The following is a 51,541-nucleotide window of genomic DNA, read 5'->3' as shown; positions in this document are numbered from 1 at the left end:
CGGTCGGAGGTTCGAATCCTCCCGGATGCACCATCTTCTCCGAGATAACAGCCAAGCTGTTGTTTCATGGTCTGCGAAATTATCGCAAGCACCAGGGAGGATAACGTTGCTTCAGCAACGGCCCGTAGGGCGAGGCGCAGTCGAGTAATCCTCCCGGATGCACCATCTTCTCCTGATATAATCTTTTCTGATTTCATCCCCATAATTTCTCTGTTAAAAATCCCGTTTTAACCGTTAACTCTCTTTCGCCATCAGCGACAAAACGCCCTGTTTACGTTAAAGTAATGTTCTGTTATCCGCAGTGTGAGAACGCGATGTACGAACGTTATGACGGTCTGATTTTCGATATGGATGGCACCATCCTTGATACCGAACCTACCCATCGTAAAGCCTGGCACGACGTGCTGGCGCACTATGGCATGCGCTTTGACGAGCAGGCTATCGTCGCGCTTAACGGCTCGCCGACCTGGCGTATTGCGCAGGCGGTAATTGAGTGGAACCACGGCGATCTCGATCCCTATGCCCTGGCGCGTGAAAAAACCGAGGCGGTGAAGGCGATGCTGCTGGATACCGTTGAGCCGCTGCCGCTGATTGAGGTGGTGAAAGCGTGGCACGGCCGTCGTCCAATGGCGGTAGGCACCGGCAGCGAGCGCGCCATTGCCGAAGCGCTGCTGGCTCACCTTAACCTGCGCCAGTACTTTACCGCCGTGGTTGCCGCCGATGACGTTGAGCACCACAAGCCTGTGCCCGATACCTTCCTGCTCTGTGCCGAGCTGATGGGCGTCGATCCGACCAAATGCGTTGTGTTTGAAGACGCTGACTTTGGTCTGGAGGCGGCACGGCGGGCAGGAATGGATGCGGTGGACGTGCGTACGCTGTGAGCGACGCACTGTCACTCCTTTCCCTTTTTACCAGCAGCTTTCTCAGCGCCACGCTATTGCCGGGCAGTTCAGAAGTGCTGCTGGTCGCCATGCTAATCTCTGGCGTCAGTCAGCCCTGGCTACTTTTGTTAATAGCAACAATGGGTAATAGCCTTGGAGGGGTGACTAACGTTATCCTTGGGCGTTTCTTTCCGCTGCGTAAAACGTCACGCTGGCAGGAAAAAGCCCAAGACTATTTGAAACGTTATGGCGCAGCCACGCTATTATTGAGCTGGATGCCTGTTATCGGTGATCTGCTGTGCCTGCTTGCGGGGTGGATGCGCATTGCGTGGGGGCCGGTTATCTTTTTTTTATGCCTTGGCAAGGGGCTACGCTACGCCGTCCTGACGGTCGCAACCCTGCAAGGTATAACGTGGTGGCACTAATTGGTTGGTCATACGCTTTCATCGTCAACCATTACAATTATGCTTATTAGAAATAATTTCGACAGGCGGGAGGTCAACTTGATCCCGGACGTATCACAGGCGCTGTCCTGGCTGGAAAAAAATCCTCATGTCCTGAAAGGGATTATGCGAGGGCTGGAGCGCGAAACGCTGCGCGTTAACGCTGACGGCACGCTTGCAAAAACCGGACATCCGGAACAGCTTGGTGCAGCGCTGACACATAAATGGATCACCACGGATTTCGCAGAAGCGCTGCTGGAATTTATTACTCCGGTTGATGACAATATCGATCATATGCTGACGGTGCTGCGCGATGTACACCGTTATACCGTGCGTAACCTGGGAGATGAACGGCTGTGGCCGCTGAGTATGCCCTGCTATATTGAGAACGGGCAGGATATTGAGCTGGCGCAGTATGGCAAATCCAATATTGGTCGTCTCAAGACGCTCTACCGTGAGGGGTTAAAAAACCGCTACGGGGCGCTGATGCAGACTATCTCAGGCGTACACTACAACTTTTCTCTGCCGATGGCCTTCTGGCAGGCGAAGTGCGGCAGTACGGATAAAGAAGCGGTCTCTGACGGCTATTTCCGACTGATCCGCAACTACTACCGTTTCGGCTGGGTGATCCCTTACCTGTTCGGCGCGTCTCCGGCCATCTGCTCCTCGTTCCTGCAGGGCAAACCCACCACGCTGCCGTTTGAAAAGACGGAAGAGGGGATGTACTACCTGCCGTATGCCACCTCGCTGCGTCTGAGCGACCTCGGCTATACCAATAAATCGCAAAGCAATCTCGGTATTACGTTTAACGATTTAGAGGGTTATGTGGCAGCATTGAAACGGGCGATCAAAACGCCGTCTGCTGACTACGAGAAGATGGGGCTGACGAAGGATGGCAAACATCTGCAGATCAACACCAATATTCTGCAGATCGAAAATGAGCTCTATGCGCCGGTGCGCCCGAAACGGGTGACCCGCAGCGGTGAAGCACCATCAGATGCGCTCCTGCGCGGCGGCATTGAGTACATTGAGGTCCGCTCGCTGGATATTAACCCCTTCTCGGCGGTGGGCGTGGACGAGCAGCAGGTTCGCTTCCTCGATCTGTTCATGGTCTGGTGCGTGCTGGCGGATGCGCCAGAGATGAGCAGCGATGAACTGCTCTGTACCCGTACCAACTGGAATCGGGTGATCCTGGAAGGACGTAAGCCGGGCCTGACGCTGGGCATTGGCTGTGAAACCGCCCAGTTCCCACTGAAAGACGTCGGCAAGGATCTGTTCCGCGATCTTAAGCGCGTCGCGCTGACCCTTGACGGCATCGACGGCGGCACCGCCTATGCAGAGGTGTGCGATCAGCTGGTCGCGAGCTTTGACGATCCAGAGCTTACCTTCTCGGCACGTATCCTGCACTCAATGCTCGAAAGCGGTATCGGCGGCACCGGCAAGGCGCTGGCGGCACAGTATCGTGATATGCTGCGGGAAGAGCCGCTGGCGGTTCTGCTGGAAGAGGACTTCACCAAAGAGCGCGATGCATCATGGGGGCGTCAGCGGGAGATTGAGGCGGCGGATAGCGAGTCGTTTGAGGATCTGCTGGCGAAACACGCCTGATAGAAAAGAAAAAGGCCACATTGCTGTGGCCAAAATTTCATCTCTGAAAACAGGGATGATGATAACAAATGCGCGTCTTTCATATACTCAGACTTGCATGCGTTTAAAGAGTTCACTTAATTTTAAAAAAATCACTCCGGAGGTGAAAAAATGCCGTTGTTGGATAGCTTCACTGTCGACCACACCCGTATGGAAGCCCCTGCTGTTCGCGTTGCGAAAACCATGAACACGCCGCACGGCGATACCATCACCGTGTTTGACCTGCGTTTCTGCATCCCGAACAAAGAAGTGATGCCGGAAAAGGGCATCCATACGCTGGAGCACCTGTTCGCGGGCTTTATGCGCGACCACCTGAACGGCAACGGCGTTGAGATCATCGATATCTCGCCGATGGGCTGCCGTACCGGTTTCTATATGAGCCTGATTGGCACGCCAGACGAGCAGCGCGTTGCGGATGCCTGGAAAGCGGCGATGGCCGACGTGCTGAAGGTGAAAGAGCAGAACCAGATCCCTGAGCTGAACGTCTACCAGTGCGGAACCTATCAGATGCACTCTCTGGACGAGGCGCAGGAGATTGCGCGTCATATCCTGGAGCGCGACGTGCGCGTCAACAGTAACGACGAGCTGGCGCTGCCGAAAGATAAGCTGCAAGAGCTGCACATTTAGTCGTAGCAGATGCCCGGTGGCGCTCGCGCTTACCGGGCCTACGAAAGGCACTGCGCCCAACGTAGGCCGGGCAAACGCAGTGCCGCCCGGCGTTTCAGCATCTGTAGATGACAATGACCACCACCACGACCTTCTCTTTTACCCATCGCCCGCTCATCCCCTTTGCCCATGATTATGCGCATGGCGACAGCGAGCCGTGGCATCAGCATGATTGCGCGCAGCTGCTGCATAGCCTGAGCGGCGTGGTAAGAGTTGAGACCGCAGCAGGCTGCTGGGTGGTGCCGCCGGGGCGGGGCGTCTGGCTTCCTGCCGCGACGCAGCACGCATTGCGTATTACCGGCAATGTTGCCGCCCGCACGCTATTTATCGATCCGCTGGCCCGTGCTGACCTGCCTGCGGCCTGCCAGATCGTGCAAATTTCCCCTCTGCTGCGCGAGCTGATTGTCTCATCGTTCGATCTGGCCGAACGCTACTCGCCGGGCAGCCGCGATGAGCGCGTTTATGAGCTGATCCTCGATGAGATCCGCGTGATGCAGGCGCTGCCTTTCCATCTTCCTGAACCACACAGCGATCTGCTGCGCACGCTTTGCCAACAGATCGGTGAAGAGCCTGCCCGGGAGTGGACCACCACCCTGGCGGCGAGCTTGACCAATATGAGTGAGCGTACGCTTAACCGTCACTTTCAGCAGCAAACGGGATTAAGCTTTGGCGAATGGGTACGCCGGGCGCGCCTGATGGAAGCCCTGCTGCGCCTGGCGCAGGGGCAGTCGGTGCTGCGTGTCGCGCTGGATACCGGCTACGGCAGCCATAGCGCCTTTACCGCCATGTTTCGCCGGGTGATGGGCGTCTCACCCAGCGACTATTTTCGTTAGGCCAGCGTATTCAACAGCGCCTGCAGCGACGCGCGGGCAACGTCGTTATCGATGCCTACGCCCCAGCGGCTGCTGCCATCCTGAAACAGACAGTGGATATAGGCGACCGAACGGCTGTCGCTGCGCTCACCCAGGGTGTGCTCATGATAATCTTTGATCACAAACGGCTGCGCTACCCATGACGATAACCCACTGGCTGCGGCAGAGAGCAGCCCGTTGCCGCACCCTTCCAGCGGTCGCGTTTCGCCGTCGTTCGAGACGGCGGCGGTTAAACGTAACAGTCCATCCTGCTGGCTTTCACTGCTGTAGCTGAGCAGATGGAAGCGCGGCGCTGCCACCAGCCCATAGCGACTGCGGAAAAGCTGCCAGAGCGCATTTTGCGTCATCTCTTTGCCGCCGTCGTCGGCCTCCCGCTGCACGTGCTGGCTGAAGTCCTGCTGCAGGGCGCGGGGCAGCGTCAGGCCATGATTCTGTTCGATAAGCCACGCGCTGCCGCTCTTGCCCGACTGGCTATTGACGCGGATCACCGCCTCATAGGTGCAGCCGATATCCTGCGGATCGATAGGCAGATAGGGCATCTCCCAGCGTTCACCGGGCCTGCGCGCATCGAATCCTTTCTTGATCGCATCCTGGTGTGAACCGGAGAAGGCGGTGTAGGCCAGCCGCCCGGCCCAGGGATGACGGGGGTGCACCGGCAGCTGATTGCAGCTCTCCACCACCTCCACCACGCGGGTCATATCGCTGAAATCCAGCCCCGGCGTGATGCCCTGGCTGTAGAGATTCATCGCCAGCGTGACCAGACAGACGTTGCCGGTACGCTCGCCGTTGCCAAACAGACAGCCCTCAACGCGATCTGCGCCCGCCATCACCGCCAGCTCGGCGCTCGCCACCCCCGTGCCGCGATCGTTATGCGGATGGACGCTGATGCAGACCGCCTCGCGCTGGCTGAAGTGGCGGCAGAACCACTCAATTTGATCCGCGTAGACGTTGGGCGTATTCACCTCCACGGTGGCGGGCAGGTTGATAATCATGGGCCGATCGGCACTGGGCTGCCAGATAGACGCCACCGCTTCGCAGATCTCCAGGGCGAACTCTGGCTCGGTAAAGCAGAAGGTTTCCGGCGAATACTCATACTGCCAGCGCGTTTGCGGGTTCTCTTCGCACAGCTTACGGATCAGGCGCGTACTGCGGGTGGCGAGTTCAATAATCTGTGCCCTCTCCATGCCGAACACCAGACGGCGAAACAGCGGCGCAGTGGCATTGTAGAGATGCACCGTCGCGCGGCTGGCATCGCGCAGCGCATCGAAGGTTCGCGAAATTAAATCTTCACGCGCCTGAGTTAACACCTGAATGGTCACGTCGTCGGGAATATGATTATTTTCAATCAGCTGGCGAACGAAGTTGAAATCGGTCTGCGAAGCGGACGGGAAGGCAACTTCAATCTCCTTAAAGCCGCAGTCGAGCAGCAGGTTCCAGAGCTGCATTTTACGCGTCACGTCCATTGGCTCGGCCAGGGCCTGGTTACCGTCACGCAGATCGGTGGAGAGCCAGCGCGGCGCGTGGGCGATCTGCTTTTCCGGCCACGTGCGATCGGGCAGGGAGAGAGGGGGGTAGGGCTGGTATTTCTGGGCGGGGTTTTTCAGCATGATGTGCTCCTGTTGTCTTTTCACTATCGTGAAGCGATTTCAGGAGCACGGCTTTATCAGAACGGACAATCCCTGTCGCAGTCCGGTCAATTTACTCAGCGATCAGTGGGCGCCACCGCCGCCGCTGCCTGCGCCAAACGGCGGTTTCGCAAACCACACCAGCCCCAGCATGATCACGAATATCCCTGCGGAGATCCAAAATATCTCGTTGGCCGAGATAATCAGGCCCTGGTTGGTGATCTGCTGGGCTATCCAGCCGGAGGCCTGCTGCTGTGACATCCCCATTCCCTGCAGCTGGTCATACATAGCCTGGGCGTTAGGGTTGTAGGGGGTCACCGACTCCGTGAGCTGAGCGTGATGGATCGACTCCCGGTTGGTCCACAGCGTAGTGGTGATGGACGTGCCGATGGAGCCTGCCAGCGTACGCGAAAAGTTCGACAGGCTGGAGGCGGCCGCCAGACGCTCAGGCGGTAATCCAGAGAGGATAATGGTCGTCAGCGGCATAAAGAAGCAGGCGACGGCAAAGCCCTGGATAAACTGCGGCAGCGCCGAGGCAGCAAAGTCCATACCCGGCTCGAACGTATAGGCGCGCCAGTAGAAACAGACCGCATACATGATAAAGCTAAAGGTAACCAGCCGGCGCATATCCAGCTTGTGGGCAAAGCGACCGATTATCGGCGACAGGATCACCGGGATGATCCCCACCGGCGCTGAGGCCAGCCCCGCCCAGGTGGCCGTATAGCCGTAGACCTCCTGCAGCAGCTGCGGCAGCAGCACAATCGCGCCAAAGTAGAGCATGTAGGCCATGCTGATACAGAGACAGCCGATGGTGAAGTTACGCGACTTAAATAGCGAGAGATCGACAATCGGGTGGTCGTCGGTCAGCTCCCAGACAATCAGGAAGCTTAGCGCCACCACCGCCACAATGGTCAGGATAATGATCTCCCTGGAGTTGAACCAGTCCAGCTCTTTACCCTGGTCGAGCATCACCTGCAGACAGCCAACACCAATGACCAGCAGCGCCAGGCCGACGGCGTCAATGCGCCGCTGTTCGGTACGGGTTTCCCGCCCGCGCAGGCTCTGCATCGCCATGATTACGACCACGATACCGATCGGCACGTTGATAAAGAAGATCCAGCCCCAGTGATAATTATCGCTGATGTAACCGCCCAGAATTGGGCCGCAGATCGGGGCGACGATCACCGTCATTGACCAGAGCGACAGCGCGATAGAGCGCTTCGCTGGCGGGTAGTTGCTGAGCAGCAGGCTCTGTGAGAGCGGGATCAGCGGCCCGGCAACGATCCCTTGCAGGACGCGGAAGAAGATCAGCATGTTGAGGCTGGTCGAGACGCCGCACGCCCAGGAGGCGACGGCAAAGGCAATGGTCGACCAGAGGAACAGCTTCACTTCGCCGACGCGCTTCGCCAGCCAGCCGGTGATCGGAATAGAGATAGCATTTGCTACCCCAAACGAGGTGATCACCCAGGTCCCCTGGCTCAGTGACGCGCCAAGGTTACCGGCAATGGTGGGGATCGCCACGTTGGCGATGGTGGAGTCCAGCACCTGCATAAAGGTCGCCAGCGACAGCGCAATGGTCATAATGACCAGCTGCGCCCCCTCCAGCGGTTTTCTCGGTTGCGTAGCGCTCATTAGGGTTAGCCCGCGTTGGCCTGCACGATATCGTTAATCAGGGTATTAACCGGCTCAAGACCGATCTCCCGCGCGTTACTCTCATAGGCTGGCGTAGAGCGAGCCTGGCTGGCCAGCACCTGACCGTCGCTGTTGCTGGTATCTACCGTCACCAACGTCGACAGGCCAATACGCAGCGGATGCTGGGAGAGCTGGTTGGCATCCAGCTCAATACGCACCGGCAGACGCTGAACCACTTTGATCCAGTTCCCGGTGGCGTTTTGTGCCGGAAGCAGCGAGAAGGCACTGCCGGTACCCATATCGAGACCGACCACCTTACCGGTGTAGGTCACCTCGTCGCCGTAAATATCGCTCACCACGGTCGCCGTCTGGCCAATGCGCATGTGCGCCAGCTGGGTCTCTTTAAAGTTAGCGTCGACCCACAGGCCAGAGGCCGGGACGACAGCCATCAGCGCGGTAGAGGGGCTGATCTGCGCGCCAGGCTGTACCGCACGGCGGGAGACGTAGCCGGTCATCGGGCTAACAATTTTAGTACGCTGCAGGGCGAGCCAGGCGTTGCGGACTTCAGTCGCGGCCTGCTTCACGGCAGGCTGATCTTCCAGGCGGGTGCCAAGGATCATCGCCTGGTTGGCGTTATACTGCTGAACCGCCACGTCGAGCTGGGCCTGGGCGCTGGTCACAGCGTCACGGGCGTGTTGCAGCTCTTCACGGCCAATCAGGTTAGCCGTACCCAGCGGCACGCGGCGGTTGAGATCGCTCTGCGCCTGGGCGAGGGCGGTCTTCTGTACTTCAATATTGGCCTGATACTGCTTGCTGTTGATCATCAGCTGGCGGGTCTGGCGCACGCTGGAGGCCAGCTCGGTCTGCGCTTTCTCAAACGCCTGCTGAGCGTCAGTCGGATCCAGCGTGACCAGCACGTCACCCTTTTTCACAAAGTCGGTGTTGTCGGCCCAGACTTTTGTCACGCTGCCGGACACCTGCGCCATGATCTGAACCTGGTTCCCTGCCACGTAAGCGTCATCGGTCTCTTCATGATGACGCAGAACTAAAAACCAATAGATCCCATATGCCACGGCAATAACGATAAAGAGCAAGGCCAAAATAAGCAGGATGCGCGTACGCTTACCCTTCTTATTGTTGACCGGTTGCTGCGGGGCTTGACTCTCCGCATTTGCGCTCATGTTTGTTCTCCACGATCTTATTATTTCACATCGGCTGAGCCGACCTGTTCACCAAAAGGCCAGCACGCTGTGCTGGCCTGGCAATTTCTTATGTAATCAGGATTGTCGTGCGGATGGGCGCGTTAGCGCAGCGCCTCAAGGATGACGTCTTGTTCATCCATCTCATCCAGGCGAGTAAGCAGCTTACGGGTGATCTGCTCAAGCTGCTCTTTCTCTTCTACGGTAAGCGAAGACCAGAGCTGATGCAGGCAGTTATGCTGCGGGGGCAGCACCTGACGTAAAAACTCATGACCTTTATCGGTCAGCTGCAGATGCAGGCAGCGGCGATCGTTATCGCTTTCGCGACGTTCGATCCAGCCGCGCTTTTCCAGTTCATCGGCGATACGGGTCGCGTTAGTACGGGACGAACCCAGCGCACAGCTCAGCTCAGAGGGTTGAATACTGTGGTTTTCCTGAGACTCCAGCGTAATTAACGCCATAAATAACGTCTCGTTAATCCCTTGAGCTTTCAGCATCTTATTGCGGTTATCCAGCAGCTTCCCCTGCATGTGCATGCACAGACGGGTGAGAAGGATCTCATTAAACGGGAAATCCTCATAGCGACTGGCGCGAAATTTTAGCATTTGTTCAATGGGCGTAAACGAACTATCCATTTTGGGCATGACCTCATTAGTTACAGCCGATATAGTAACGATAGTGACAAATAAAGTAAATGTATTAATTGTGGATATACATTAAGGAACTGAAACCGTCACCAAGCGGGGGATACCTTACCACCCCCGCCGTTACCTAAGTCAACAAAAGGTCAATGAACGGTTACTCGGTAGCCGATTGCCGGTGATAACCGCGCCACCAGACCAGCAAATTGAGCAACGCCATCAGGCTGCCGGCCAGGCAGACGCCGCGCCAGCCGTCGTGCTGCCAGGCGCTGGCGGAGATCAGCGACCCGGCCGCGCCGCCGATAAAGTAGCTGGTCATATAGCCTGCGGTGAGGCGGTTACGCGCCTCCGGCTTAACGCGGTAGATTACCGTCTGGTTGGTGATATGCACCCCCTGCACCGTGAGATCCAGTACGACAATCCCGACGATCAGCGCCAGCGCCGAGGCGTGGCCGAACCAGATAGCAATCCACGACAGCAGCAACAGCAGCAGGCCCCAGGTGGTGGTCAGATGTGATTTACCGCGATCCGCCAGGCTGCCCGCGGGACGCGCACCGAGCGCACCCGCGGCACCCGCCAGGCCAAACAGGCCGATGACGCCCTCGGAGTAGTTAAAGGGCGGGGCAGCGAGCAGGAAGGCCATAGAGGTCCAGAGGATGCTAAAGTTGGCAAAGGTAAAGCAGCCCAGCACGGCGCGGGTACGCAGCAGCCTGTCACGGGTAAAGAGGGAGAACACCGAGCCGAGCAGCTGGAAGTAGTTAAGATGATTGTCCTGCTTGACCTTGGGCAGGCCGCGCCAGAGGGCAAAGGCCATCACCACCATCAGGACGGTGGCCACCCAGTAGACCGTACGCCAGCCGCCGAGGTTCGCCAGCAGTCCGGCCACGGTGCGTGCCAGCAGGATCCCCAGTAGCAGGCCGCTCATGATCGTCCCTACCACCTTGCCGCGCTTCGACGGGGTGGCGAGGGTCGCGGCCAGCGGCACAAGGATCTGCGCCACCACCGAAAAGAGACCGGTGAGGGCGGTACCGAGGATCATCATGCCCAGCGACTGGCTGGTGGCGGTAATTAACATGCCGCCTGCAGCCAGCAGGGTCATCACGACGATCATCGTCCGGCGCTCAAACATATCGCCCAGCGGCACCAGCAGCAGCAGGCCTGCCGCGTAGCCGAGCTGGGCGGCGGTGACGATAAAACCGGCCTGGCTGGAGGAGAGCGAAAAGGCGCGCGCGATGGTATCGAGCAGAGGCTGGGCATAGTAGTTGCTGGCCACGGTAAGGCCGGTGGCCACGGACATAAGCACAATCAGCGCGGGGCTGAGCGGATGGGTAGATTTGGTCATGAGTAGGCGATATTCAGATAAATGATTATTTATCATAACGAATTCGTCGGAGCGTGGGGAGGGATCGTGTGTCGGTTCGTGCTGTTGAAAAAATGCTCCCCCACCGGCAGGTGAGGGAGGGAGAACTTACTGCTGCGCGGCCAGCGCCTCTTTGATCCAGCCGTCAAACTGCTGCTGGTGGGCTTTGATCCAGCCGTCGACGTGGCCCTGGATATCCGCTTCCGAGGCTTTGCCCGCGTGCATCATCGCATTCTGGGCGTTGATGTCCGCCAGCGGCAGCTTCATCACGGAGAAGAGCTTCGCCGCCGCCGGGTTTTTCTCTGCCCAGGCTTTGTTGGCAACGATATGCATGGTGTTCACCGGGAAGCCATAGTTCATGCCGTTCGGCAGCTTGGTGTCGATATCCTTCTGCTCGCCCGGCAGGGAGGAGAAGGGTACCTGCAGCCAGACCACATCTTTACCCGGTTTCAGCACGTCGCTCACCCAGTACGGGGTCCAGGTGTAGTAGATCACCGGCTTGCCCTCTTTGAAGCGGGCAATGGTGTCGGCCATCATCGCCGAGTAGTTGCCGTGGCTGACGTTGACGGTTTTCTCCAGATCGAAGGCTTTGTTCTGGTGGTTAATGACCGCTTCACAGCCCCAGCCTGGCGAACAGCCCATCATGTCAGCTTTACCGTCACCGTTGGTATCGAACAGTTTGGCGATCTTCGGATCCTTCAACTGTTCAATATTGGTGATGTGGTACTTCTCAGCGGTTTTCTTATCAATCAGGTAACCCTGCGCCGCGCCGGAGACAAAGGTGCCTTCACGGTAGAACTTCTTATCACCACCGGCGGCGGCGTACATGTCGTCATGCAGCGGCTGCCAGTTGACCGCGGTAAAGGTGGCATCGCCGGAGGCAATAGAGGTGTAACCTACGTTGTAGTCCACTTCGCTGGCTTTATTCACGGTGTAGCCTAGCTTCTCAAGGGCGCGGCTGACCAGCAGAGTCTGGAAAGACTCTTCGGAGATGGTGCTCTGTATTGGCTGAACGGTCATGCCTTTGCCCGGCAGGTCAGCGGCGAAGGTGCTGGTTGAGACAAGGGTGGCAAACGCTGTGGCAAAAAGTACGCTATGTCGCATCGTTGTTCCTTAATTATGGGAAGGGGTAGGTAGGCCCGGCAAGCTGAGCGCCGCCGGGCAAGAACTTACTTAATGAAAGGGCGGGTGATTAATCCAACCGGACCAGAGGTATACCAGCGGCGGTTGCCACGGCTGCGGGAGTCGCGGCCCACGGCCTGGGTCAGGCGGTCAAGAATGATCGCCAGGATCACGATCCCGACGCCGCCGACGGTGGCAAGCCCCATATCGAGACGGCCGATACCACGCAGCACCATCTGGCCGAGGCCGCCCACGGCGATCATCGAGGCGATGACCACCATCGAGAGGGCGAGCATCAGCGTCTGGTTGACACCGGCCATGATGGTCGGCATCGCCAGCGGCAGCTGCACTTTAAACAGCATCTGGCGCGGGCTGGCCCCGAACGAGCGTGACGCTTCGATCAGATCTTCCGGTACCTGGTTAATACCCAGGATGGTCAGACGCACGATCGGCGGCAGGGCGAAGATAATGGTCACCACCACGCCCGGCACGTTGCCGATACCGAACAGCATAACGATCGGCACCAGGTAGACAAACGCGGGCGTCGTCTGCATCGCATCCAGCAGCGGGCGAATAATTTTCGCCGCCCGCGGGCTGCGTGCCAGCCAGATCCCCATCGGCAAGCCAATCACCACGCAGAAGAGCAGGGCGGTCAGCACCAGCGCCAGGGTGATCATCGCCTGCGACCAGGCACCGATCGCACCGATCAGGATCAGCGACACCAGGGTAGCGATGCCCATGCCCGCGCTGCCAAACTGCCAGGCGATCAGCGCAAAGACCACGATGGCCACCGGGGCAGGCATGCCCAGCAGCAGCTGCTGGAAGCCGTTAAGGATATAGTCCACCGGCACGCGGATGCCCTGGAATACCGGACGGAAGTGGGAAACTACCCAGTCGATACCGGTTGTTACCCAGCTGTCCAGCGGGATCAGCGTCTTGTGGAACGGATCCATAATGTTGAAGTGTTCCGGCGCAGGCGGGGCGCTGTTCAGCCAGTCTGCGCTGCCACCGTCGGTCGGTGCCGCCGCCGGAGAGCCGCCCCAGGCGTCGGCAGATTGCGTTGCGGTAGATTGCGTTGCGGTAGATTGTGCGGCGTCTGCCGCCTCGGTGGTTCCCCACGGATTAGATTGATCAGCCATTGTTTGCCCCCTCGCGATCTAAAGCCTGCAGCAGCATCCGTTTTGAGATGATGCCGACGTACTGTTGCTCCTCACCCACTACCGGCACGGCACAGGGTGCCTGACCTACGTGGGAGAGCAGTTCGCTGAGCGGCGTCTCTGCATCGACCGGAGCCGGAGAGTCAATCAACGCCGCGTCGATACCCTGCTGCTGGCTCAGCGCCGCTTTCAGGGAGTCGATGGAGACCGTGCCGACAAACTTGTTGCCGCGCTCAATGACGTAGCCATACTCGCGGTCTTCGTCCTCCAGCAGCTTCAGCGCCGAGCGCGGACCAAAGCCGGGGGCTTTACGCAGCAGGCCAACCGGGCTACGGCGAGCAATATCCTTGGCGCTAAAGACCTGGCTGATGTCCACGCCCCGGAAGAAGGTGCGTACGTAGTCGTTAGCCGGATTATTTAAGATCTCATCCGGCGTGCCGACCTGCACCACTTCGCCGCCCTGCATAATGGCGATGCGGTCGCCGATGCGCATGGCTTCGTCGAGATCGTGGGAAATAAAAACAATGGTGCGCTGCTGGCGGGACTGAAGCTTCACCAGCTCGTCCTGCATCTCAGTACGGATCAGCGGATCGAGAGCCGAGAACGCTTCGTCCATCAGCAGAATATCGGGGTTGATGGCCAGGGCGCGAGCAAGGCCCACGCGCTGGCGCATGCCGCCGGAGAGCTCATCCGGGTAAGCGTGAGCGTAGTTCTCCAGCCCAACCTGACGCAGCGCATCGAGCGCTTTAGTCTGGCGCTCGCTGGCAGGCACTCCCGCTAATTCCATACCAAACGCCGTATTGTCCAGGACGGTCATGTGTGGCATTAGCGCGAATGACTGGAAGACCATCGCAATCTGTTTCCTGCGCACCTCGCGAAGCTCGGCGTCTGATATTTTGGCGATATCTACGCCATCAATCAGCACCTGGCCGCGGGTGGGTTCAATCAGGCGATTGAGAAGGCGAACCATGGTCGATTTCCCCGATCCGGAGAGCCCCATGATGACGAAGATCTCGCCTTCTTCAATGGCCAGACTGGCGTTGATAACGCCAAGCGATAGCCCTGTTTTTTCCAGAATCTGTGCTTTCGAAAGTCCTTTTTCGATATATTTGAACGCTCGCTGCGGATTGTCGCCAAATATCTTATAGAGATTTTTTACTTCAAGTTTAATTGCCATGCAATAAAAAGGTTCCCGTATTTATTTATATCAATACCAATCCTGCTGGAAATAATGAACGGGCTATACCCTAGCACAGTGAGAATCTGAGACAACCCTCAATTGCACTCTGGCATGGAATTTGCCGAACCGCGAACGGCGCGACTTCCAGTGATATAAGGGCCTGGCGGCGATATGCAGGGAGGCAATTTTTTTGCTACGGCAACGGAAATTCCTCCGAATTTATAGACTTCAGAGGAATAATTAGCAGTGGTTAACCATACGTTAGAAAGAAATAGATTTGTAATATGAATGACGGTTTTGGGAAATATCCTGGCGGGCCAGCCGGGAATAGGGCCCGCCAAAATAACAATTAAAAATCCCAGTCCGCGTCTTCAGTTTCCACCGCTTTACCCATCACGTAGGAGGAGCCGGAGCCGGAGAAAAAGTCATGGTTTTCATCTGCGTTTGGTGACAACGCCGCCAGGATAGCCGGGTTCACGTCGGCCATCTCCGGCGGGAAGAGCGCGTCATAGCCAAGGTTCATCAACGCCTTGTTAGCGTTGTAGCAGAGGAAAGCCTTCACCTCCTCTTCCCAGCCGGTTCCCGCGTAGAGCGCCTCGGTGTAGGCCAGCTCGTTATCGTAGAGATCCATCAGCAGATCGAGGGCGAAACTTTTTAACGCCTCCCGCTCGCCAGCATCCACTTTTTCCAGCCCGCGCTGGTACTTATAGCCAATGTAGTAACCGTGCACCGCCTCATCGCGGATGATCAGCCTGATAAGATCGGCAGTGTTGGTTAGTTTGCCCCGGCTGGACCAGTACATCGGTAGCCAGAAGCCGGAGTAGAAGAGGAACGACTCCAGGAAGACGCTGGCGATCTTCTTCTTCAGCGGTGCGTCAGCGGCGTAGTGCTGCAGGATAATCTGCGCCTTACGCTGGAGCGGGGCGTTCTCCTCACTCCAGGCGTAGGCGGCATCCACGTCGTTGGTCTGGCAGAGGGTGGAGAATATCGAGCTGTAGGAGCGGGCGTGTACCGCCTCCATAAAGCTGATGTTGGACATCACCGCCTCTTCGTGAGGCGTCATGGCGTCGGCCATCAGCGCCGGTGCGCCGACGCCGTTCTGAATGGTGTCCAGCAGCGTCAGCCCGGTGAAGACGCGGATCGTCAGCTGCTGCTCGGCGTGGCTTAGCGTTTGCCAGGCGGGAATGTCGTTCGACAGCGGCACCTTCTCCGGCAGCCAGAAATTGCTGGTCAGCCGGTTCCAGACCTCCAGATCCTTATCATCCTGAATAATGTTCCAGTTAACGGCGCTAACCCGTGATAAACGGCTCATCCTCTTCTCCTCACAGCGCGCATGACACGCAGCCTTCAATTTCAGTGCCTTCCAGCGCCAGCTGGCGCAGGCGAATGTAGTAGAGCGTCTTGATGCCCCGCTTCCAGGCATAGATCTGCGCCCGGTTAATATCGCGGGTAGTGGCGGTATCCGGGAAGAAGAGGGTCAGGGAGAGGCCCTGATCGACGTGACGGGTGGCCGCCGCGTAGGTATCGATGATCTTCTCAGGGCCGATCTCGTAGGCATCCTGATAGAGATGCAGGTTGTCGTTGGTCATAAACGGGGCAGGGTAGTAGACGCGCCCGGTTTTCCCCTCCTTGCGGATCTCAATCTTTGACACAATGGGGTGGATGCTGGAGGTCGCATGGTTAATGTAGGAGATGGAGCCGGTGGGCGGTACGGCCTGCAAATTCTGGTTGTAGATGCCGTAGCGCATCACGTCATCGCGCAGCTGACGCCACATCGCCTGCGTCGGCAGGACAATTCCCGCCTGGGCAAACAGCGCGCGCACGGCCTCGGTTTTTGGCTGCCAGCGCTCCTCAATGTACTGCGTAAAGTACTCGCCGCTGGCGTAGCGCGACTGCTCAAATCCGGCAAAGCGCTCTCCACGCTCTCGGGCCAGCATCATGGAGGTATTCAACGCATGCCAGGTAACGGTGTAGAAGTAGAGGTTAGTAAAGTCGATCCCCTCTTCGCTGCCGTAGGCGATGCCTTCCCGGGCCAGGTAGCCGTGCAGGTTCATCTGCCCAAGGCCAATGGCATGCGACGCGGCGTTGCCTGCCTCAATCGAAGGCACGGAGCGAATGTGGCTCATGTCCGATACCGCCGTCAGCCCGCGAATGGCGGTCTCCACGGTGCGGCCAAAGTCAGGGGAATCCATCGTGTGGGCGATATTCAGCGAGCCAAGGTTGCAGGAGATGTCGTGTCCGGTCTGGGCGTAGTCGAGGTTCTCGTCATACTCCGAGGCGCTGTTGACCTGCAAAATCTCCGAGCAGAGGTTGCTCATGTTAATCCGCCCGGCAATCGGGTTAGCGCGGTTGACCGTATCCTCAAACATGATGTACGGGTAGCCCGACTCGAACTGGATCTCCGCCAAACGCTGGAAGAAATCACGGGCGTTGATGGTGGTCTTGCGAATACGATCGTCAGCGACTAACGCCTCATAGTGTTCGCTGATAGCGATATCGCCAAAGGGCTTGCCGTAGATGCGCTCCACGTCATAGGGAGAGAAGAGCGCCATCGGGGCATTCTCCTTCGCCAGGCGGAAGGTGACATCCGGGATCACCACGCCTAGCGACAGGGTTTTAATGCGGATCTTCTCATCGGCGTTCTCCCGCTTGGTATCAAGGAAGCGCAGGATATCCGGATGATGAGCGTGCAGATAGACGGCCCCGGCACCCTGGCGTGCCCCCAGCTGGTTAGCATAGGAGAAGGCATCTTCCAGCATCTTCATTACCGGGATCACGCCGGAGGACTGGTTTTCAATCCGCTTGATCGGCGCGCCCGCCTCGCGCAGGTTCGACAGCAGGAAGGCTACCCCACCGCCGCGCTTGGAGAGCTGGAGCGCCGAGTTCACCGCCCGGCCAATCGACTCCATATTGTCTTCAATGCGCAGCAGGAAGCAGGAGACCAGCTCCCCGCGCTGCTGTTTGCCCGCGTTTAAAAAGGTAGGGGTAGCAGGCTGGAAGCGGGCCGAGAGCATCTCATCGGTAAGCTGGCGAGCCAGCGCCTCGTCGCCCTGGGCCAGGGTCAGGGCGACCATGACCACCCGGTCCTCAAAGTGCTCCAGATAGCGCTTGCCGTCGAAGGTTTTTAGGGTATAGCTGGTGTAGAACTTCCACGCGCCGAGAAAGGTCTGGAAACGAAAACCGCTGCTGTGGGCGGTGGCAAAGAGATCGACAACAAACCCCTGGCCGTAGCGCGCCAGCACGCTACCGTCGTAATAGCCTTCACTCACCAGATAGTCGATCCGCGCCTGCTGGCTGGCAAAGGTCACGGTGTTCGGCAGCACATGCGCAGTATGAAACGCCTCTACCGCCTGACGATCTTTATCAAACTGAATGTGGCCTGATGAATCATAGAGATTCAGCATGGCATTCAGCGCATGGTAGTCCGGCGCGGCCTGCATCACGCGCTCTGCGGTTGTCGTTGCCAAAATTCGCTCACTCCTTTTCGCACGTTATCGAGATCCTGCTGCGTGCCCATCAGTTCAAAGCGGTAGAGGTAAGGGACGCTGCATTTTTGAGAAATCACATCCCCGGCGCGGCCATAGGCATCACCGAAGTTCCGGTTGCCGGCGGCAATGACGCCACGGATCAGCGCCCGGTTTTGTGGATCGTTCAGAAAGCGGATCACCTGGCGCGGCACTGCGCCCGCCGTACCGCCGCCGCCGTAGCTGGGAACGATCAGAATGTAGGGAACGTCCACCTGAATGCGCTCGCGCTCGTTAAGCGGAATACGCACCGCCGGCAGCCCGAGGCGCTCAATAAAGCGCTGCGTATTTTCCGAGCTGCTGGAGAAGTAGACGAGGGTGCTCATGCGCTGGCGACGCGGGAGGCATGCAGCAGGCGGTTAATCATATCCGGGCGGAAGCCGGACCAGCTGGTGTCGCCTGCAATCACGACCGGCAGCTGGCGGAAACCCTGATCGCGCAGGGTATCGGCGGCTTCCGGAACCTGGTCGATATTGACCATCTCAAACTCAACGCCGCGGCTCTCCATAGCGCGTTTGGTAGCGTGACACTGAACGCAGTCATTTCGAGTGTAAATAATAATGCGCATGATTCGTATTCCCATCTATAATGGCAGGTCGGCGCGAAAAAGCGCACCGGGATATGTTGTTCTTTCTTACAGGAATACTAGATGTAGTTATAAAAATTATCAACCACGCTATATATAGGTTTTAGAGCGGATTTATGCCCCGTCGACGATAGCGACGGGGACGGGGGAGGTTTCGGCTGAAATTACAGACGCATGGCAACGGCGAGGCGGTTAAACGCATTCATCAGGCTGATCGCGCAGGTCAGATCGCTCACCTGCTCAGCGCTAAAATGGGCCAGCAGGGGCTGATAAACGCGCTCTTCCGCGTGGCTGTCGGCGATGTGGGTTACCGACTCGGCCCACGCCAGCGCCGCCTGCTCTTTATCACTGAAGTGGTGACTGATCCGCCACCCTGCCAACGCATCGAGTTTTGCCTGCTCAACGCCCGCTTTACGCAGCGCCCGGCTGTGCTTGTCCAGGCAAAAAGCGCAGCCGTTGATTTGTGAAATACGCAGATAGATAAGCTCAATAAACGTGTTATCAAGCGAGCATCGCTCCAGCGCCTGGCTGGCCTGAATCAGGCCGTTATAGATGGCCGGGCTAAGTTCATAGAAAGGCTGGCGTAGTAGCTGGGTCATGACTCTTCTCCTCGTTAAGATGGCAAAAATGTAGCACTATGATGGTCTGCTCTGGAGAGCCATATTTTGATTAAAAAGGCAGACCATAATGGATGCACGCTATCAGCAAATTGCCCGGCAGCTTAAGGCCGCCATCACTTCAGGAGAGTTGAAAACCGGCAGCCGCCTGCCGTCGAGCCGCACATGGGCTCAGGAGAACGGCGTCTCGCGTACGACGGTTGAGCAAGCATACGGAGAGCTGGTGGCGCAGGGGTGGCTGGAGCGGCGCGGGCAGGCCGGTACCTTTGTCAGTCAGACCTCACCGTTGGCGGCGGCGGCGGTACCCATTGCGCACTCCAGCAATGAACATGAGGCGAAGCCGTTTCAGATGGGCTTGCCCGCGCTGGATCTCTTCCCGCGCGCGCTGTGGGCGCGGCTGACCAGCCGACGCCTGCGCACCCAGTCGCGCTTCGATCTCACGCTCGGGGATCCGGCGGGGGAGGCCATGCTGCGTCAGGCCATCGCCGACTACCTTCGCTTCTCCCGCAGCATTGAGTGCCAGCCGGAGCAGATATTTATTACCTCAGGCTATGCGCAGTCGATGAGTCTGATCCTGCAAACGCTGGCCAGCCCAGGCGATGGCATGTGGATGGAGGATCCCGGGTTTCCGTTGATCTATCCCGCCATCGATCGTGAAGGGGTACAGCGTTTTCCTGTTCCCGTGGACCAGAACGGAATGGACATTGATGCTGCGATAGCACGCTGGCCGCAGGCGCGTTTTGCGTTGCTCACCCCAGCCCATCAAAGCCCGCTGGGCGTTGCGCTGTCGCTGCCCCGGCGCAGGCAGGTGCTGGCGTGGGCGGCGGAAAACTCTGCGTGGATTATTGAAGATGATTATGACAGCGAGTTCCGCTACCACGGCAGGCCGCTGCCGCCGCTAAAAAGCCTTGATGCGCCGCAGCGGGTGATCTATACCGGTACCTTTAGCAAGTCTCTGTTTCCAGCCATACGCACGGCGTGGATCGTCGTGCCAGCCGCTGAAGCTGCGACGTTCCGCCAGCGGATAAACAGTAGCCAGTGTAGCGTTCCTACCCTGTGGCAGTATGCGCTAGCGGACTTTATTCAGCAGGGTCACTTCTGGCGTCATCTAAAAAAAATGCGGCTGCACTACGCCCAGCGGCGAGCCTGGCTGGAAGCGGCGCTCATTCACTACGGATTTAACGTGGTTCCCCAACACGGCGGTATTCAGCTAGTGGTAGCCATCGACGGAGATGATAAAAGCATTGTTGCGCGGGCGCAGCTGAGAGGGCTGGCGGTACAGGCGTTAAGCGACTGGCATAGCACACATCCGGTACGCAGTGGGATCTTAATGAGCTTTACCAATATTACGTCTGCAGAGATGGCGATGAAGTGGGTAGGGCGCTTGCAGGAGAGATAAAATTAACCCCGTGAGGGTTAGCTCACGGGGTTAAGGGTATTTATCGACGCAGGCTCAGCAGCGCGCCAAGGAAGATCCCGGCGGCCGCGGCAGCACCTACGCTGCACCAGGGCCTGTCTTTAACAAAGCTATCGGCACAGCCTGCAACATCGGTTGCTGCCTGAGTAACACGGTTACGGCCATGCAGCTTGGCTCGGGTCTTTTTCAGCAGCGCCTGTGCTTTACTGCGGGCACCGTCTGCATCATCTTTTGCATCGCTTCCCCAGGACTTCAATACCGCCTCCAGAGAGTCCGCTAGCTGGCTGACATCATTATTAATATCGTCTACGCCTGCATCTACGTCGTTACGGTTTGGTCTTCTAAGCATATGATCCTCCCTTGATTTCGATGTAATAACCAGTGTAGCGCATAATTTTAACCTCTGACGTGAATCACGAGTTGACGCGTCGTTTATGGACTTTTCCGAAAGCGTTGCTAATGCTCAATACTGTAAGGTGGCGCTGCTGTAGATGATGACGAGGAAAAAATATGTATTTACGACCCGATGAGGTGGCACGCGTTCTTGAGAAGGCGGGATTTACTATGGACGTCGCGACGCCAAAAGCCTATGGCTACCGTCGTGGAGATAACTATGTGTATGTGAATCGTGAAGCTCGGATGGGGCGCACGGCGCTGGTCATTCACCCTACGCTGAAAGAGCGCAGCCAGACGCTGGCTGAACCGGCTTCAGATATCAAAACCAGCGATCACTATCAGCACTTTCCGCTCTACTTAGGCGGAGATGCACAGGAGCACTACGGCATTCCGCATGGTTTTAGTTCGCGTATGGCGCTGGAGCGTTATTTGACTGGACTGTTTGGCGAGTCGGCCTGACTCGCCACGCCATCAGGCTTTGGCCTGATGATAGCTGCTGACCCGGAACAGGCGACGGCAGTAATCAAGGAAGTAGCCGTAGGCTGCGCCCATTACCATTGAGATTACGATATTTGAACTGACGGCAGCAGCGATCTGATGCCAGTCAGCACCTACCATTAGCAGGATCGCCACGTAGACCGGCGACTGAAAAGTCACATACGCTAGCACATCCGCCATGTTTTTCACCCAGCCTGCGGGAGAGATCCGCCGCGCAAGGCGCATAAACGCATCGCGATAGAGACCATAGGGCCATGCAATAAGGATGTTTACCGGGATCGCTACCAGTCGCGAGGAGAGAGACTGCTCGAAGGTCATTCCCGACAGTAAAATCTCAATCAGCATGTTCACGACCGAACAGTAGACAACCATCGCAAACGTGTCTGCCATAGCGTGACGCAGGCGAGACTGTGGAGAGAACATGCTAATGCTCCTGTATAAAAACAGTAAAAGGGGAGGGTTTGCCAGCGTTTTACGGTGCGGCTTTGATTGTGCATAGATTATATCTCTGTCTGTCAACGTACAACTAGCGTAAAATTTTTATTTATCACGCTTTTGTCGATAACATTCTCTGCGGCTGTCTGTTTTTTATCCGCTGCGTTATTTTTGTTGGACCTGGAGTGTAAGAGTTTAGATATCAGGAACTTAAGGGGAGGGGAGGTACGGTGAGCCTCTGCCCACCGTAAAAAGGGTACGTTAGCAGACGCCGAAGTTGCCTTCTTCTTTATACAGAGTGACATCAGCAGCTTTAATGGTTACCTTTTCACCCTGCTCGTTACTGGCAGGTACGGCAACAATCTGGTCCTCATTCACTTCAACAACTTTAAGCTTCTGTCCGCCGATGCGGGGCTGAACATAATCACCAACTGAAAACATATCGTTTCTCCTGTCATTTGATGCAGTTACTATAGGCCAGGCCTGCTGCCTGAGAAAACCAATTAGATCGATTATAACTATCGTTCAATCCCTTAAGAGAGAGTAAGTCTAATTTTAAACGTAAGTAAAAGAGGGTAAAAGCGTGGGGTAAGAGTGGCAGAGTCGTTCAGAGTAGCTACCCTTAAAGAGAAAATGTCTTTTTTTACAGCCACCTGGATAAATTTTACACGGGAGTAATTATGGGTTTTTGGCGAATTGTACTGACTATTATTCTACCCCCGCTGGGCGTCCTGCTTGGCAAGGGCTTTGGTATGGCCTTCATCCTGAACATTATTCTGACACTTTTGGGTTACATCCCAGGTCTGATTCACGCCTTCTGGGTGCAGTCGCGTCCATAGTGCGAGCCACGGGCAGAAGCTCTGCCCGTAGTCATCACGCCGCTAGCGTTTTTTAACCGCTTGCAGAATGTAGGGTTCCAGTAACTTCGCCACGGCAGCGAAAACCGGGACCACGACGGAGTTGCCGAACTGGCGGTAGGCCTGGGTATCGGAGACCGGAATACGGAACGGTGCCTGCCCAGGCTTTTCAAAGCCCATCAGACGAGCGCACTCTCTTGGCGTTAAGCGTCGTGGCCGTCGCAGCTGGTTTTCAACGTTAGTGAAATCCACTTCGCCAAGCGCCCGATCCCAGCCTCTATCAATTAAAATCTCAGAACCATCTTTGTAGTAGCGGGCCGACAGAGTACGCGCCACACTCTCTGCGCGCGTCGGATCGACCAACCCAAAGCCAAAGCCATTTCCCCGGGCCTGGTGTTTTTTGGCGTAGTGCCAAAGATAGTGCCAGAGCTTTTCTGACAGGATGTATTTGCTGTCAGCATCCGACTGAAGAAGCTCGCCAAAGGTGGGGCGACGCTCGGGATAGAAACGGGCAACGTCGCGCAGGGTAAAACCATTATGAATACCCAGATCGCGTCTGAAGCCGACCAGCACGATACGCTCCCGGTGCTGGGGCAGGAAGTGACGGCCATCGATAACCTTGGGATCGTCTTTACCTACAGCGGCGGCATCGGCAACCTCATAGCCAAGCTCCTCCAGCGTCGCCATGATGACGGCGAAAGTTTTACCTTTATCGTGGCTCTTCAGGTTTTTTACATTTTCCAGTACGAAGATGGCGGGCTTTTTCGCTTTGATAATGCGTGCTACGTCGAAAAAGAGGGTGCCTTGTGCTTCACACTCAAAGCCGTGAGCCCGGCCCAGGGCGTTCTTCTTGCTGACGCCTGCCAGACTGAACGGCTGGCAGGGGAAACCGGCCAGTAGCACGTCATGATCGGGGATAGCATTGTCAATGTGCACATAGGCTTCGGTTTCAGACACCTCTTTATCCGCACTGAGCGTGACTTCCCGGATATCCTGGTTAAACCGATGCGACGCTTCGTCATTAAACCAGTTAGCCTGGTAGGTACGGACCGCACTTTTGTTCCATTCGCTGGTGAAGACGCACTGCCCACCGATGGCTTCAAAGCCGTGACGAATGCCGCCGATACCGGCAAAAAGATCGATAAAGCGAAAGGCATAATTAGGATGGTGTGCCGGAGGGGAGGGCAGCATTTTCTGTAATAGCTCTGCCTCCAGCGCCGTCAGGGATTTGGGCGCGCGCTTACCGTTTACCCAGCGATTAAGTGTCTCCCGGCTCCACTCGCTCTTACCCAGCTTTCGCAGTTGCTCGGCCACATATTTTTGACCATAGATGGCCAGGACCCGATCAAGCAACTTTCTGTCCTGAGCCTGCTGCTGCTCCTCTTGCGTACGCGCACGTTCAAGCAAATCCTGCGCTATCACATCAAATTCCGCCATGATCTCTCCTTGGGTTTAATGTGTGAAAATATATCACTCATTTGACCCAGCGAAACGAAGAATTTTTGTTAAATAGTGCCGGGTAACCGTTGAGCCCCTCAGCGGCAACATCAGAAGCGATCGGGCAAATTCCTGTTGATACGAATCAGCCTGCCTTTTTCCATCTCAATAAACCCACCCGCTTTAAGTTCTGAAAGGATTTTTAGAATGATACTTCGCGATAGTCTGGAGAACGTTTGCATATATTTTACGACGGTATAGCGCTCTTTAATAGTCTGTCCATTTTCACTGTTCATATAAATGAGATAGCTTCTAATAATCTCATAGGCTGACTGCAATCCGGACGTAGCGGTCCGTGCGGCTAAGGAGTTGATTATAGTAACCATGACGTTGATAACGTCAGGCCAGAGATGTTTTTCCTCAATTGTTTTTATGAAATCGCCAACGCTAATAGAATCAACCATACAGGGTACAATAGCCTCATGCTGAGCAATCGTCCCGGCTGGAGCAAGTTGTGCAAGGCCTATAATAGAGGGGCCCATCATAATGCCCAAATTCTGCTTCTTTTCATTTTCGCCCACTGAGCTAATCATCGCGCCATCAAGCAGAAAATAGATTCTCCTGGCACCATGTTCATTTTTGGCTTTGACGGGCAGCGTCTGGCCCGGTTCAAGCAGAGATGGCTGTGTGACAGGAAATTGAGATAAGATAGTGTTTATCGAGTCGAGAGGCTTATTTATTTTATGAAGTTCCATTCTTCTTGTTTATCCTTCTTGGACGTATTGAGGGTGGATATACTATCGTTTGAAAAAAATCAAAGAAAGGCCTAAAGGCAATAATAAACCATCTGATTCGGATTAATAATATTTTGATAATGATTTTAATGTTTTCAGGAGCTATCTGGCTGTTTAAACAGACGCCATCATCAGCCTTTTCCAACCTATAACGAGTCGTTGTTTACGGCAAGTATTCTTGCTAACTTTCTCGCTTCACTTGATTAACAGGTAAAATGATGAGCTGCGTTTTTCTGAGCGTAAAAGGCCCTTCTTATTGACCGGTGACAAATAGATGGGATATGGGGCTTTTTTGCCTGAGTCAGACCAAAAAAGAGAAAGAGGGCCTTGTCTATAATGATAGGTTATTAATTAAGCCGAGCTAATAGTATAGGTAAGCACGCCTTGCAGCCGGTTTCGATCTTTTCTTTCACTTAGGCTATCCCATATTAACAAAAAATTAGAGGTGATTATATGTGGTCAAATGATTCATCGAATAGTCTTATTGTTGCTAACCCTGTCAATGCACTCTCTCAGAAATCAATACCCTCTATGGATGGTGGGGTATATACCGCCTGGATTGATAGCGTTGGCTCGCTGTATGTACAACGTATTGATGCAAGCGGTAACCTATTATGGCCGTTAAGCGCGCCGTCTACAGAGGGTATACTGGTATTGACGCGCCATTTAACCTACACCTATGATTTTGGTTTTAGCTTAGATGCGGAAAATAATATTATAATCGGCATTGACTCGGGGTTTAATGACGGTTCTTCAACTTTCGATTCGCCTGGCGGTAAAGCGCTCGTTTTTAAACTATCACCTGAAGGGGCGTTCCTTTTTGGCGAGGAGGGGGTAGTTGTCTCTCCTGCGGATGAAATTGTAGAACAAGTCTATTGCGTGGTGACAAGCGATAACGGTATTGTTCTCTCCTGGAATAGTGTTAGTGGTGAATATATTAGAACGGTAAAAATTGATGCTAATGGGCAGCAATTATGGGGGGATGGGAAAATAACCGAACCTTTAAAAATGACCGTGCCCATCAATGATCTTATTCCTGACGATAACGGTGGGGCGATTCTGTCATTTATCTATACGACACCGCCTTTTATCAAAGCCATGCTAGGTCAAGAGGCCAAACGGGAGCTTCTTGCACAAAAATTCACTACAAAGGGTAAAAATGCCTGGGCCCAAAAAATTATCACTGTGTATACACCAGGCTCGCTCTCTAACGGGCTTACTGATGGAGTAAAATGTCCTGTCGTTGATGACGGTGCAGGCGGCGCAGTATTCGCGATCCCGGCGCCTAATCCACTTAATAACAGCCAGATAAAAACCTATATTCAACATCTTTTATCCGAAGGCCAATTAAAATACACCGATATCGGCGTAGCTGTTTCAACAAATTCAGTCAATAGCGATCTTGTTCCTTTTGTCAGTTATGACGTTGAAACGGATACAACTTTTGCGCTGTGGAATGCTACAAAACCGAATGAAGAGCAGTCGTATCTTGAGGATGATACGGTAGTGGCACAGATGATTACTGGTTCCGGAAATCGAGCCTGGAGTGATGAAGGTGTGCAATTGGAGGAGTGGTATACTAATGGAATTGGCTCGCAACCCGTAGGCATGTACCCTTTCAACGATGGCACAATGGCTATGTGGATCCCTTCTCGCAACAGGACAGAGGTCGAGAATGATACTATCAGAGCGGCAATGCTTGATAGCCAGGGTGAATATACATGGGCAACTCAAACGGTTGACTTAAAAACAAGTGCCACACAAGCATCTTCCTATAATTCACTCAAAAACACGGATAACACTTTTGCGGTTGCCGCATGGGTAGATAACAGTACTCCTGTACGCGCCCAAAATATTAATGAGGATGGAACACTGGGAGAATAATTTACATCTCGTATAACTGAACTTTCTCATGCTCATAAGGCCCAGACGGTAGGTTTGGGCCTTAACGTTTAAAGTATCGCTGAATAGATAGCTCATTCACATTAATTAGCTGAATGATTTAGCAAACGCATCTCTTCCCTGAACGATCAGCACAAGAGTAACGATATGATAAGTGTCTAACTTGTGGCCAAGAAAAACGATTCCCATCAGGCCGCCGGAGACCGGAATAAGATGTGTGTATATTTCGCTACACGTAATATCAATCAACGAAACGCCTCTGCTCCAGAAGACGTACAAGAGCTATGATGGAAAAAATAAGGAAAATAGTGTCGGCGATAACTAATGGAGTCACGTGATAGAGTACGCTATGAAAACTCCTGCTTAAAAACAACATGTAATATGAATAGCGGAACCAGGATAGCGTTCCCTATCAACGAGCTAAGGGAAACAAATCACGTATTTTTTACTTGCTTATCTTTTAGCCGGAGCAGCGCACAGTAGAACGTCCAGCTAAGGGCAGATGTGATGGTTAATATCTCCCCCCAGCCAAAGGCTTTCATACCTTGACCGCCACTAACGTTGGAAAAGGCAAGATATATCACACCCGCCGTGCTGACTATCACGCCAACAACCCCGAGGCATCCCGCAGACGCCTGATGATTTAGCACGTCACGCCTGTATCAATACGCGGTTTTCCCTTAGGGAAGGAATTAATGCCTGGGAGCTGAAGAGGCGCGATGTCGCTCTGCAATGCCGTATCGACGGGCCGCTGATCTTTAATTCAGTCTACGCCACGATGAACGCTGCTCTGGCGGGATATGGGCTGGCCTATGTTCCTGAGATCCTCGCTCGCCCCTGGCTGGAGAGCGGGCGTCTGCAAGCGGTGCTTCAGGATTGGTGCCCTGTGCAACAGGGTTACCATATTTTCTACTCCAGCGAGCGGCAGCTCTTGCTAGCGCTGGCGCTGATTATCGATACGCTGCGCTATGAGCCACAGGAATAAAGGGTGTGATAGCGGAGAAGAGGCTGGTCCTTAGGTGAACGGCAGACACAAAAAAGCCCGCAGGGCTTGCGCCGTGCGGGCTTTCAGGACTTCATCGGATGACTCTGGTAATCACCGATGGAGAATTTTGGTGGAGCTGGCGGGAGTTGAACCCGCGTCCGAAATTCCTACATACCATTTTAATAGTAATAAAAACAGATATTTAATAATAAAATCATCATGTTATTGTAATTGGTGTTCGTCAGGTTTTATATGATTTTAAGTCTATGCCGCCAATCTGCCGCCATAAATTATCGGTTCCAGTTAAGATTGTGAAGCGGGTTTTTTGTTACTGCATCTTCCAGATGGTCGGGGGCAAAGTGGGCGTATACCATCGTCATTTTGATATCTGCGTGGCCCAGAATATCGCGCAGTACCAGTATGTTTCCTCCATTCATCATAAAATGACTTGCAAAGGTATGACGCAGTACGTGGGTGCATTGCCCCTCAGGTAAATCAATGCCAGCCCGTTTCACTGCACGCTCAAAAGCTTTTCTGCATGGAGTGAATAACCTTCCTCGGTTTTTGGGGAGTTCATCGTACAGTTCCTGAGAGATAGGTACGGTCCTGTTTTTCTTACCTTTGGTTTTGGTATAGGTAATTCGATACTTTGATAGCTGATGTCCCTGCAGGTTTTCGGCTTCGCTCCAGCGTGCGCCGGTCGCCAGGCAAATTTTTGCAATCATCAGCAGGCTAGGACTTTGAGAATCAGCGCAGGCATCTAGCAGGCGTTTGATTTCATCCTCAGCCAGGAACGTCAGTTCCCCTTCAGCGATCTTGAATGTGGGCAGCCCTGCTAAGGGGTTTGGTGCTGACCAATGCCCCATCTTTTTCAGCGTGCCAAATACAGAGGAGAGGTTGCGTTGTTCAAGGTTTACTGTCCGGGGTTTAACTGGCGCCATGAGTACGCCATCTTCATTTTTAATTTCCCCCTTTAACCGGGCTTCCCGGTATTTTGTGAAATCACCTGCGGTTAACTCCGATGCAATGGGATCACCTAGGCCATTGCAAATAATTCTGAGTTTCGCCATTAGGCGTTTAGGGTCCGCAAGGGTCTGTCCGTAGAGTGAATGCCATTGCTCAATCACCTCTGACAAATGGCGCCGGTCTTCCTTTTCTCCCAGCCAGGGCTTTTTGTTAACTTCATCCATGGTGAAGTTTTCAAATGCTATAGCCTCGCCTTTCGTCGCAAACTGCTTGCGTACTCGCTTTCCGTCGCGCCCGGTCGGGTAACACTCGCACAACCATTTTCCGTTCGGCTGCTTCCTGATAGTCATACGTTATAGACTCTTGATAACTTTGACTGCGCGCCCGATGACTTCAACATCATCCACTGAGCACTCAAAAGATGCTTCATCTTGTTGAACCACAATCCTATTACCTGGGATGCGTGAGATTTTGACGAAGCTTTTTACACCATCGATATCTACCAGCCAAAAGCCATTGCTGATCTGTTTCACGGATGTATCAACAACAAAACTATCTGTAGGTGTCTTTACGAACAAAGAATTTGAAGACTCACCCTCTAACAACCTGCTATCCAAAAGCATTTCATCATCTGGCTGCAGTTCACCGTTCTTCAACTCCGCGTGTTTGATGCTGGGAGCAACGATTTTAGAAAGTGGTCTTACTGTGACTGGAGTTTCCTTTTTGAGATTTTTTTCCTCGCTGTCAATTGCATACATTTCCCCCTGACCAGTGGCCAGCCATAAAAGAGATATTCCAGTTTCAAGAGCACATTGGATAACCCATTCAGCGGGAAAGCTATCTCGTAAGTATCTGTTTGCCATAGTGCTTTTTGATACTGACAGATGCTCGCACAGTTGTTGGCGCGAGCTAAAATTGTAGGCCTTAATGAGCCTATTGATCGCATCACGCCCGCCGCTATCGTTACCAGCCTTGATTAAACTCATAATCAAACCCCTTGACGCATATAAAAAGTGATCCTAATATCCATTCAGGTTTTGAAAACCAAACTCAAACCATATAAAACGAGATAAAACGAAACTAAACTAAGAGATACTGCACTATGAGCACTGAGATTTCAATTCGTGTACCAAAAGTGATAGCGACTCCAGCAGAGTTCGCGGAGTGGGAGGGGTACTCTCGCGGCTCTGTTTATCAGATGATTCATAACGGTAAACTTGCTAACTACATTGAAAAGAAAGAGAAAAACAAAGGTCGAGTTTCCATTTTGTATCTTAAGTACAAGCAAGAGCAGGCTCGTAAGAACATGGAGCACTCAGCCTTCAACTACAACGTTGTTGTTGGTCAGTGAGTTCAATTATGAGAACCATTTCAGAGGCTAACATGTTTGATTATCGCGTTTCCAAACATCCTCATTTTGATGAAGCCTGCCGTGCTTTCGCATTGCGTCACAATATGGCGAAACTGGCAGACCGCGCAGGAATGAAGGTTCAGACGCTGCGCAACAAGCTGAACCCGGACCAGCCACATCAACTGACGCCGGCGGAAATCTGGCTGCTTACCGATCTTACTGAGGACTCCACGCTGGTTGACGGCTTTTTGGCTCAGATTCACTGCCTGCCATGCGTACCGATGAACGAAGTGGCAAAAGAGAAGCTGCCGCATTACGTCATGAGCGCTACAGCTGAAATCGGACGTGTTGCCGCCGGTGCCGTATCGGGTGATGTGAAAACCACCGCAGGCCGCCGCGATGTTATCAGCAGCATTAACTCTGTAACTCGTCTGATGGCACTGGCTGCCGTTTCGATGCAGGCGCGTTTGCAGGCTAACCCGGCGATGGCAAGCGCGGTGGATACCGTGACGGGCCTCGGCGCTTCGTTTGGTCTGATCTGAGGTGATTATGCTGACTAAAGAACCTTCTTTCGCGTCACTTCTTGTAAAGCAAAGCCCGGCAATGCACTACGGTCACGGCTGGATCATGGGCAAGGATGGCAAACGCTGGCACCCGTGCCGCTCTCAGGATGAACTGCTGGCTGACTTGTCCACAACCAAACAGGGGAAATCATGGCTATTGAAGGCGCTACGGCGACTGTTCCATTAAGCCCCGGTGAACGCCTGGATGGACTGAACCATATTGCGGAATTGAGGGCTAAAGTGTTTGGTCTGAATATTGAGTCGGAGCTTGAAAGGTTTATTAAAGATATGCGCGATCCACGCGACGTAAATAATAAACAGAATGAGCGGGCACTGGCGGCCATTTTTTATATGGCAAAAATTCCGGCAGAACGTCACGGCGTCAATATTAGTGATCTGACTACTGACGAAAAGCGGGAACTGGTTAAAGCAATGAATCATTTTCGTGCAGTGGTGAGCTTATTTCCCAAACGGCTAACCATGCCGAATTAATCCACAACAGAAATTAATGGCGTAAACCCGCCGGGCTTCCTATTGCCAAAATTCAGGAGAAACAACTATGCGAAATATTGAAACCCGTACCACTAAAACCGGACCAGATGATGCCGGACTCAACCTGCTGCTGACTGAGGCACGCAAAGAAGAACGCCGGGGACGCGCAGATGTGATGGCTGCACGTCTGGACTCTTTGGCAGCCCGTATCGTGTCACGTCAGCTTAACCATACAGAAGCGGCTGAGTTGCTGCGTCAGGAAGCGGTGAAGATTCAGAACGAAGCGCAGGAGATCCACTGATGGCTGATTCAATGGACCTCGTACAGCAGCGCGTTGAAGAAGAACGCCAGCGCCACATCCACACCGCCCGCAATAAGGCACCGGGCTTTTCCCGTGTTCTCTGCATTGATTGCGATGCGCCGATCCCGCCAGCTCGCCGCAGCGCCATTCCGGGCGTGCAGTGCTGCGTCACTTGTCAGGAAATTGCAGAGCTGAAAGGCAAACACTACAACGGGGGTGCTGTATGAGCACTATCCTGAAATGGGCGGGAAATAAAACCGCCATCATGCCGGAACTGATTAAGCACCTTCCTGCTGGCCCGCGACTGGTTGAACCTTTCGCGGGTTCATGCGCTGTAATGATGGCGACAGACTATCCTCATTATCTTGTCGCGGATATTAATCCCGATCTTATCAATCTCTATAAAAAAATTGCCCTCGATTGTGAGGCTTTCATATCACGTGCAAAAAATATTTTTGCGATAGCGAATAGAGAAGTTGCTTATTACAACATTAGACATGAGTTTAATCATTCCTCTGAAATTACTGATTTCATGAAAGCAGTATATTTCCTTTATCTCAATCGTCATGGTTATCGTGGACTGTGCCGCTATAACTTGAGCGGTCATTTTAATGTCCCTTACGGTAATTATAAAAATCCGTATTTCCCTGAAAAAGAAATACGCACTTTTGCAGAAAAGGCTCAACACGCAACGTTTATCTGTGCCAGCTATGACGAAACACTGGCGATGCTGCAGACGGGTGATGTGGTTTATTGTGATCCGCCATACGATGGCACATTTAACGGTTATCACACTGCCGGTTTTACAGAGGACGACCAGTATCATCTGGCGTCTATTCTTGAACGCCGGTCATCAGAAGGTCATCCGGTTATCGTGTCCAACAGCGACACATCCATGACACGCTCCCTTTATCGTAATTTCAACCGCCACCGTATCACCGCAAAGCGCAGCATGGGTGTGGCTGCAGGTGATGGTAAATCTGCATCAGAAATCATCGCCACAAAATCAGCAGGCTGGTTTGATGTCGATTTGGCGTCCGGTCCAGATATCTCGGTGGAAACTGAGGTGCGGGCGTGGCAGTGAGTAAATTCACATTACATAATGCACCAACCACCGGCGGCTCGAATGAGGCCGCCGTGGCCTTTTCATGGAATAACCCCAAAAAAGCGGTTAACCCATATCTTGACCCGGCGGAAGTCGCGCCGGAGTCTGCGCTTTCAAACCTGATCGCTCTTTACGCTGCGGATAACGAGCAGGAGCAGCTGCGCCGTGAGGCGCTGAGCGATGAGGTCTGGGAACGCTATTTCTTCGATGAATCCCGTGATCCTGTCCAGCGTGAAATGGAGCAGGACCGGCTGATTAGCCATGCCAAAATGGCGCGCGAGCAGCAGCGTTTTAATCCCGATCTGGTTATTCTGGCTGACGTTAACGCCATGCCGTCCCATATCAGCAAGCCTCTGCTGGAGCGGATTAAATATTTCCATAGTATGGGCAGAGCAAAAGCCTATTCCCGCTACCTGCGTGAAACAATCAGGCCGTGTCTTGAGCGGCTGGAGCGCGTGCGTGACAGTCAGGTGTCTGCCTCTTTCCGGTTCATGGCGAGTCATGACGGGCTGGAGGGGCTGCTGGTACTGCCTGAAATGAATCAGGATCAGGTCAAGCGTCTTTCCACGCTGGTTGCGGCACATATGAGCATGTGTCTCGATGCGGCCTGTGGTGATCTGTTTGTCAGCGATGGTATTAAACCAGAAGAAATCCGCCAGGCATGGGAAAGGGTTGCCGCAGAGGCGATGCGCCTTGAGGTCATCCCGCCTGCCTTTGAGCAGTTACGCCGCAAAAAGCGCCGCCGCAAGCCGGTGCCCTATGAACTGATCCCACCATCGCTGGCGCGTATGCTGTGCGCGGACTGGTGGTATCGCAAATTGTGGCAGATGCGCTGCGAGTGGCGCGAGGAACAACTGCGCGCCGTCTGCCTGGTCAACAAAAAAGCATCCCCGTATGTCAGCTACGAAGCCGTGATCCACAAACGCGAGCAGCGCCGCAAATCGCTGGAGTTCTTCCGCTCACATGAGCTGGTTAACGAAGACGGCGACACGCTGGACATGGAAGACGTGGTGAACGCCAGCAACAGCAATCCGGCACACCGCCGTAATGAAATGATGGCCTGTGTTAAGGGACTGGAGCTGATCGCGGAAATGCGCGGAGACTGCGCGGTGTTTTATACCATCACCTGCCCGTCACGCTTCCACGCAACCCTCAACAACGGCAGACCTAATCCGAAGTGGACCAGTGCCACTGTCCGGCAGAGTAGTGACTATCTGGTTGATACGTTCGCCGCTTTCCGCAAGGCAATGCACAAGGCCGGGCTGCGCTGGTATGGCGTCAGGGTGGCAGAGCCGCACCACGACGGCACCGTGCACTGGCACCTGCTGTGCTTCATGCGCAAAAAAGATCGCCGTTCCATCACCGCGCTGCTGCGTAAGTTTGCCATCCGTGAAGACCGCGAGGAGCTGGGCACCAATACAGGGCCGCGCTTCAAGTCCGAGCTTATCAACCCGCGCAAGGGCACGCCGACCAGCTATATCGCTAAATACATCAGCAAAAACATCGACGGGCGCGGGCTGGCTAAAGAAATCAGCAAGGAAACCGGCAGATCACTGCGTGATAGCGCCGAGCATGTCAGCGCCTGGGCGTCACTGCACCGTGTCCAGCAATTTCGTTTCTTTGGTATTCCGGGGCGTCAGGCATACCGCGAGCTGCGCTTGCTGGCTGGTCAGGCGGCGAGAGTGCAGGGCGAACGCAAAGCAGGTGCGCCGGTACTGGATAATCCACGTCTGGATGCGGTACTGGCGGCGGCTGATGCGGGCTGCTTTGCCACCTACATCATGAAGCAGGGCGGTGTGCTGGTTCCCCGTAAACATCACCTTGTCCGCACGGCATATGAACTTAACGACGAACCGAGCGCCTACGGCGATCACGGTATCCGTATCTATGGCATCTGGTCCCCGATTGCAGAGGGCAAGATTTGCACGCACGCGGTGAAGTGGAAAAAGGTTCGTAAGGCCGTTGACGTTCAGGAGGCGGCAGCCGACCAGGGCGCTTGCGCCCCTTGGACTCGTGGCAATAACTGTCCCCCTGTTGAAAATTTGAACCAGACAGGGGGGGAAGTACCGGATATTACGGCCTTGGATGAAAAGGCGCTGCAGGACTATCTGCACGGCATGGGCAAAAAGGAACGGCGGGAGCTGGTCGCCCGGCTCAGGCTGGTAAAACCGAAACGGAAAAAGCCTTATAAGCAGGATATTTCTGAGCAGCAGCGCCTGCAGCTGGAGTATGAGCTGCACTCCAGAGGATTCGATAGCAGTGAGTATGAGGTGAATTTACTTTTACGCGGCGGCAGCCTTCCGTCAGGGGGAGGGCTGCGCATCTTTTACCAGAAAGGGCGGCTGCGTGAAGATGACAAATGGAGACAGTATTAGTAACGCTTCGAAAATATTTCTCGTTTTGATCCTTATCAGGGCTATCTTGCTGAATCTCAAAAAGCGTTTTACATTTAGAAATTGATATTATACTGTATGCATAAACAGTGTTTATACATACAGTTATCTTTGAAAGTGGCCTTGGAAGGAGGTAAAATGCAGGATTATCTTTTGGAGTCATTGAAACTTCAGCGCATTGATTTTTTCATAAAGTTAGTAGCGGAGAGTGAGTGCAGCGACGAAGAGAAACATCTTGCTATCCAATGGGTTTCTGAATTGACTGACGAGCTGATGGCTAAAATCCGAAATCATGAACATAAGCGAACATAGACGCAAAAAGTTAGTTTATCGTGGATGTTTCATGCAGGTGTTTCTCCTTATCAATTAACTATTTAGCCATATAAATATCAAATGAAATTATGATCTCGTCTAATTGAATACCTGCTATCTGATTTGTGATCGCTGTCAACATAGTTCAATCTTGTACACATTTTAATGTCTTGTTTTATATGTCATTTCTAAATTTGACTGTATGAAATGACATGTTGACTTTTGATTTTATGAGAGGTAGGCTGAAAACGCCTTTTGTTTTATATTTATTAAATATTCACAGCTTTCTACTGAAAATTTATAACGGGCACTTAAGAGATTAAGTGCCTTTATTATATTAAGGACTAGGTATGAGTAAGAAAGTAAAATTAGATAAAGATAAAGAAAAAGAAACAGAAAGTGATATCGAACAGAAAATAATATTTCCATTTCTAACTAAAAACTCTGTAGATGGCCTTGGGATAAATAAAGAATACATACTTACTAAAAGAAATATAAAAAGCCTAGAAATAGGGAAGGGCAGCACAAAAAAAATATACTACCCAGATTATCTAATTATAATAAATGGTGTTCCTGTATTACTTGTGGAAGCTAAGACACCTGGTGAGGATTTGGATAGCGCATTTCAGGAAGCTAGATTATATGCGCTAGAATTAAACGCGAAATATGAAAGTGGATTGAATCCTCTCACAAAGATTATAGCTACAGATGGCTATGAGTGGCTTGCCGGTGAGTGGGATAATAATCAGGGAAGTTATCGATTAAATGAAATATCGCCTGCGGATAAAGTTTGTGCAAGTTTTCTGGAGGAATTTTCTTTTGATTCCCTTTCGAAGTTGTCTGAGGAGTTTATCGCAAAGTCTGAGCCCAAAAGGTACTGGAAACCTAGAAGAATGATGGGTGGAAAGGCTGCTCAAAACGAAGAGGTTGGTCATAACACTTTTGGTGCAACGTTAATCTCTGAATATGGAAATATTTTCAATCCCAATACACTAAATGATCGCCAGTTTATTGCTCGTGAAGGATATATTTCCTCTAGGCGTCGGGATCGATATACCAAGCCGATTGATAAAATCATCAGAGCGGCGCAACCAGTAAGTAATAGTGACTCTAGGTTAATTGAGGATACCGATAATCCTAAGGAAATAATTGATAAATTCAGGGGGCGTTCTCCTCTTGAAAATAAAGTCTTATTGATTGTTGGTAGCGTTGGATCAGGCAAGACGACTTTTATTGATCATTTAAAAGAGGTTGCCCTGCCAAATGATATTGTTAATAGCACCCTTTGGTTGCGTTTTAATATGAATGAGTCACCTGTATCCTCCGAGGAAGTTTATGATTGGCTTAGGGGTAAAATCATTCAACAATGCGAGTTATCCTATCCTAATATTGACTTTGATTTATTAGACACGTTAAAGAAACTTTATTCGGTGCAGATAAATAAGTTTAATAAGGGTGAAGGGCAGTTGCTGGCTGGTGACGAATATAATAGAGAGTTATACAAAGTTATCAAAGACTGTAAGTCAGATTTACATGAAACAGCTCTTGCATATACTAGATATTGCGGAACTGAGCGTGGTAAACTAGTCGTGATTGTGCTTGATAACTGCGATAAAAGGACTTTGCCTGAACAGTTATTAATGTTTCAGGCTGCTCAATGGTTACAAAATGAATTCAGGTCGTTGATAATCCTTCCCTTAAGAGAAGAGACTTATGATAATTATAGAGATCGCCCTCCTCTCGATACCGCTTTAAAAGATATGGTTTTTCGTATTGAGCCACCTTTGTTCAATTATGTACTTCATTCGAGAGTGCAATTAGTTCTCAAAGAAATGACGAGGAATAGCAGTAGTAACACTCTTTCTTATTCTCTTCCTAATGGTTTTAATGTGGAATATAGTAAGGATGAGCGTTCTTATTATTTGACTTCAATTGTTAATTCTATTTTTGTGCATGATGCGCAGATTAGAAGGATGATAGTTGGGCTTTCAGGGAGAAATATAAGAAGAGCGTTAGAGATCTTCTTGGAGTTTTGTACTAGCGGGCATATTACTGAAGATGAATTTTTGAAGATAAGGCAAAGTGAAGGGCGGTATGCTCTTCCATTACATATAGTCACTAGGGTTTTATTAAGATTAAATCGTAGGTTTTACGATAGCGATAACTCTTATCTGAAAAATATATTTTCAACAGAGAGAGATGATGAAAGAGGTAATCATTTTACAAGGTTCGCAATTCTGAAGTGGTTTTATAATCATTTTGGTTCGAGCGGTCCAACTGGTCTGAAAGGGTATTTCCCTTTATCTACATTAAAAAGAGATTTAGTTAAGTTTGGTTTCTCTCCAAAAGTGATTACTCGTGAGGTTGATTACTTACTTCATGGGCAATGTTTAGTCTCAGAAGATTTTAGAGAGGCAGGAATAACTGATGAAGACTTGCTACGATTATCTTCTGCAGGTTTTGTCCATTTAGATATGCTTTCAAATATAAGTTATCTTGCAGCACTGGCGGAAGATACTCTTTTCCCTGCTGAACATATTGCAAAAAGAGTTTCTGACCGTATGGGCTCGGTTCAGAATCAGTATAATAAGCAAATGGTGAGTGCCAATGCTAAGGAGTTAGTTGATTTCCTTGAGGCTCAGCGTGCTACAATTGCAGATTTTTCGGAAGAGTTTATTGCAGGGAGTGACTATCGCGATTTAACTGATATTCAGGCTGCGGTAAATGCAGTTCGGGCATTTGAGGAAAAAATCCGCGATCCTGAGTGGGCTGATTTCGAATCTAAGTTCCAGTCTGGAGATGTATTAGAAGGTACGGTTAGAAACTGTGACCAAAAATATGGGATTTTTGTTAATTTCACAGGGAAAATTACTGGTTTAATTCATAAATCCAAGTTACCAATGGGCTATGTCCGAATGAATGAGTTTTCAAGAGGGAACAGAATCAGAGTACGCATAGAAAATGATTTCAATGCAGTTGAACAAAAAATTAGTTTATCACTTGTTGAAAAGAATGATTCTTAAACCATGGCAAGTGCTGCTTATATGATGGGTTGTAAGGTTCGGTTTGAGTTGCATGGCCATACTGCATGAGAATGCATGATTATTCGAGAGTTCTTTATGTCGGCACCCGTCAGTTATGACGGGCTATTTATGGATCATGCAGATGCATGAAAACCACTACGTAAAGCGGGCAGGCGTGGCGGGGCTACGAGCGCGCGGTTTTGGGGTTAATCGCGGTTTTGGCGCCCCAAAGTTGGGCGTGCATGGTCATTTTTTGGGGCTGGTCGTGCGCGCCTGCGTCGTGGTGAGGCGCTGCGTTTCGTCGTGAGCTGCCAGGTGGCGAAAGCGTAGGACTGCTCAGCGAGGCGCTGAGGCGCTTTGATGGTGAGGCAGGGCATAAGGGAATAAAAAAACCGCCCGGAGAAGGGCGGTTTATATCAAAGGTTGGCAGGTGGGCGTCAGTCTTCATCGGTCAGGTAGGGGTCAAAGCGTATCACCTCATCACCCAGCCACTCGTTAACTTCTTTGATGCGGCCCTGCAGGGGGGTAAGTTCGTTGCGAACGAAAACGCGCGCCGCTTTTTCCACATCGCCAAACCCGCCAGTATTCGTTGGAATAATCCCCATCAGCTGCGGCGGCACGCGGTGAGCTGCCAGCATGTCATCACGGCTCACATTCTTGATGTTAAGAAACTCATCTTTCGCTGCGACTTCTGACAGCGGGATGATCTGAATGCCGTCTTTCTTGCCGTTCGGGCTGTACATAAACAGGTTGCGGAAGTTGCCTGGCCCTTTCGATTTTTTAAGTGCTTCGCGTATGTTGTCCACGTCTTTCTGATCGGCGGCGGGGTCGCTCATGTACATGATGAAACCAGCATGGCTACCGTTGAGGTAATACTTACGGCGAAACAGCGTGGCCGATTCATTCAGCAGGGCGGAAGGAATGGCAGAGAGGTATTCCGGCATTCCGTATAGCTCCTGGTTAACGTCAGGTTCCATCAGATGAAACACGCTTCCCTCATCGAACTGATAGGGCTGTGAGTTGTGGCCATACTGTGCAAACCAGTAGGTGTCCGGGTCAATGCCACGGCGGGTGTATTTGGCAAGCGAGGCGCGCAGCTCCATGATCTGGCCTAACCGGTTTAAGCGTTTTTCAAGATACGCATTACCAAATACGAGAAAGTCCTGGGCGAACCGCGAAAAGGCTTGTTTAGACAGCCAGCGGTGAGGGATGAAGGTACTGGTAAGAATATTGCGTTTTACCTGAATGGCGCTGGAGTGATGCACGGCGGCGCGGTAAGTTCGCGCCAGGCCATCCATGCTGATCGGTGGTTCGTACCAGCGGTCCACCTGTACGCACTCCAGGTAATCAAATAACTCCCGGCGGTCCATTACGGGGATCGGGTCACCAAAGCTGAATGCTTCCGCTGCAGGACCGGCTGGTTTAGCTTTGTGCTCTACCGCTGTGCGGTTATGTTTATTTTTGCGTTTGCTCATGCCGCCAGCTCCTTATCAGCCTGGGGCCATTCGCACATAAACAGCATTTTCCAGTCCTCTACAGATAATTCTTTTTTCATGTCATCCAGCCATTCATCATCAAAGAGTTCGGCTCCGGTTGCTGCCGCATCATCTGCGGTAAAGGTCATGATGGTTGTGCTGTTACGGGCAATCAGCTTTTTGTATTCCTGCCATGCTTCCAAGCTGGGGCTAGGGGTGGTGTAGTAGGTAGCGTGATAGCGCGCGTGCATGGACATACTTTTGGCGAGAGCAATCATATTTTTAGGGGAATCTGCCCAAGCATACTCTAATACGTAGACGTTCCCATTAAGCGCGGCGCAAAGGCTTTTTGGACCGACAAAATAAACTTTCGAACCGTTTGGTAGTTCCAGATGCGCTTTATCTGATTTTATTTTCCCCAGATGCGTGTGGGCTGCGGCCTGACTTAAAAATGCTGACATATAGGCTTTGACTGTCAGGGCAGATGCCGGGCTGCAGCCCAGAAAAATCTGGTTGCGTCCGGTATGCAGTGCATCGTTCAGGGCTTCGTAGGCGAAAAAATAATCTGCGCCCGCCTGGCGCATTTTTGTTAGTACGCGGTTCCTGGTGCGTGCGGCAATGTTCCATTCATGCTGGAAAGCAAAGAAAGGGCGATCTACTGGCAGGCTGGCGCAGGTCATGAGGTTGGTCGGGGTTGAGTGCATCAGAAAATCTCCACGATGTTGCTGGTACTGGCGGAAGCTCCTGCCAGTGGTTCGTTATAAAGTGCGTGCATGGTTGCCCAGGCTAAATCCGCGTGGCTGGCTTCCTCTGTGCGGGCTGCTTCGTAGGTTGGTCGGTTGCCGCTGGCGGTGGTTGAACGGCGAATGGACATAAAGGACTGCGCGATATCCAACATCCCCGCGTCAAATTCCAGACGGCGCCCGCTGATGATGTCGTAGGCTTTAAGCACCAGGGCATTTTTAACGGTCGGGTTGTAGACAAACTCACGCGCGGCAGGGAAGAACTGCTTAACCGTTTTGTAAACACCATCGCCAACGCCGGTCGAGTCAATGCCGATGTAGGTCACGTTGTAGCGTCTGGTGATTTCCTCAATCGCTGAGGCCTGGGCGCGAAAGTCCATCCCGCGCCACTGGTGACGCTCAAGGATGCGGAATTTACCGCCGGGGACGACGGGAGGCGCAATGACAACGCAACCGGCGCTGTCACCGTTCTGCGTTCCTTTTGCCGGGTCATAGCCGATCCAGACAGGGTGGTATGCAAACGGACGCAGTAAAAGCGGTTCGAAATCGTCCCACACGTCCCAGCTGTCAACCATGCAGGACTGCAGCAAAGCCAGCGGGAATACGGACGCCAGGTCGTCAACAAACTGACACATCAGCAGGTTGTTGTATTCGTCCGGGCTGTACTCCAGGCGCAGCTGGTCCAGGTCGAAAAGATTACAGCCGCCATTTACGGCATCTTCAATGGTGACTATCTGGCGGTACTGGCCGTCAGGGCATAAAACGCCGTGCGCCAGGCTGCTGTGAGAAAGGTCAAATTCTACCCTGTCGGCTTTCGGGCGCCCTTTATTGAACAGGGCGCCAGACCAGAACGGGTAGGCGCTGTGCGTCAGGCTGGAAGGGGTAGAGAAATAGGTCTGGCGCCATTTTTTGTGCAGCGCCATACCGGAGGCCACCTTGCGCAGCTCCTGGAATTTCGGAATCCAGAAATACTCGTCAAGATACAGATTGCCGTGATAGCTCTGCGCGGTACGGGCATTTGTACCGAGGAAGTAAAGACAGGCACCGTTAGGCAGCACCATCGGATCGCCTTTCAGCTCAACGTCCACCTCTTTTGCGAAGTCGATGATGTACTGTTTAAAAACGTGCGCCTGCGCTTTACTCGCTGACAGAAAGATTTGATTTCGCCCCGTGGTGAGCGCGTCTATCAACGCTTCACGGGCGAAATAGTAGGTTGCACCGATCTGGCGTGACTTTAAGAGGTTGCGAATACGGTGCTTAATGCCAGCATCCCACCAGTGGCGCTGGTACTCGAACATACCGGCGCGGAAAATCTCTTCCAGCTTTTCGATCTGCTCGTCGGTAAACAGGTTTTTTTCCGGTGGCTTGCGCGGGCCTTTATTACGGTTCGCCACGTTCGGATTCAGGTCTGCTTCATTCCCGCCATTGTTAAATTTGCCGATCCTGGCCTGTCGTTCTGACTGACGCGCCAGCAGGTCAATTTCTTTAAAGTCCTTTCCTTCCTTCTGCTCCTTCATGACGAGCTGGCAGTAACGCGCGGCGGTGGTGAGCTGCATCTGATCCAGTGGGCCATATTCGCCCCACTTATCGCGTTTTTTCCAGCTGTGAACGGTTGCAACTTTCTCGCCCAGCATTTCAGCAATGCGGGCTACGCGGTATCCCTGAAAGTACATCAGCATTGCCTGACGACGGGGATCGAGGTCTGCGGGGGTCAGTGTTGTCATGGCACAAACATACGGCCTCAAATCAGCACTTTCCCCGGCTTCGCATTGTGTGGGAGTTCGCACAAGCCCAACGCGTTGTTTACACGCGCCCATCACCGCAAACATAAGGCTCTGAACGTGTTACGAACTAACTAACCGGAGCCGGACCGATGGCAAAAAAATCTAAGCGTTTTCGTATTGGGGTCGAAGGGGCCACTACTGACGGGCGCGTTATTGAGCGTGAATGGCTCACCCAGATGGCAGCGAGCTATAACCCGCAGGTATACACCGCGCTGATCAATATGGAGCACATCAAGGGCTTTACTCCTGATGGGCCCTTCCGTCGTTTTGGCATGGTGGAAAAGCTGGAAGCGGAAGAAATTACCGAAGGGGCATTGTCCGGGAAAATGGCGCTGTATGGCTGGATTGCCCCGACTGACGATCTGGTCACGATGACCAGCAACTGGCAGAAGCTTTTCACCTCAATGGAAGTTAACACCAGCTTTGCCGATACCGGCTCCGCTTATCTGGTTGGCCTGGCGATTACTGACGATCCGGCAAGCCTCGGCACTGAAATGCTGCAGTTCAGCGCCAGCGCAGAACATAACCCCCTGGCGCGCCGCAAGCTGGACAAAGACAACCTGTTTACCGCTGCTGTTGAAACGCTCATCGAGTTTGAGGACGTGCCGGAAAAAACCAGCCTGTTTACCCGCGTGAAAGAGCTGCTGTCCCGCAAAGGCGCCGATGATAACGCCCGCTTTGCTGATGTGAATCAGGCTGTTGAAACCATCGCGCGTGAGCATCAGACGCTGGCGGAGCAGGTCAGCACCCATCAGGCCGATTTCAGCAACAAGCTGAGCGATATGCAGAAGGTTGTTGATGAGACAACCAACGCACTCTCCACCCTGCGTGAGCAGCTTTCCACTCAGGACAGCCGCAGCGAACGCCGCCCTAATGCGACCGGCAATAACGGCGCAGAACAAACCACCGATTGCTGACGGAGCAAAAGCACAATGAAAAAAGAGACACGTTTTAAATTCAACGGCTATCTGACGCAGCTCGCCACACTCAATGGCGTGCCTGTAAGCGGTATCACCTCAAAATATACGGCAGAGCCATCCGTTGCGCAGACGCTGGAAACGAAAATCCAGGAGTCTTCCTCGTTCCTGCAGAAAATCAACATTATCCCGGTTGATGAGCAGTCCGGCGAACGTCTGGGGCTGGGGATTGGCGCCAGTATCGCCGGTAATACTGATACCACCCAGAAAGACCGTGAACCCGTTGATCCGACCTACATCGACGGTGAAGGGTACAAGTGTACCCAGACTAACTCTGATACGGCGCTGCCTTATGCAAAACTGGATTTGTGGGCTAAATTCCAGGACTTCCAGACGCGCATCCGTGACGCCATCATTATTCGCCAGGCGCTTGACCGCATCATGATCGGCTTCAACGGCGTGAAGCGTGAAAAAACGTCAGACCGCAAGACCTATCCGCTGCTGCAGGATGTGAATATCGGCTGGCTGGAGAAAATCCGCCAGGAGAAACCCGTTCAGGTTCTGGACAAAATTGTGTCCGAGGGCGAGGTGGTTTCTCAGACTATCCGTGTCGGTAAAGGCGGCGATTTCCTGAATCTGGACGCGCTGGTTATGGGCGCCGTGAATGAGAAAATCGCGCCGTGGTATCAGGAAGATACAGAGCTTGTGGTTATCGTCGGGCGCCAGTTGCTTGCGGATAAATATTTCCCGATCGTCAACCGCGACCAGCCAAACAGCGAAGCGATGGCGGCCGATCTCATCATCAGCCAGAAGCGTATCGGCAACCTCCCGGCCGTTCGCGCGCCGTTCTTCCCGGCTAACGCCATGCTGATCACCCGTCTGGATAACCTGTCTATTTACTGGCAAGCCGGTACCCGTCGTCGTTCGGTTATCGACAATCCGAAGCGTGACCGCGTGGAGAACTACGAATCCGTTAACGAGGCGTATGTTGTCGAAGATTACGACGGCGTTTGCCTGGTTGAGAACATCGAGATGTTACCAGCGCAGGCAGACGGCAATCCGGGCGCGGCGCTGACGGCTGAAAATATTCAGACCATCGTTGCTGCAGCAGTTCAGGGTGCGCTTGATGCTCAGAATACGGGCGGTGCTGGCGCCGGAGCGTGATAAATGAATCCGTTCCGTGCTCACACTCAGTATGTACAGGCACAGGATGCCGCCCGGCAGGGCGGCAGTAATGCCAGCCTGACGGGCTACAACCAGATGCTGTTACAGCTGACAGAACACCGCAGGCGCCTTAAAACCGTCCAGTCAAATGAGCGCAAGGCTCAGCTCAAACGTGAGTTTCTTCCCGCTTATGCCTCATGGATTGCCGGTTTACTGGATGCTGACGCGTCAGGCCAGGACGACGTGGCGATGTACGTCATGATCTGGCGCATTGATGCCGGAGACTATACCGGCGCGCTGGACATTGCCCGCCATGCCATTAAACACGGCTGGGTCCTGCCGCAGCGATTCAACCGGACCTGCGGGACCGCTGTTGCGGAAGAGTTTGCCGACGCGGCAATGCGCGCTTTTTCTGCCGGTGAATCATTCAGTGCCGCCATTCTTACCCAGGTGCTCGATATTGTTGAAGGTCAGGATATGCCGGATCAGTCACGCGCCCGACTTCATAAGGCGATGGGCTACGCGCTGCGGGATAACGATCAGGCAGTGGCGGCACTTAACCATCTGAAGCGTGCCCTGCAGCTGGATAACAGTTCTGGCGTCAAAACCGAAATCAACAAGCTTGAAAGCCGATTGCGACAGGCAATGTCGGCTTAACGAATCGTGCCAACGCGCGGGGCGGCACGGGGTGGCGACAGGCTTTATGCCGCGTCAAAACCCCGTCCACCGCCCAACTATTTGGGAGTGCCAGAAATATGCAATTCGTTTCGCCGGAACAGGCCGGGGAAAGTACCCAGGACGTTATTAAAAACACCAGTTTCTGGCCTGATGTCAGGGTTTCAGAGTTCCGCCGTGATATGCGCATGGATGGGAGTGTCACCGATCCGCGCCTGCGTCTGGCGTTGCTGACAGCGATTGCTGAAGTTAACGCCGATCTTTATGAGTTCCGCGAGAAACAACGGGCGCAGGGGTATGCGAGCCTGGCCGACGTCCCTGCAGATGTGATCGACGGCGAAAGCCAGCGGCTCATGCTGTATCGCCGTGCGGTGTTTTGCTGGGCAAAAGCAAACCTGGTTGAGCGCTATCGCGATTTTGACGCAACCGGCGACGGAAGCAAGAAAGCTGAAGATATCGAAACAACCTTAGGCGAGCTGTGGCGCGATGTGCGCTGGGCGGAGTCCCGCCTGCGCGATATGCCGCATATGACGGTGGAGCTGATTTGATGAAAGTGCGTGCGCATCAGTATGACACGGTGGACGCACTCTGCTGGCGCCATTACGGGCGCACGCAGGGAGTCACTGAACAGGTGCTGCAGGCGAATCCGGGGCTGGCTGAATATGGCCCCTTTTTACCGCACGGGCTGCAGGTGGAGCTGCCGGACATTACGGCGTCAACCACTGCGCAGACTGTCCAGTTATGGGACTGAACTATGACGCTTGAACGAATCAGCGCCTTTATCACTTACTGCGTTGCCCTGCTTCTGGCATGGCTCGGTGATTTGTCTCTTAAAGATGTATCGACCATCACCGGTCTTGCGCTGGGGATTATTACGGCAGCGGTGACCTGTTATTTACGCTGGAAAGCCTACCAGCTGCTGCGGGACGGCAGAATATCCAGGGGGGAATATGAGTCCTTCAATCGTTAAGCGTTGCCTGGTCGGCGCGGTGCTGGCGATTGCCGCCACGCTGCCGGGTTTTCAGTCGCTTCATACCTCCGTCGAGGGGCTGAAACTGATTGCTGATTTCGAAGGGTGTCGCCTCCAGCCATACCAGTGCAGCGCCGGGGTCTGGACGGACGGGATCGGCAATACGTCTGGGGTAGTGCCGGGCAAAACCATAACGGAGCGACAGGCCGCGCAGGGGCTGATTAATAACGTGTTGCTGACGGAAAAAAGGATTGAAGCCTGCCTGCAGGTTAAACCACCTCAGCATGTTTACGATGCCCTGATCAGTATCGGCTTTAATGTCGGAACCGGGGCTATCTGCCGGTCAACAATGGTTTCTTACATCAATCGCCAGCAGTGGTGGCAGGCGTGCAACCAGCTCCCCCGCTGGGTTTATGTAAATGGTCAACGGAATAAAGGGCTGGAAAACCGGCGCGCCCGTGAGCTTGCCTGGTGTCTTAAAGGGGCAGGGGTATGACGCGCGCGCTGGCGGTGATCCTGGCTCTGGTGCTGGCACTGCTGGGCTGGCAGTCATGGCGGCTTAACAATGCCGGTCACACCATCGGGACGCAGGCAGAGACGCTTAAAAAGAACAAGCAGGAGCTGGCGAAGAAAAACAGCCAGCTCATCAGCCTGTCCATTCTTACTGAAACCAACAGCCGGGCGCAGATGCAACTTTATGCTGCAGCGGAGGAGACTTCCGCGCTATTGCGGAGTCGCCAGCGCCGGATCGAGGAGCTAAAACGTGAAAACGAGGATTTACGCCGCTGGGCTGACACTCCTTTGCCTGCTGACATTATCCGGCTGCGGGAGCGCCCGGCCCTCGCCGGAGGTGCAGCTTACCGTGAGTGGTTGTCCAAAAGTGACGCAATGCCGCCTGGACAGGTCAGCGCCGCGCAGTAATGGGGATTTGAACCAGGTGCTGGATGAGACTGAGGCCGCCTGGGCAGTATGTGCCGACAAAGTGGACACGATCATAGCGTGTCAGGAGCGAGACAGTGAACAAGCCGCAGTCCTTACGCAACGCCCTGAATAAATCGGTGGCGTATGTCCGTGACAACCCCGACAAGCTGCACCTTTTTGTTGATAACGGTTCGCTGGTCGCAACCGGCGCCCGTTCAATGTCATGGGAATATCGCTACACCCTGAATGTGGTGATTGAAGACTTTAGCGGCAACCAGAATTTAGTGATGGCACCCGTATTGCTCTGGTTAATGACCAATCAACCGGACGCTATCAACAACCCGGAGCTGCGCGAAAAACTTTTTACCTTTGACGTCGATATCCTGAGCAACGATCTGTGTGATATCAGCCTCAATCTGCAGCTCACGGAGCGCGTGATTGTCAGCACAGACGGCACCGTATCGAGCGTTGAAGCGGTGCCGGAACCCGACGTACCCGAAGAAATGTGGACGGTGAAACGTGGATGACCTGCAGAGGGTGGATGACTGGCTGGCGGCCCTGCTGGCGAATCTGGAACCGGCAGCCCGCAACCGTATGATGCGACAACTGGCGCAGGAGCTGCGCCGGTCGCAACAGCAAAACATCAGGCTGCAGCGCAATCCAGACGGCACAGCCTTTGAGGCGCGCCGGGTGACGGCCAGAAGTAAAAAGGGGCGCATCAAGCGCCAGATGTTCGCCAAGTTGCGCACCACTAAATACCTGAAAACCGCAGCCACTGCGGACTCTGCCAGCGTGCAGTTTGATGGGAAAGTCCAGCGCATCGCCCGTGTTCACCATTATGGTCTGCGTGATCGAGTCAGACGCAATGGCCCGGAGGCCCGGTACCCGGCACGCCGTCTTTTAGGCGTGAATGATGAGGTGGAAACCATCACCCGTGACACGCTGTTGCGCTGGCTGTCGGAGTGAAATTTGTGTCACCGATGGCACAAAACCCAACGCTGCCTCCCTTTTCCCTCTGATGGCAACCTTTCGTTATGAACGCACAACTAACCGAAATCATGCGCCTTATCACCAACCTGATCCGCACCGGCACCGTAACCGAAGTGGACCGGAAAAACTGGCTGTGCCGGGTGAAAGTGGGCGAGCTTGAAACCAACTGGATTAACTGGCTGACACTGCGCGCAGGCGGTGCCCGTACATGGTGGTGCCCGTCGCCGGATGAGCAGGTGGTGGTGCTGAGTATGGGCGGCAATCTGGAAACCGCTTTTGCCTTACCTGCGATCTATTCCAACCAGTTCGCGCCGCCGTCGGACTCAGTGGACGGCTGCGTAACGGAATACCCGGACGGTGGCTGGTTTGAATATGAACCCGCGACCGGCCGCTGGCATGTGCGGGGTATCAAATCCATGGTGATCGAGGCTGCAGATAACATAACCCTGAAAACGGGGGAATTTGTGGTGGAAGCAAGCAACACGCGCATACACAGCGAAGTGGTGATCAATGGTGGCGTCACCCAGGGCGGCGGCGCCATGAGTTCTAACGGGATCGTAGTCGATAAACACGGTCATACCGGCGTTAAGTCCGGCGGTGATACATCGGGAGGCCCGGTATGACGCTTTATATCGGCATGAGTCAGGGCAACGGCAGGGCCATTACCGATACGGAACACCTGCGCCAGTCGGTCCGGGATATTCTGCTGACTCCGCAGGGGAGCCGCATTGCCCGGCGGGAATACGGCTCGCTTCTGTCTGAACTGATAGACCAGCCGCAGAACCCGGCGCTGCGCCTGCAGGTTATGTCTGCGGTCTATGTGGCTCTGAGTCGCTGGGAGCCACGGCTTACCCTGGATTCCATCACCATAAATAGCAGTTTTGATGGTTCGATGGTTGTTGAGCTTACCGGGCAGCGTGATAACGGCGCGCCGGTTTCACTTTCGGTATCAACAGGAGCAGACAATGGCAGTCATTGACCTTTCCCAGCTGCCCGCCCCGCAGATAGTGGATGTACCGGATTTTGAAACGTTGCTAAACGAACGGAAAGCCGCGTTTTTAGCCCTTTATCCGGCAGACGAGCAGGACGCGGTAAGGCGCACGCTTGAGCTGGAGTCTGAACCCGTGACCAAGCTCCTGCAGGAAAATGCGTATCGTGAAATCCTCCTGCGTCAGCGCATTAACGAAGCGGCGCTGGCGGTCATGGTGGCTTATTCCATGGGGAGTGATCTCGATCAGCTGGCCGGTAACTGCAACGTAAAACGTCTGACGGTTATTCCTGCAGATAACGACGCGGTACCGCCGGTTGCTGCCGTGATGGAAAGTGATGAGGCTCTGCGTCAGCGTGTTCCTGCAGCTTTTGAAGGGCTGTCAGTTGCAGGCCCAACGGGAGCTTACGAGTTTCACGCTAAAAGCGCTGACGGGCGAGTGGCTGACGCCAGCGCAACCAGCCCGGCCCCGGCGGAGGTGGTGCTTACCGTGCTGAGCCGTGAGGGTGACGGAACGGCTGCGGTGGATCTGCTGGCTGTGGTTGAACAGGCGCTTAACAGTGAGAACGTGCGGCCGGTTGCTGACCGTCTGACTGTGCGCAGCGCTGAAATCATTTCGTACAGCGTGGATGCGACGATCTTTCTTTACCCGGGGCCAGAAGCTGAGCCGGTGATGGAGGCGGCAAAAGCCAGCCTGCAGAAATATATCGCCAGCCAGACGAGGCTGGGGCGTGATATTCGCCGCAGTGCAATTTATGCCGCGCTGCATGTTGAAGGTGTGCAGCGTGTTGAACTGGCCTCTCCGCTCGCTGATGTGGTGCTAGATAAGACACAAGCCGCTTCATGTACGGAATGGAGCGTAACCAACGGGGGAACGGATGAATAGTCTGCTTCCTCCTGGTTCATCGCCGCTTGAGCGCCGCCTGGCACAGACCTGCAGCGGAATTTCCGATCTGCAGGTGCCGCTGCGAGATTTATGGAACCCGGCAACATGCCCGGTCAAGTTTCTGCCGTATCTGGCGTGGGCCTTTTCGGTTGATCGCTGGGACGAAGGATGGGCGGAGAGCGTGAAGCGCCGCGTGGTGCAGGATGCGTTCTATATCCATCAGCACAAGGGCACAACCAGCGCGGTGCGGCGTGTGGTGGAGCCGTTCGGCTTTCTGATCCGCATCATTGAATGGTGGCAGACCGGCGAGGCGCCGGGCACGTTTCGCCTGGATATTGGGGTGCAGGACCAGGGCATAACAGAGGAAACCTATCTGGAGTTGGAGCGCTTGATTGGTGATGCCAAACCCTGCAGTCGGCATCTGATCGGCATGTCCATAAACCTGCAGACGAGCGGGCCATATTTTGTTGGGGCTGCCACTTATACCGGCGAAGAAATCACGATTTATCCGTATATCAACGAAACCATCATTTCCGGTGGCACTGCTTACGAGGGCGGCGCCGTCCATGTTATCGACACAATGAGAGTGAACCCATGAGCGCAAAATTTTATACCCTGCTGACGGATATTGGCGCGGCGAAACTGGCAAGCGCTGCCGCGCTCGGTGTGCCGCTGAAAATTACCCAGATGGCGGTGGGGGATGGCGGCGGCGTGCTTCCAACTCCCAGCGCACAACAGACGAAGCTGGTTTCCGAAAAGCGGCGCGCTGACCTGAACATGCTTTACATCGATCCGCAGAACAGTAGCCAGATTATTGCTGAGCAGGTGATTCCTGAAACGGAGGGCGGTTGGTGGATTCGTGAGGTTGGGCTGTTTGATGAAACGGGCGCGCTGATCGCCGTGGGGAACTGCCCGGAGAGCTATAAGCCGCAGCTGGCAGAGGGAAGCGGCCGCACGCAGACAGTGCGCATGGTACTGATTACCAGCAGCACCGATAACATTACGCTGAAAATTGATCCGTCCGTAGTGCTGGCTACCCGAAAATATGTGGATGACAAGGTGCTGGAACTAAAGGTGTATGTAGATGAGCTGATGGCGGCGCATCTTGCAGCAGCTGATCCACATACGCAATATGCGTCAAAAGCCAGCCCGACGTTTACCGGCACCCCAAAAGCACCGACTGCAGCTGCAGGTAACAATACCACTCAGCTTGCCACAACTGCGTTTGTGCAGGCGGCTCTGATCGCCCTGGTGAATGGCGCCCCGGCGACACTGGACACGCTGAAAGAAATTGCTGCGGCTATCAACAACGATCCTAATTTCAGCACCACCATTAATAACGCGCTTGCACTCAAAGCCCCACTGGCAAGCCCGGCCCTGACCGGAACGCCGACAGCCCCCACGGCTGCGCAGACTGTCAACAATACGCAAATTGCCACTACTGCTTTCGTAAAATCAGCTCTGGCTGCGCTTGTTGGCTCATCACCTGCGGCGCTTGATACCCTGAACGAGCTGGCGGCGGCGTTAGGAAACGATCCTAACTTTGCAACCACCATGACAAATGCGCTGGCAGGCAAGCAGCCGCTGGATAGCACGCTGACAACTTTGTCAGGAAAAACCGCAGATGGGATTATCGAATACCTTCGTTTGGG

General features: G+C 53.7%; 60 protein-coding genes. 36 read left to right on the top strand and 24 right to left on the bottom strand.

The window, feature by feature from the left end:
• Nucleotides 1–197: hypothetical protein (locus RTX96_RS19875; protein ID WP_312671867.1), on the bottom strand; the 197-nt coding region annotated here is incomplete at its 3' end.
• A 117-nt stretch (nucleotides 198–314) separates the two neighbouring features.
• On the opposite strand from RTX96_RS19875, the gene yqaB reads away from it, so the two are divergent.
• The 5 genes from yqaB to RTX96_RS19850 all read left to right on the top strand — a co-directional run bounded on the left by yqaB (nucleotide 315) and on the right by RTX96_RS19850 (nucleotide 4,467).
• Complete coding sequence (gene yqaB, locus RTX96_RS19870; protein WP_312671866.1) at nucleotides 315–881, top strand: fructose-1-phosphate/6-phosphogluconate phosphatase; 567 nt, start codon at nucleotides 315–317, stop codon at nucleotides 879–881.
• Entirely contained in the window at nucleotides 878–1,306 is a 429-nt protein-coding gene (locus tag RTX96_RS19865) for a YqaA family protein (protein ID WP_103818203.1), read from the top strand. Before yqaB ends, RTX96_RS19865 begins: the two co-directional genes overlap by 4 nt.
• A 78-nt stretch (nucleotides 1,307–1,384) precedes the next feature.
• Nucleotides 1,385–2,929: a glutamate--cysteine ligase gene (gshA, locus tag RTX96_RS19860; protein ID WP_312671865.1), complete on the top strand. Its 1,545-nt coding sequence runs from the start codon at nucleotides 1,385–1,387 to the stop codon at nucleotides 2,927–2,929.
• A gap of 150 nt (nucleotides 2,930–3,079) precedes the next feature.
• Nucleotides 3,080–3,595, top strand: coding sequence for an S-ribosylhomocysteine lyase (gene luxS / locus RTX96_RS19855; protein WP_103818200.1), 516 nt, complete (start codon nucleotides 3,080–3,082; stop codon nucleotides 3,593–3,595).
• Nucleotides 3,596–3,708: 113 nt separating this feature from the next.
• Nucleotides 3,709–4,467, top strand: a complete 759-nt coding sequence (locus RTX96_RS19850) for an AraC family transcriptional regulator (protein ID WP_103818773.1) — start codon at nucleotides 3,709–3,711, stop codon at nucleotides 4,465–4,467.
• On the opposite strand, the gene leuA is transcribed toward RTX96_RS19850, so the two are convergent.
• From leuA to RTX96_RS19785, 13 genes are all read right to left on the bottom strand, one after another.
• Complete coding sequence (gene leuA, locus RTX96_RS19845) at nucleotides 4,464–6,113, bottom strand: 2-isopropylmalate synthase (RefSeq protein WP_312671864.1); 1,650 nt, start codon at nucleotides 6,111–6,113, stop codon at nucleotides 4,464–4,466. The two genes, RTX96_RS19850 and leuA, sit on opposite strands and share 4 nt — an antisense overlap.
• 102 nt (nucleotides 6,114–6,215) lie before the next feature.
• A complete protein-coding gene (gene emrB, locus RTX96_RS19840) occupies nucleotides 6,216–7,763 on the bottom strand; it encodes a multidrug efflux MFS transporter permease subunit EmrB (protein WP_103818198.1) in 1,548 nt (515 codons plus the stop codon).
• A 5-nt stretch (nucleotides 7,764–7,768) separates the two neighbouring features.
• The gene (gene emrA / locus RTX96_RS19835; RefSeq protein ID WP_103818197.1) at nucleotides 7,769–8,944 is read right to left on the bottom strand and encodes a multidrug efflux MFS transporter periplasmic adaptor subunit EmrA; all 1,176 of its coding nucleotides are present in this window, start codon (nucleotides 8,942–8,944) and stop codon (nucleotides 7,769–7,771) included.
• A 122-nt stretch (nucleotides 8,945–9,066) separates the two neighbouring features.
• Entirely contained in the window at nucleotides 9,067–9,597 is a 531-nt protein-coding gene (mprA, locus tag RTX96_RS19830; protein ID WP_042387615.1) for a transcriptional repressor MprA, read from the bottom strand.
• 163 nt (nucleotides 9,598–9,760) lie between these two features.
• Nucleotides 9,761–10,945 carry an MFS transporter gene (locus RTX96_RS19825; protein ID WP_312671863.1) on the bottom strand — a complete coding sequence of 395 codons (1,185 nt, stop codon included), beginning with the start codon at nucleotides 10,943–10,945 and terminating at the stop codon, nucleotides 9,761–9,763.
• A 126-nt stretch (nucleotides 10,946–11,071) separates the two neighbouring features.
• Nucleotides 11,072–12,067 carry a glycine betaine/L-proline ABC transporter substrate-binding protein ProX gene (gene proX / locus RTX96_RS19820; RefSeq protein WP_103818195.1) on the bottom strand — a complete coding sequence of 332 codons (996 nt, stop codon included), beginning with the start codon at nucleotides 12,065–12,067 and terminating at the stop codon, nucleotides 11,072–11,074.
• A 65-nt stretch (nucleotides 12,068–12,132) separates the two neighbouring features.
• Nucleotides 12,133–13,224 (bottom strand): glycine betaine/L-proline ABC transporter permease ProW, encoded by a 1,092-nt coding sequence (proW, locus tag RTX96_RS19815; RefSeq protein WP_103818194.1) that lies wholly within the window; start codon nucleotides 13,222–13,224, stop codon nucleotides 12,133–12,135.
• Entirely contained in the window at nucleotides 13,217–14,419 is a 1,203-nt protein-coding gene (gene proV / locus RTX96_RS19810) for a glycine betaine/L-proline ABC transporter ATP-binding protein ProV (protein WP_312671862.1), read from the bottom strand. The genes proW and proV overlap by 8 nt, the downstream gene beginning before the upstream one ends.
• 352 nt (nucleotides 14,420–14,771) lie before the next feature.
• Entirely contained in the window at nucleotides 14,772–15,734 is a 963-nt protein-coding gene (nrdF, locus tag RTX96_RS19805; RefSeq protein WP_312671861.1) for a class 1b ribonucleoside-diphosphate reductase subunit beta, read from the bottom strand.
• Between the two features lie 10 nt (nucleotides 15,735–15,744).
• On the bottom strand, nucleotides 15,745–17,889 hold the full coding sequence (nrdE, locus tag RTX96_RS19800; protein ID WP_312671860.1) for a class 1b ribonucleoside-diphosphate reductase subunit alpha: 2,145 nt from the start codon (nucleotides 17,887–17,889) through the stop codon (nucleotides 15,745–15,747).
• A complete protein-coding gene (gene nrdI, locus RTX96_RS19795) occupies nucleotides 17,862–18,272 on the bottom strand; it encodes a class Ib ribonucleoside-diphosphate reductase assembly flavoprotein NrdI (RefSeq protein ID WP_103818190.1) in 411 nt (136 codons plus the stop codon). Before nrdI ends, nrdE begins: the two co-directional genes overlap by 28 nt.
• Complete coding sequence (gene nrdH, locus RTX96_RS19790) at nucleotides 18,269–18,529, bottom strand: glutaredoxin-like protein NrdH (protein WP_312671859.1); 261 nt, start codon at nucleotides 18,527–18,529, stop codon at nucleotides 18,269–18,271. Before nrdH ends, nrdI begins: the two co-directional genes overlap by 4 nt.
• A 167-nt stretch (nucleotides 18,530–18,696) precedes the next feature.
• A complete protein-coding gene (locus tag RTX96_RS19785; RefSeq protein ID WP_103818188.1) occupies nucleotides 18,697–19,131 on the bottom strand; it encodes a carboxymuconolactone decarboxylase family protein in 435 nt (144 codons plus the stop codon).
• A gap of 88 nt (nucleotides 19,132–19,219) precedes the next feature.
• Here RTX96_RS19785 and RTX96_RS19780 point away from each other — a divergent pair, with 88 nt between their 5' ends.
• Complete coding sequence (locus tag RTX96_RS19780) at nucleotides 19,220–20,548, top strand: PLP-dependent aminotransferase family protein (protein WP_312671858.1); 1,329 nt, start codon at nucleotides 19,220–19,222, stop codon at nucleotides 20,546–20,548.
• Between the two features lie 40 nt (nucleotides 20,549–20,588).
• On the opposite strand, the gene RTX96_RS19775 is transcribed toward RTX96_RS19780, so the two are convergent.
• Nucleotides 20,589–20,915: a DUF883 family protein gene (locus RTX96_RS19775; protein WP_103818186.1), complete on the bottom strand. Its 327-nt coding sequence runs from the start codon at nucleotides 20,913–20,915 to the stop codon at nucleotides 20,589–20,591.
• A gap of 161 nt (nucleotides 20,916–21,076) precedes the next feature.
• Between RTX96_RS19775 and RTX96_RS19770 the strand changes: the two genes are divergently transcribed.
• Nucleotides 21,077–21,421, top strand: coding sequence for a DUF2002 family protein (locus RTX96_RS19770; RefSeq protein WP_103818185.1), 345 nt, complete (start codon nucleotides 21,077–21,079; stop codon nucleotides 21,419–21,421).
• Nucleotides 21,422–21,433: 12 nt separating this feature from the next.
• Here RTX96_RS19770 and alaE read toward each other — a convergent pair whose 3' ends face one another.
• Nucleotides 21,434–21,883, bottom strand: a complete 450-nt coding sequence (alaE, locus tag RTX96_RS19765) for an L-alanine exporter AlaE (RefSeq protein WP_103818184.1) — start codon at nucleotides 21,881–21,883, stop codon at nucleotides 21,434–21,436.
• A gap of 273 nt (nucleotides 21,884–22,156) precedes the next feature.
• Complete coding sequence (locus RTX96_RS19760) at nucleotides 22,157–22,336, bottom strand: hypothetical protein (protein ID WP_103818183.1); 180 nt, start codon at nucleotides 22,334–22,336, stop codon at nucleotides 22,157–22,159.
• A gap of 239 nt (nucleotides 22,337–22,575) precedes the next feature.
• Between RTX96_RS19760 and RTX96_RS19755 the strand changes: the two genes are divergently transcribed.
• Nucleotides 22,576–22,734, top strand: a complete 159-nt coding sequence (locus RTX96_RS19755) for a YqaE/Pmp3 family membrane protein (protein WP_103818182.1) — start codon at nucleotides 22,576–22,578, stop codon at nucleotides 22,732–22,734.
• Between the two features lie 42 nt (nucleotides 22,735–22,776).
• Here the strand turns inward: RTX96_RS19755 and RTX96_RS19750 are convergent, their stop codons facing one another.
• Both RTX96_RS19750 and RTX96_RS19745 read right to left on the bottom strand, forming a co-directional pair.
• A complete protein-coding gene (locus tag RTX96_RS19750) occupies nucleotides 22,777–24,189 on the bottom strand; it encodes a DNA cytosine methyltransferase (protein WP_312671857.1) in 1,413 nt (470 codons plus the stop codon).
• 110 nt (nucleotides 24,190–24,299) lie between these two features.
• Entirely contained in the window at nucleotides 24,300–24,944 is a 645-nt protein-coding gene (locus RTX96_RS19745) for a helix-turn-helix domain-containing protein (protein ID WP_312671856.1), read from the bottom strand.
• Nucleotides 24,945–25,436: 492 nt separating this feature from the next.
• Here RTX96_RS19745 and RTX96_RS19740 point away from each other — a divergent pair, with 492 nt between their 5' ends.
• The gene (locus RTX96_RS19740) at nucleotides 25,437–26,867 is read left to right on the top strand and encodes a hypothetical protein (protein ID WP_312671855.1); all 1,431 of its coding nucleotides are present in this window, start codon (nucleotides 25,437–25,439) and stop codon (nucleotides 26,865–26,867) included.
• Between the two features lie 640 nt (nucleotides 26,868–27,507).
• The gene (locus tag RTX96_RS19735) at nucleotides 27,508–27,870 is read left to right on the top strand and encodes a LysR substrate-binding domain-containing protein (protein ID WP_312671869.1); all 363 of its coding nucleotides are present in this window, start codon (nucleotides 27,508–27,510) and stop codon (nucleotides 27,868–27,870) included.
• 290 nt (nucleotides 27,871–28,160) lie between these two features.
• On the opposite strand, the gene RTX96_RS19730 is transcribed toward RTX96_RS19735, so the two are convergent.
• Entirely contained in the window at nucleotides 28,161–29,186 is a 1,026-nt protein-coding gene (locus RTX96_RS19730) for a site-specific integrase (protein WP_088544957.1), read from the bottom strand.
• A 3-nt stretch (nucleotides 29,187–29,189) separates the two neighbouring features.
• Entirely contained in the window at nucleotides 29,190–29,822 is a 633-nt protein-coding gene (locus RTX96_RS19725) for a phage repressor protein CI (RefSeq protein WP_312671854.1), read from the bottom strand.
• Nucleotides 29,823–29,938: 116 nt separating this feature from the next.
• Here RTX96_RS19725 and RTX96_RS19720 point away from each other — a divergent pair, with 116 nt between their 5' ends.
• From RTX96_RS19720 to RTX96_RS19675, 10 genes are all read left to right on the top strand, one after another.
• Nucleotides 29,939–30,187: a hypothetical protein gene (locus RTX96_RS19720; RefSeq protein ID WP_033146281.1), complete on the top strand. Its 249-nt coding sequence runs from the start codon at nucleotides 29,939–29,941 to the stop codon at nucleotides 30,185–30,187.
• Between the two features lie 32 nt (nucleotides 30,188–30,219).
• The gene (locus tag RTX96_RS19715) at nucleotides 30,220–30,729 is read left to right on the top strand and encodes a phage regulatory CII family protein (RefSeq protein ID WP_312671868.1); all 510 of its coding nucleotides are present in this window, start codon (nucleotides 30,220–30,222) and stop codon (nucleotides 30,727–30,729) included.
• A gap of 7 nt (nucleotides 30,730–30,736) precedes the next feature.
• Nucleotides 30,737–30,937: a phage filamentation protein Fil family protein gene (locus tag RTX96_RS19710; RefSeq protein WP_032442472.1), complete on the top strand. Its 201-nt coding sequence runs from the start codon at nucleotides 30,737–30,739 to the stop codon at nucleotides 30,935–30,937.
• Nucleotides 30,901–31,242 carry a DUF5347 domain-containing protein gene (locus RTX96_RS19705; RefSeq protein ID WP_048971665.1) on the top strand — a complete coding sequence of 114 codons (342 nt, stop codon included), beginning with the start codon at nucleotides 30,901–30,903 and terminating at the stop codon, nucleotides 31,240–31,242. Before RTX96_RS19710 ends, RTX96_RS19705 begins: the two co-directional genes overlap by 37 nt.
• A gap of 67 nt (nucleotides 31,243–31,309) precedes the next feature.
• Nucleotides 31,310–31,543 carry a DUF2732 family protein gene (locus RTX96_RS19700; RefSeq protein ID WP_001744223.1) on the top strand — a complete coding sequence of 78 codons (234 nt, stop codon included), beginning with the start codon at nucleotides 31,310–31,312 and terminating at the stop codon, nucleotides 31,541–31,543.
• Nucleotides 31,543–31,770 carry a TraR/DksA family transcriptional regulator gene (locus RTX96_RS19695; RefSeq protein WP_024552873.1) on the top strand — a complete coding sequence of 76 codons (228 nt, stop codon included), beginning with the start codon at nucleotides 31,543–31,545 and terminating at the stop codon, nucleotides 31,768–31,770. The genes RTX96_RS19700 and RTX96_RS19695 overlap by 1 nt, the downstream gene beginning before the upstream one ends.
• Nucleotides 31,767–32,627, top strand: coding sequence for a DNA adenine methylase (locus tag RTX96_RS19690; RefSeq protein WP_024552872.1), 861 nt, complete (start codon nucleotides 31,767–31,769; stop codon nucleotides 32,625–32,627). The genes RTX96_RS19695 and RTX96_RS19690 overlap by 4 nt, the downstream gene beginning before the upstream one ends.
• Nucleotides 32,618–35,023 (top strand): replication endonuclease, encoded by a 2,406-nt coding sequence (locus RTX96_RS19685; RefSeq protein ID WP_312671853.1) that lies wholly within the window; start codon nucleotides 32,618–32,620, stop codon nucleotides 35,021–35,023. The genes RTX96_RS19690 and RTX96_RS19685 overlap by 10 nt, the downstream gene beginning before the upstream one ends.
• A gap of 156 nt (nucleotides 35,024–35,179) precedes the next feature.
• Nucleotides 35,180–35,353: a hypothetical protein gene (locus RTX96_RS19680; protein WP_059446320.1), complete on the top strand. Its 174-nt coding sequence runs from the start codon at nucleotides 35,180–35,182 to the stop codon at nucleotides 35,351–35,353.
• Nucleotides 35,354–35,703: 350 nt separating this feature from the next.
• Nucleotides 35,704–38,376, top strand: coding sequence for a S1 RNA-binding domain-containing protein (locus RTX96_RS19675; RefSeq protein WP_064138368.1), 2,673 nt, complete (start codon nucleotides 35,704–35,706; stop codon nucleotides 38,374–38,376).
• Between the two features lie 437 nt (nucleotides 38,377–38,813).
• Here the strand turns inward: RTX96_RS19675 and RTX96_RS19670 are convergent, their stop codons facing one another.
• From RTX96_RS19670 to RTX96_RS19660, 3 genes are read right to left on the bottom strand one after another with little or no spacing between them, the layout of a single operon-like run.
• Nucleotides 38,814–39,851, bottom strand: a complete 1,038-nt coding sequence (locus tag RTX96_RS19670; RefSeq protein WP_064138367.1) for a phage portal protein — start codon at nucleotides 39,849–39,851, stop codon at nucleotides 38,814–38,816.
• Nucleotides 39,848–40,555 (bottom strand): terminase large subunit domain-containing protein, encoded by a 708-nt coding sequence (locus RTX96_RS19665; protein WP_064138366.1) that lies wholly within the window; start codon nucleotides 40,553–40,555, stop codon nucleotides 39,848–39,850. Before RTX96_RS19665 ends, RTX96_RS19670 begins: the two co-directional genes overlap by 4 nt.
• Entirely contained in the window at nucleotides 40,555–42,318 is a 1,764-nt protein-coding gene (locus RTX96_RS19660; RefSeq protein WP_017382378.1) for a terminase ATPase subunit family protein, read from the bottom strand. Before RTX96_RS19660 ends, RTX96_RS19665 begins: the two co-directional genes overlap by 1 nt.
• A 149-nt stretch (nucleotides 42,319–42,467) precedes the next feature.
• Here RTX96_RS19660 and RTX96_RS19655 point away from each other — a divergent pair, with 149 nt between their 5' ends.
• From RTX96_RS19655 to RTX96_RS19580, 16 genes are all read left to right on the top strand, one after another.
• Nucleotides 42,468–43,295 carry a GPO family capsid scaffolding protein gene (locus RTX96_RS19655; RefSeq protein WP_064138365.1) on the top strand — a complete coding sequence of 276 codons (828 nt, stop codon included), beginning with the start codon at nucleotides 42,468–42,470 and terminating at the stop codon, nucleotides 43,293–43,295.
• Nucleotides 43,296–43,310: 15 nt separating this feature from the next.
• Nucleotides 43,311–44,459, top strand: coding sequence for a phage major capsid protein, P2 family (locus tag RTX96_RS19650; protein ID WP_064138364.1), 1,149 nt, complete (start codon nucleotides 43,311–43,313; stop codon nucleotides 44,457–44,459).
• A 3-nt stretch (nucleotides 44,460–44,462) separates the two neighbouring features.
• Complete coding sequence (gene gpM, locus RTX96_RS19645) at nucleotides 44,463–45,116, top strand: phage terminase small subunit (protein WP_006777754.1); 654 nt, start codon at nucleotides 44,463–44,465, stop codon at nucleotides 45,114–45,116.
• A 98-nt stretch (nucleotides 45,117–45,214) separates the two neighbouring features.
• On the top strand, nucleotides 45,215–45,682 hold the full coding sequence (locus tag RTX96_RS19640; protein WP_014884903.1) for a head completion/stabilization protein: 468 nt from the start codon (nucleotides 45,215–45,217) through the stop codon (nucleotides 45,680–45,682).
• Nucleotides 45,682–45,885 (top strand): tail protein X, encoded by a 204-nt coding sequence (locus RTX96_RS19635; RefSeq protein ID WP_000868184.1) that lies wholly within the window; start codon nucleotides 45,682–45,684, stop codon nucleotides 45,883–45,885. Before RTX96_RS19640 ends, RTX96_RS19635 begins: the two co-directional genes overlap by 1 nt.
• A 3-nt stretch (nucleotides 45,886–45,888) precedes the next feature.
• Nucleotides 45,889–46,104, top strand: coding sequence for a hypothetical protein (locus RTX96_RS19630; RefSeq protein WP_014884902.1), 216 nt, complete (start codon nucleotides 45,889–45,891; stop codon nucleotides 46,102–46,104).
• Nucleotides 46,085–46,600 (top strand): lysozyme, encoded by a 516-nt coding sequence (locus RTX96_RS19625; RefSeq protein ID WP_064138363.1) that lies wholly within the window; start codon nucleotides 46,085–46,087, stop codon nucleotides 46,598–46,600. The genes RTX96_RS19630 and RTX96_RS19625 overlap by 20 nt, the downstream gene beginning before the upstream one ends.
• Entirely contained in the window at nucleotides 46,597–47,025 is a 429-nt protein-coding gene (gene lysB / locus RTX96_RS19620) for an Rz-like lysis system protein LysB (protein ID WP_033487486.1), read from the top strand. The genes RTX96_RS19625 and lysB overlap by 4 nt, the downstream gene beginning before the upstream one ends.
• Complete coding sequence (gene lysC / locus RTX96_RS19615) at nucleotides 46,910–47,158, top strand: Rz1-like lysis system protein LysC (protein ID WP_223195361.1); 249 nt, start codon at nucleotides 46,910–46,912, stop codon at nucleotides 47,156–47,158. The genes lysB and lysC overlap by 116 nt, the downstream gene beginning before the upstream one ends.
• Nucleotides 47,121–47,552: a phage tail protein gene (locus RTX96_RS19610; protein ID WP_014884898.1), complete on the top strand. Its 432-nt coding sequence runs from the start codon at nucleotides 47,121–47,123 to the stop codon at nucleotides 47,550–47,552. Before lysC ends, RTX96_RS19610 begins: the two co-directional genes overlap by 38 nt.
• On the top strand, nucleotides 47,545–47,991 hold the full coding sequence (locus tag RTX96_RS19605) for a phage virion morphogenesis protein (RefSeq protein ID WP_032642152.1): 447 nt from the start codon (nucleotides 47,545–47,547) through the stop codon (nucleotides 47,989–47,991). Before RTX96_RS19610 ends, RTX96_RS19605 begins: the two co-directional genes overlap by 8 nt.
• A gap of 68 nt (nucleotides 47,992–48,059) precedes the next feature.
• A complete protein-coding gene (locus RTX96_RS19600; protein ID WP_286049540.1) occupies nucleotides 48,060–48,638 on the top strand; it encodes a phage baseplate assembly protein V in 579 nt (192 codons plus the stop codon).
• Nucleotides 48,635–48,994 (top strand): GPW/gp25 family protein, encoded by a 360-nt coding sequence (locus RTX96_RS19595; protein ID WP_286049539.1) that lies wholly within the window; start codon nucleotides 48,635–48,637, stop codon nucleotides 48,992–48,994. Before RTX96_RS19600 ends, RTX96_RS19595 begins: the two co-directional genes overlap by 4 nt.
• Complete coding sequence (locus RTX96_RS19590) at nucleotides 48,981–49,889, top strand: baseplate assembly protein (RefSeq protein ID WP_312671852.1); 909 nt, start codon at nucleotides 48,981–48,983, stop codon at nucleotides 49,887–49,889. The genes RTX96_RS19595 and RTX96_RS19590 overlap by 14 nt, the downstream gene beginning before the upstream one ends.
• A complete protein-coding gene (locus tag RTX96_RS19585; protein WP_014884893.1) occupies nucleotides 49,882–50,487 on the top strand; it encodes a phage tail protein I in 606 nt (201 codons plus the stop codon). The genes RTX96_RS19590 and RTX96_RS19585 overlap by 8 nt, the downstream gene beginning before the upstream one ends.
• On the top strand, nucleotides 50,484–51,541 hold a 1,058-nt coding region (locus RTX96_RS19580), incomplete at its 3' end, for a phage tail protein (protein ID WP_312671851.1). The genes RTX96_RS19585 and RTX96_RS19580, both read left to right, overlap by 4 nt.

Origin of the sequence: Pseudescherichia sp. (assembly GCF_032052675.1) — a bacterium.
Lineage (GTDB): Bacteria > Pseudomonadota > Gammaproteobacteria > Enterobacterales > Enterobacteriaceae > Pseudescherichia.
The sequence above is the reverse complement of the archived record's forward strand: the minus strand, read 5'-3'. Positions and strand labels throughout refer to the sequence as shown.

Coding starts and splice junctions, on each gene's coding strand:
- RTX96_RS19785 (WP_103818188.1), bottom strand. CDS start 19,131: ATGACCCAGCTACTACGCCAGCCTTTCTATGAACTTAGCCCGGCCATC.
- RTX96_RS19600 (WP_286049540.1), top strand. CDS start 48,060: ATGAACGCACAACTAACCGAAATCATGCGCCTTATCACCAACCTGATC.
- RTX96_RS19725 (WP_312671854.1), bottom strand. CDS start 29,822: ATGAGTTTAATCAAGGCTGGTAACGATAGCGGCGGGCGTGATGCGATC.
- RTX96_RS19850 (WP_103818773.1), top strand. CDS start 3,709: ATGACCACCACCACGACCTTCTCTTTTACCCATCGCCCGCTCATCCCC.
- RTX96_RS19630 (WP_014884902.1), top strand. CDS start 45,889: ATGACGCTTGAACGAATCAGCGCCTTTATCACTTACTGCGTTGCCCTG.
- RTX96_RS19595 (WP_286049539.1), top strand. CDS start 48,635: ATGACGCTTTATATCGGCATGAGTCAGGGCAACGGCAGGGCCATTACC.
- RTX96_RS19660 (WP_017382378.1), bottom strand. CDS start 42,318: ATGACAACACTGACCCCCGCAGACCTCGATCCCCGTCGTCAGGCAATG.
- RTX96_RS19585 (WP_014884893.1), top strand. CDS start 49,882: ATGAATAGTCTGCTTCCTCCTGGTTCATCGCCGCTTGAGCGCCGCCTG.
- RTX96_RS19680 (WP_059446320.1), top strand. CDS start 35,180: ATGCAGGATTATCTTTTGGAGTCATTGAAACTTCAGCGCATTGATTTT.
- luxS (WP_103818200.1), top strand. CDS start 3,080: ATGCCGTTGTTGGATAGCTTCACTGTCGACCACACCCGTATGGAAGCC.
- leuA (WP_312671864.1), bottom strand. CDS start 6,113: ATGCTGAAAAACCCCGCCCAGAAATACCAGCCCTACCCCCCTCTCTCC.
- RTX96_RS19750 (WP_312671857.1), bottom strand. CDS start 24,189: ATGGCGGAATTTGATGTGATAGCGCAGGATTTGCTTGAACGTGCGCGT.
- RTX96_RS19655 (WP_064138365.1), top strand. CDS start 42,468: ATGGCAAAAAAATCTAAGCGTTTTCGTATTGGGGTCGAAGGGGCCACT.
- RTX96_RS19590 (WP_312671852.1), top strand. CDS start 48,981: ATGGCAGTCATTGACCTTTCCCAGCTGCCCGCCCCGCAGATAGTGGAT.
- RTX96_RS19720 (WP_033146281.1), top strand. CDS start 29,939: ATGAGCACTGAGATTTCAATTCGTGTACCAAAAGTGATAGCGACTCCA.
- RTX96_RS19775 (WP_103818186.1), bottom strand. CDS start 20,915: ATGCTTAGAAGACCAAACCGTAACGACGTAGATGCAGGCGTAGACGAT.
- RTX96_RS19745 (WP_312671856.1), bottom strand. CDS start 24,944: ATGGAACTTCATAAAATAAATAAGCCTCTCGACTCGATAAACACTATC.
- nrdH (WP_312671859.1), bottom strand. CDS start 18,529: ATGGGAATACGAATCATGCGCATTATTATTTACACTCGAAATGACTGC.
- proV (WP_312671862.1), bottom strand. CDS start 14,419: ATGGCAATTAAACTTGAAGTAAAAAATCTCTATAAGATATTTGGCGAC.
- RTX96_RS19730 (WP_088544957.1), bottom strand. CDS start 29,186: ATGACTATCAGGAAGCAGCCGAACGGAAAATGGTTGTGCGAGTGTTAC.
- proW (WP_103818194.1), bottom strand. CDS start 13,224: ATGGCTGATCAATCTAATCCGTGGGGAACCACCGAGGCGGCAGACGCC.
- nrdI (WP_103818190.1), bottom strand. CDS start 18,272: ATGAGCACCCTCGTCTACTTCTCCAGCAGCTCGGAAAATACGCAGCGC.
- RTX96_RS19780 (WP_312671858.1), top strand. CDS start 19,220: ATGGATGCACGCTATCAGCAAATTGCCCGGCAGCTTAAGGCCGCCATC.
- RTX96_RS19710 (WP_032442472.1), top strand. CDS start 30,737: ATGCTGACTAAAGAACCTTCTTTCGCGTCACTTCTTGTAAAGCAAAGC.
- RTX96_RS19670 (WP_064138367.1), bottom strand. CDS start 39,851: ATGAGCAAACGCAAAAATAAACATAACCGCACAGCGGTAGAGCACAAA.
- RTX96_RS19700 (WP_001744223.1), top strand. CDS start 31,310: ATGCGAAATATTGAAACCCGTACCACTAAAACCGGACCAGATGATGCC.
- alaE (WP_103818184.1), bottom strand. CDS start 21,883: ATGTTCTCTCCACAGTCTCGCCTGCGTCACGCTATGGCAGACACGTTT.
- RTX96_RS19755 (WP_103818182.1), top strand. CDS start 22,576: ATGGGTTTTTGGCGAATTGTACTGACTATTATTCTACCCCCGCTGGGC.
- nrdF (WP_312671861.1), bottom strand. CDS start 15,734: ATGAGCCGTTTATCACGGGTTAGCGCCGTTAACTGGAACATTATTCAG.
- gpM (WP_006777754.1), top strand. CDS start 44,463: ATGAATCCGTTCCGTGCTCACACTCAGTATGTACAGGCACAGGATGCC.
- emrB (WP_103818198.1), bottom strand. CDS start 7,763: ATGAGCGCTACGCAACCGAGAAAACCGCTGGAGGGGGCGCAGCTGGTC.
- RTX96_RS19640 (WP_014884903.1), top strand. CDS start 45,215: ATGCAATTCGTTTCGCCGGAACAGGCCGGGGAAAGTACCCAGGACGTT.
- RTX96_RS19650 (WP_064138364.1), top strand. CDS start 43,311: ATGAAAAAAGAGACACGTTTTAAATTCAACGGCTATCTGACGCAGCTC.
- RTX96_RS19665 (WP_064138366.1), bottom strand. CDS start 40,555: ATGCACTCAACCCCGACCAACCTCATGACCTGCGCCAGCCTGCCAGTA.
- RTX96_RS19705 (WP_048971665.1), top strand. CDS start 30,901: ATGGCTATTGAAGGCGCTACGGCGACTGTTCCATTAAGCCCCGGTGAA.
- RTX96_RS19690 (WP_024552872.1), top strand. CDS start 31,767: ATGAGCACTATCCTGAAATGGGCGGGAAATAAAACCGCCATCATGCCG.
- yqaB (WP_312671866.1), top strand. CDS start 315: ATGTACGAACGTTATGACGGTCTGATTTTCGATATGGATGGCACCATC.
- RTX96_RS19770 (WP_103818185.1), top strand. CDS start 21,077: ATGTATTTACGACCCGATGAGGTGGCACGCGTTCTTGAGAAGGCGGGA.
- mprA (WP_042387615.1), bottom strand. CDS start 9,597: ATGGATAGTTCGTTTACGCCCATTGAACAAATGCTAAAATTTCGCGCC.
- lysB (WP_033487486.1), top strand. CDS start 46,597: ATGACGCGCGCGCTGGCGGTGATCCTGGCTCTGGTGCTGGCACTGCTG.
- RTX96_RS19715 (WP_312671868.1), top strand. CDS start 30,220: ATGTTTGATTATCGCGTTTCCAAACATCCTCATTTTGATGAAGCCTGC.
- RTX96_RS19825 (WP_312671863.1), bottom strand. CDS start 10,945: ATGACCAAATCTACCCATCCGCTCAGCCCCGCGCTGATTGTGCTTATG.
- RTX96_RS19740 (WP_312671855.1), top strand. CDS start 25,437: ATGTGGTCAAATGATTCATCGAATAGTCTTATTGTTGCTAACCCTGTC.
- emrA (WP_103818197.1), bottom strand. CDS start 8,944: ATGAGCGCAAATGCGGAGAGTCAAGCCCCGCAGCAACCGGTCAACAAT.
- RTX96_RS19760 (WP_103818183.1), bottom strand. CDS start 22,336: ATGTTTTCAGTTGGTGATTATGTTCAGCCCCGCATCGGCGGACAGAAG.
- RTX96_RS19675 (WP_064138368.1), top strand. CDS start 35,704: ATGAGTAAGAAAGTAAAATTAGATAAAGATAAAGAAAAAGAAACAGAA.
- RTX96_RS19695 (WP_024552873.1), top strand. CDS start 31,543: ATGGCTGATTCAATGGACCTCGTACAGCAGCGCGTTGAAGAAGAACGC.
- proX (WP_103818195.1), bottom strand. CDS start 12,067: ATGCGACATAGCGTACTTTTTGCCACAGCGTTTGCCACCCTTGTCTCA.
- RTX96_RS19625 (WP_064138363.1), top strand. CDS start 46,085: ATGAGTCCTTCAATCGTTAAGCGTTGCCTGGTCGGCGCGGTGCTGGCG.
- RTX96_RS19635 (WP_000868184.1), top strand. CDS start 45,682: ATGAAAGTGCGTGCGCATCAGTATGACACGGTGGACGCACTCTGCTGG.